This window comes from Spirochaetota bacterium (assembly GCA_035477215.1).
Lineage (GTDB): Bacteria > Spirochaetota > UBA4802 > UBA4802 > UBA5368 > MVZN01.
The window spans coordinates 1-57671 of sequence record DATIKU010000056.1 but is presented as its reverse complement, the minus strand read 5'-3'; the positions used below and the strand labels follow the sequence as shown (position 1 = coordinate 57671).

General features: G+C 59.8%; 58 protein-coding genes (1 of these 58 running past the window's edge). 26 read left to right on the top strand and 32 right to left on the bottom strand.

Features of this window, described 5'->3' with window-relative positions:
* From VLM75_14360 to VLM75_14330, 7 genes are all read left to right on the top strand, one after another.
* Positions 1-792, top strand: partial view of a TolC family protein gene (locus VLM75_14360; protein ID HSV98101.1) — the 3' portion only. Its footprint begins 630 nt before the window's first position; only the last 792 of its 1422 coding nucleotides appear in the window; the start codon falls outside the window, past its left edge; the stop codon is at positions 790-792.
* The gene (locus VLM75_14355) at positions 789-1595 is read left to right on the top strand and encodes an efflux RND transporter periplasmic adaptor subunit (GenBank protein HSV98100.1); all 807 of its coding nucleotides are present in this window, start codon (positions 789-791) and stop codon (positions 1593-1595) included. Before VLM75_14360 ends, VLM75_14355 begins: the two co-directional genes overlap by 4 nt.
* Positions 1592-2512: an ABC transporter ATP-binding protein gene (locus VLM75_14350; protein ID HSV98099.1), complete on the top strand. Its 921-nt coding sequence runs from the start codon at positions 1592-1594 to the stop codon at positions 2510-2512. Before VLM75_14355 ends, VLM75_14350 begins: the two co-directional genes overlap by 4 nt.
* Positions 2509-3666 carry an ABC transporter permease gene (locus VLM75_14345; GenBank protein HSV98098.1) on the top strand — a complete coding sequence of 386 codons (1158 nt, stop codon included), beginning with the start codon at positions 2509-2511 and terminating at the stop codon, positions 3664-3666. The genes VLM75_14350 and VLM75_14345 overlap by 4 nt, the downstream gene beginning before the upstream one ends.
* Positions 3663-4820: an ABC transporter permease gene (locus VLM75_14340; GenBank protein ID HSV98097.1), complete on the top strand. Its 1158-nt coding sequence runs from the start codon at positions 3663-3665 to the stop codon at positions 4818-4820. Before VLM75_14345 ends, VLM75_14340 begins: the two co-directional genes overlap by 4 nt.
* A 10-nt stretch (positions 4821-4830) precedes the next feature.
* Positions 4831-5760, top strand: a complete 930-nt coding sequence (locus tag VLM75_14335; GenBank protein HSV98096.1) for an ABC transporter ATP-binding protein — start codon at positions 4831-4833, stop codon at positions 5758-5760.
* Between the two features lie 193 nt (positions 5761-5953).
* Complete coding sequence (locus tag VLM75_14330) at positions 5954-7210, top strand: hypothetical protein (protein ID HSV98095.1); 1257 nt, start codon at positions 5954-5956, stop codon at positions 7208-7210.
* Between the two features lie 45 nt (positions 7211-7255).
* On the opposite strand, the gene nqrF is transcribed toward VLM75_14330, so the two are convergent.
* From nqrF to VLM75_14275, 11 genes are all read right to left on the bottom strand, one after another.
* Positions 7256-8497, bottom strand: a complete 1242-nt coding sequence (gene nqrF / locus VLM75_14325) for an NADH:ubiquinone reductase (Na(+)-transporting) subunit F (GenBank protein ID HSV98094.1) — start codon at positions 8495-8497, stop codon at positions 7256-7258.
* A 1-nt stretch (position 8498) separates the two neighbouring features.
* Positions 8499-9116, bottom strand: a complete 618-nt coding sequence (gene nqrE, locus VLM75_14320) for an NADH:ubiquinone reductase (Na(+)-transporting) subunit E (GenBank protein ID HSV98093.1) — start codon at positions 9114-9116, stop codon at positions 8499-8501.
* 6 nt (positions 9117-9122) lie between these two features.
* Complete coding sequence (locus VLM75_14315) at positions 9123-9737, bottom strand: NADH:ubiquinone reductase (Na(+)-transporting) subunit D (protein ID HSV98092.1); 615 nt, start codon at positions 9735-9737, stop codon at positions 9123-9125.
* Positions 9724-10518 carry an NADH:ubiquinone reductase (Na(+)-transporting) subunit C gene (nqrC, locus tag VLM75_14310; GenBank protein HSV98091.1) on the bottom strand — a complete coding sequence of 265 codons (795 nt, stop codon included), beginning with the start codon at positions 10516-10518 and terminating at the stop codon, positions 9724-9726. The genes VLM75_14315 and nqrC overlap by 14 nt, the downstream gene beginning before the upstream one ends.
* Positions 10505-11665 carry an NADH:ubiquinone reductase (Na(+)-transporting) subunit B gene (locus VLM75_14305; GenBank protein HSV98090.1) on the bottom strand — a complete coding sequence of 387 codons (1161 nt, stop codon included), beginning with the start codon at positions 11663-11665 and terminating at the stop codon, positions 10505-10507. Before VLM75_14305 ends, nqrC begins: the two co-directional genes overlap by 14 nt.
* On the bottom strand, positions 11662-13032 hold the full coding sequence (locus VLM75_14300) for a Na(+)-translocating NADH-quinone reductase subunit A (GenBank protein ID HSV98089.1): 1371 nt from the start codon (positions 13030-13032) through the stop codon (positions 11662-11664). Before VLM75_14300 ends, VLM75_14305 begins: the two co-directional genes overlap by 4 nt.
* Before the next feature lie 122 nt (positions 13033-13154).
* Complete coding sequence (locus VLM75_14295; protein ID HSV98088.1) at positions 13155-13331, bottom strand: hypothetical protein; 177 nt, start codon at positions 13329-13331, stop codon at positions 13155-13157.
* Between the two features lie 237 nt (positions 13332-13568).
* On the bottom strand, positions 13569-14135 hold the full coding sequence (locus VLM75_14290; protein HSV98087.1) for a 2-oxoacid:acceptor oxidoreductase family protein: 567 nt from the start codon (positions 14133-14135) through the stop codon (positions 13569-13571).
* Positions 14136-14246: 111 nt separating this feature from the next.
* Complete coding sequence (locus tag VLM75_14285) at positions 14247-14999, bottom strand: thiamine pyrophosphate-dependent enzyme (protein HSV98086.1); 753 nt, start codon at positions 14997-14999, stop codon at positions 14247-14249.
* The gene (locus tag VLM75_14280; protein ID HSV98085.1) at positions 14996-16060 is read right to left on the bottom strand and encodes a 3-methyl-2-oxobutanoate dehydrogenase subunit VorB; all 1065 of its coding nucleotides are present in this window, start codon (positions 16058-16060) and stop codon (positions 14996-14998) included. The genes VLM75_14285 and VLM75_14280 overlap by 4 nt, the downstream gene beginning before the upstream one ends.
* Positions 16057-16266 (bottom strand): 4Fe-4S binding protein, encoded by a 210-nt coding sequence (locus VLM75_14275; protein HSV98084.1) that lies wholly within the window; start codon positions 16264-16266, stop codon positions 16057-16059. Before VLM75_14275 ends, VLM75_14280 begins: the two co-directional genes overlap by 4 nt.
* Positions 16267-16621: 355 nt before the next feature.
* Between VLM75_14275 and VLM75_14270 the strand changes: the two genes are divergently transcribed.
* From VLM75_14270 to VLM75_14260, 3 genes are all read left to right on the top strand, one after another.
* Positions 16622-16987, top strand: a complete 366-nt coding sequence (locus tag VLM75_14270) for a hypothetical protein (protein HSV98083.1) — start codon at positions 16622-16624, stop codon at positions 16985-16987.
* 134 nt (positions 16988-17121) lie between these two features.
* On the top strand, positions 17122-18633 hold the full coding sequence (locus VLM75_14265) for a pitrilysin family protein (protein HSV98082.1): 1512 nt from the start codon (positions 17122-17124) through the stop codon (positions 18631-18633).
* Entirely contained in the window at positions 18630-20156 is a 1527-nt protein-coding gene (locus tag VLM75_14260) for a pitrilysin family protein (GenBank protein ID HSV98081.1), read from the top strand. The genes VLM75_14265 and VLM75_14260 overlap by 4 nt, the downstream gene beginning before the upstream one ends.
* 1 nt (position 20157) lies before the next feature.
* On the opposite strand, the gene VLM75_14255 is transcribed toward VLM75_14260, so the two are convergent.
* Positions 20158-21021, bottom strand: coding sequence for a hypothetical protein (locus tag VLM75_14255; GenBank protein HSV98080.1), 864 nt, complete (start codon positions 21019-21021; stop codon positions 20158-20160).
* Positions 21018-21404, bottom strand: a complete 387-nt coding sequence (locus tag VLM75_14250; protein ID HSV98079.1) for a PilZ domain-containing protein — start codon at positions 21402-21404, stop codon at positions 21018-21020. Before VLM75_14250 ends, VLM75_14255 begins: the two co-directional genes overlap by 4 nt.
* A 239-nt stretch (positions 21405-21643) precedes the next feature.
* Between VLM75_14250 and VLM75_14245 the strand changes: the two genes are divergently transcribed.
* From VLM75_14245 to priA, 12 genes are all read left to right on the top strand, one after another.
* Complete coding sequence (locus VLM75_14245; protein ID HSV98078.1) at positions 21644-23281, top strand: CTP synthase; 1638 nt, start codon at positions 21644-21646, stop codon at positions 23279-23281.
* 197 nt (positions 23282-23478) lie between these two features.
* Positions 23479-24933 carry an RNA polymerase factor sigma-54 gene (rpoN, locus tag VLM75_14240; protein HSV98077.1) on the top strand — a complete coding sequence of 485 codons (1455 nt, stop codon included), beginning with the start codon at positions 23479-23481 and terminating at the stop codon, positions 24931-24933.
* Positions 24930-25733 (top strand): ribosome-associated translation inhibitor RaiA, encoded by an 804-nt coding sequence (gene raiA, locus VLM75_14235; protein HSV98076.1) that lies wholly within the window; start codon positions 24930-24932, stop codon positions 25731-25733. The genes rpoN and raiA overlap by 4 nt, the downstream gene beginning before the upstream one ends.
* A 15-nt stretch (positions 25734-25748) precedes the next feature.
* The gene (gene hprK / locus VLM75_14230; GenBank protein ID HSV98075.1) at positions 25749-26708 is read left to right on the top strand and encodes an HPr(Ser) kinase/phosphatase; all 960 of its coding nucleotides are present in this window, start codon (positions 25749-25751) and stop codon (positions 26706-26708) included.
* On the top strand, positions 26701-26964 hold the full coding sequence (locus VLM75_14225) for an HPr family phosphocarrier protein (GenBank protein HSV98074.1): 264 nt from the start codon (positions 26701-26703) through the stop codon (positions 26962-26964). Before hprK ends, VLM75_14225 begins: the two co-directional genes overlap by 8 nt.
* A 34-nt stretch (positions 26965-26998) precedes the next feature.
* Positions 26999-27628 carry a hypothetical protein gene (locus VLM75_14220; protein HSV98073.1) on the top strand — a complete coding sequence of 210 codons (630 nt, stop codon included), beginning with the start codon at positions 26999-27001 and terminating at the stop codon, positions 27626-27628.
* Entirely contained in the window at positions 27606-28181 is a 576-nt protein-coding gene (locus VLM75_14215) for a hypothetical protein (GenBank protein HSV98072.1), read from the top strand. The genes VLM75_14220 and VLM75_14215 overlap by 23 nt, the downstream gene beginning before the upstream one ends.
* Complete coding sequence (locus tag VLM75_14210; protein ID HSV98071.1) at positions 28181-28738, top strand: DUF4390 domain-containing protein; 558 nt, start codon at positions 28181-28183, stop codon at positions 28736-28738. Before VLM75_14215 ends, VLM75_14210 begins: the two co-directional genes overlap by 1 nt.
* A gap of 31 nt (positions 28739-28769) precedes the next feature.
* A complete protein-coding gene (locus VLM75_14205; GenBank protein ID HSV98070.1) occupies positions 28770-30599 on the top strand; it encodes an ATP-binding protein in 1830 nt (609 codons plus the stop codon).
* Entirely contained in the window at positions 30577-31941 is a 1365-nt protein-coding gene (locus tag VLM75_14200) for a sigma-54 dependent transcriptional regulator (GenBank protein HSV98069.1), read from the top strand. The genes VLM75_14205 and VLM75_14200 overlap by 23 nt, the downstream gene beginning before the upstream one ends.
* Before the next feature lie 88 nt (positions 31942-32029).
* A complete protein-coding gene (locus VLM75_14195) occupies positions 32030-32680 on the top strand; it encodes a uracil-DNA glycosylase family protein (protein HSV98068.1) in 651 nt (216 codons plus the stop codon).
* Positions 32673-34664, top strand: coding sequence for a primosomal protein N' (gene priA, locus VLM75_14190; GenBank protein ID HSV98067.1), 1992 nt, complete (start codon positions 32673-32675; stop codon positions 34662-34664). Before VLM75_14195 ends, priA begins: the two co-directional genes overlap by 8 nt.
* 7 nt (positions 34665-34671) lie before the next feature.
* Here priA and VLM75_14185 read toward each other — a convergent pair whose 3' ends face one another.
* The 10 genes from VLM75_14185 to VLM75_14140 all read right to left on the bottom strand — a co-directional run bounded on the left by VLM75_14185 (position 34672) and on the right by VLM75_14140 (position 47108).
* Positions 34672-35904: a DsbA family protein gene (locus VLM75_14185; protein ID HSV98066.1), complete on the bottom strand. Its 1233-nt coding sequence runs from the start codon at positions 35902-35904 to the stop codon at positions 34672-34674.
* Positions 35901-36419 (bottom strand): hypothetical protein, encoded by a 519-nt coding sequence (locus VLM75_14180; protein HSV98065.1) that lies wholly within the window; start codon positions 36417-36419, stop codon positions 35901-35903. The genes VLM75_14185 and VLM75_14180 overlap by 4 nt, the downstream gene beginning before the upstream one ends.
* Positions 36420-36489: 70 nt before the next feature.
* On the bottom strand, positions 36490-37650 hold the full coding sequence (locus VLM75_14175) for a deoxyguanosinetriphosphate triphosphohydrolase (protein ID HSV98064.1): 1161 nt from the start codon (positions 37648-37650) through the stop codon (positions 36490-36492).
* Between the two features lie 5 nt (positions 37651-37655).
* Positions 37656-39698 (bottom strand): tetratricopeptide repeat protein, encoded by a 2043-nt coding sequence (locus tag VLM75_14170; GenBank protein HSV98063.1) that lies wholly within the window; start codon positions 39696-39698, stop codon positions 37656-37658.
* Positions 39676-40122: a transcription antitermination factor NusB gene (gene nusB / locus VLM75_14165; protein ID HSV98062.1), complete on the bottom strand. Its 447-nt coding sequence runs from the start codon at positions 40120-40122 to the stop codon at positions 39676-39678. Before nusB ends, VLM75_14170 begins: the two co-directional genes overlap by 23 nt.
* Entirely contained in the window at positions 40123-40587 is a 465-nt protein-coding gene (ribE, locus tag VLM75_14160) for a 6,7-dimethyl-8-ribityllumazine synthase (GenBank protein HSV98061.1), read from the bottom strand. It lies immediately after the preceding gene.
* A 151-nt stretch (positions 40588-40738) separates the two neighbouring features.
* The gene (locus tag VLM75_14155; protein ID HSV98060.1) at positions 40739-42109 is read right to left on the bottom strand and encodes a hypothetical protein; all 1371 of its coding nucleotides are present in this window, start codon (positions 42107-42109) and stop codon (positions 40739-40741) included.
* A 21-nt stretch (positions 42110-42130) separates the two neighbouring features.
* The gene (locus tag VLM75_14150) at positions 42131-45211 is read right to left on the bottom strand and encodes a cyclic nucleotide-binding domain-containing protein (protein ID HSV98059.1); all 3081 of its coding nucleotides are present in this window, start codon (positions 45209-45211) and stop codon (positions 42131-42133) included.
* A 15-nt stretch (positions 45212-45226) separates the two neighbouring features.
* On the bottom strand, positions 45227-45994 hold the full coding sequence (locus VLM75_14145; GenBank protein ID HSV98058.1) for an enoyl-CoA hydratase/isomerase family protein: 768 nt from the start codon (positions 45992-45994) through the stop codon (positions 45227-45229).
* Between the two features lie 643 nt (positions 45995-46637).
* Positions 46638-47108, bottom strand: coding sequence for a hypothetical protein (locus tag VLM75_14140; GenBank protein ID HSV98057.1), 471 nt, complete (start codon positions 47106-47108; stop codon positions 46638-46640).
* A gap of 518 nt (positions 47109-47626) precedes the next feature.
* Here VLM75_14140 and VLM75_14135 point away from each other — a divergent pair.
* Entirely contained in the window at positions 47627-48382 is a 756-nt protein-coding gene (locus VLM75_14135) for a hypothetical protein (protein HSV98056.1), read from the top strand.
* A gap of 100 nt (positions 48383-48482) precedes the next feature.
* On the top strand, positions 48483-49157 hold the full coding sequence (locus tag VLM75_14130) for a hypothetical protein (GenBank protein HSV98055.1): 675 nt from the start codon (positions 48483-48485) through the stop codon (positions 49155-49157).
* 23 nt (positions 49158-49180) lie between these two features.
* Here VLM75_14130 and VLM75_14125 read toward each other — a convergent pair whose 3' ends face one another.
* The 7 genes from VLM75_14125 to VLM75_14095 form a co-directional block, all read right to left on the bottom strand.
* Positions 49181-49753, bottom strand: a complete 573-nt coding sequence (locus tag VLM75_14125; protein HSV98054.1) for a class I SAM-dependent methyltransferase — start codon at positions 49751-49753, stop codon at positions 49181-49183.
* A gap of 45 nt (positions 49754-49798) precedes the next feature.
* A complete protein-coding gene (locus VLM75_14120) occupies positions 49799-50428 on the bottom strand; it encodes a LysE family translocator (protein HSV98053.1) in 630 nt (209 codons plus the stop codon).
* 18 nt (positions 50429-50446) lie between these two features.
* Entirely contained in the window at positions 50447-51700 is a 1254-nt protein-coding gene (locus tag VLM75_14115) for an anaerobic sulfatase maturase (protein ID HSV98052.1), read from the bottom strand.
* Positions 51697-51927: a hypothetical protein gene (locus tag VLM75_14110; GenBank protein ID HSV98051.1), complete on the bottom strand. Its 231-nt coding sequence runs from the start codon at positions 51925-51927 to the stop codon at positions 51697-51699. Before VLM75_14110 ends, VLM75_14115 begins: the two co-directional genes overlap by 4 nt.
* Positions 51928-51967: 40 nt before the next feature.
* Positions 51968-52384, bottom strand: coding sequence for a response regulator (locus tag VLM75_14105; GenBank protein HSV98050.1), 417 nt, complete (start codon positions 52382-52384; stop codon positions 51968-51970).
* A 222-nt stretch (positions 52385-52606) separates the two neighbouring features.
* Positions 52607-52972: a HAMP domain-containing sensor histidine kinase gene (locus VLM75_14100; GenBank protein ID HSV98049.1), complete on the bottom strand. Its 366-nt coding sequence runs from the start codon at positions 52970-52972 to the stop codon at positions 52607-52609.
* Positions 52973-53084: 112 nt separating this feature from the next.
* A complete protein-coding gene (locus tag VLM75_14095; protein HSV98048.1) occupies positions 53085-53273 on the bottom strand; it encodes a hypothetical protein in 189 nt (62 codons plus the stop codon).
* Between the two features lie 275 nt (positions 53274-53548).
* Here VLM75_14095 and VLM75_14090 point away from each other — a divergent pair, with 275 nt between their 5' ends.
* Positions 53549-54535, top strand: coding sequence for a calcium/sodium antiporter (locus tag VLM75_14090; GenBank protein HSV98047.1), 987 nt, complete (start codon positions 53549-53551; stop codon positions 54533-54535).
* A 19-nt stretch (positions 54536-54554) separates the two neighbouring features.
* Here VLM75_14090 and VLM75_14085 read toward each other — a convergent pair whose 3' ends face one another.
* Together VLM75_14085 and VLM75_14080 are read right to left on the bottom strand one after the other, a co-directional pair.
* Positions 54555-55460, bottom strand: a complete 906-nt coding sequence (locus tag VLM75_14085; protein ID HSV98046.1) for a pirin family protein — start codon at positions 55458-55460, stop codon at positions 54555-54557.
* A gap of 138 nt (positions 55461-55598) precedes the next feature.
* Positions 55599-56372, bottom strand: coding sequence for a CsgG/HfaB family protein (locus VLM75_14080; protein HSV98045.1), 774 nt, complete (start codon positions 56370-56372; stop codon positions 55599-55601).
* 504 nt (positions 56373-56876) lie between these two features.
* On the opposite strand from VLM75_14080, the gene VLM75_14075 reads away from it, so the two are divergent.
* Positions 56877-57671: hypothetical protein (locus tag VLM75_14075; GenBank protein HSV98044.1), on the top strand; the 795-nt coding region annotated here is incomplete at its 3' end.

The window sequence follows — 57671 nt, the reverse complement described above, 5'->3', positions numbered from 1 at the left end:
AATTACGCCCTCATGCTCGACACCTTCAATTTTCATCTCGGCAGCGGCGCCGTTCGTCACGTCCCCGACGAATCGGTACTGGAAAGCGAGTCCTACCGGATGCCCGCCGGCGATCACGCCGCCAAAAAGGAGGCGCTGGTGCGCACGGCGCTTCGGAACCGGCCGGAGATCATCCAGGTCGAGTTGAAACGCGATGCCGAGTCGCACGCGAGAATGGCGCATAGCTCGTTCTACCTGTGGCCCACATTTTCGGTGAGCGGTTCGTATGGGCGCACCATGTATCTCCCCAGCCGGGTCGACCTCGGGATGCCGCCGGCGATGTCACCCGATCTGTCGCAGATCGCGGGAAGCGAGGACTGGCAGACCACCTGGCAGGTTCGCGCGGCGGCGACCTACCGCTGGGGCGCGCTCATCCCGGCCGACCAGACCCGGGCGCTGGAGCGCGAGGCGGCCGGGAGGGAGAAGGAGGCGGCTGAACTGCTCGAGCGGCTCAAACGGCGCGTCGAGATTTCGGTTAACGCCGAATACTCGCGCCTGATCACCGCCTGCCTGACGATCAGGTCGCAGAAGGACAACGTGTCCACCGCGGAGGAGGGCCTCCGGATCGCGCGCGAGAGCTACCGCGCGGGCGTCATCAAGAATTCGGAGCTCCTTTCGGCCGAGCTCGCCCGCACAAACGCGCGCGCCGGCTATATCAACGCGATCAACGCCTACTACGGCTCCCTGGCCGAGCTCGGGAGGGAGATCGGCTCGGATGATGACGGCATCATAATGGAGGATGTGCGAAAATGAACAGGAAAAAAATGATTCCGCTCGCGCTTGCGGCCGCGGCGCTCGTCGTTTCGACGCTCTATTTCGAGGTGTTCCGCCACCTCGGGAAGGACGACGCGCGTATAGAGGGCTCGGGTACCGTGGAGGTCACCGAGATAGAGATGAGCTCGAAGATAGCCGGGCGTGTCGCGAGTCTTCCGAAGGCGGAGGGGGAACCGGTCGACCGGGGCGAGCTTCTGGTGCGCCTGGAGTACGACGAGCTGTCAGCGCAGCGTAACTCCGCGCAGGCCAATCTCACCAACGCGGAGCGCAACCTCGCCCGCATAAAGGCGCTCTTCGCCTCGGGCTCGGTTTCGCGGCGGGACCTGGACAACGCCGAAACGGCCTACCGCGTGGCGCGCGCCGCGCACGATCAGGTATCGGCCGCGATCACCAACGCGGTCCTCTACTCGCCGATCGGCGGCGTGGTGCTCGATACGAACCTCGAGGTCGGCGAGATGGCGTTTCCGGGAACCCCGATCGTGACTGTCGCCGACATCACCAGGCCGTGGATGTACGTCTACGTCAACGAGGTGAAGCTGGGACTGGTAAAGCTGGGCCAGAAGGCCGAGGTGTACGTGGACTCGTTCCCCGGCAGGGCGTTCGCGGGCAGGGTGGTCGCGATCTCGAACAAGGCCGAGTTTACGCCAAAGACCATCCAGACGAAGGAAGAGCGGGTTAAGCTGGTGTTCGCGGTAAAGATCGCGGTCGACAATCCCGACCAGGCGCTGAAGCCGGGCATGCCCGCCGACGCGGTCATCATTACGAATGGAGAAAAGAAGTGATACACGCGCGCGACATCTCGAAAACTTTCGGAAAAACGCGGGCCGTTGCCGACCTGTCCTTTTCCGTGCGCGGGGGTGAGATATTCGGGATAGTCGGCCCGGACGGGGCCGGGAAGAGCACCCTGCTTCGGATGGTCGCGGGCATCCTTCCTCCCGATTCCGGGAGCATCGAGGTGGGGGGCGTCGACGTGGCCGGTGATCCCTTCCTGATAAAGGAGAACCTCGCATACATGCCGCAGCGCTTCGGGTTGTACGAAGACCTCACGGTGGAGGAGAACATACATTTTTTCGGGAGGGTGTTCGGTGTTTCGCGCAGGGAGATCAGGGAGCGCGAGAAGGGGCTGTACGAGTTCAGCAGGCTCGGTCCCTTCAGGGACCGCCTTGCCGGAAAGCTTTCGGGCGGCATGAAGCAGAAGTTGGGGCTCGCCTGCTGCCTTGTGCACCGGCCCGGGCTCATTCTGCTCGACGAGCCGACGAACGGCGTGGACCCGGTATCGCGGCGCGAGTTCTGGAAGATACTCTACGGCCTGCTGGCCGGGGGCGTGACCATCGTGGTGAGTACCGCCTACCTGGACGAGGCCGAGCGCTGCAACAGGGTCGCGCTCATGTACGAAGGGCGTTTCGTGGTTACGGGAAGCCCGACCGAGATAAAGGCGGGCATCGGCAGGGTGCTTGTCGAGATCCGGCCGTCGGACGTGTGGAAGGCCGAGGCCGTTCTGTTGGAGAGCGGGGAGTTCGCTTCCATCATCCGCGAGGGGAACGCGCTGCGCTTCTTCGTGGACGACGCCGGGCGCGCCGGGAAACGCATAAAAGCCGCGCTTTCCCGCAGGGGCATTCGCGCCGGTGCGGCCGAGACGAAAGTGCCGACGCTTGAAAACTGTTTCATGGAAATCATTTCCAAAGGCGCAAAGCGATGAAAGCCGGTCATTCGCTGGTCCGGGTTCTCGCCGTTGCCGGCAAGGAGTGGCTGCAGGTGCGCCGCGATACGCGAAGCCTCATCCTCGCGCTCGTGGCGCCGGCGCTTCTCATCATGCTCTTCGGCTATGCGCTGACGGTCGACGTTAAAAACGTGGGCATGGCCGTATACGACCAGGACCACAGCACCCTCTCGCGCCGCTTCGTGGAGGAGTTTTCCCACACGGAATACTTCTCGATGCGCGGCCATGTCCAAAGCTACGCCGAGATCGACCGGCTCATCGACAGCGAACGGGTCGCCATGGCGCTCGTCATCCCGCCCGGCTTCGAGCGGCGGTTCAAGTCGGGAAAGAGCACCGACGTGCAGCTTGTCACCGACGGATCGGACGCGACCACGGCGACGGTGGCGATCGGCTACGCGAGCGCGATCATCATGAACTTTAATCTCGACCTCAAGGTGCGGGAGCTCGCCCGCGCCGGTATCCGGGAGCCGAAGATGCCCGTCGAAATACGCAGCAGGATATGGTACAATCCCGAGCTCCGGAGCAAGAACTTCATCATCCCCGGGCTCATAGTCCTCATCCTCGCCATCATCTCCGCGCTCATCGCGTCGCTCACCATTTCGCGCGAGTGGGAGCGCGGCACCATGGAGACGCTCATCACCACGCCGGTGCGCGGGTTTGAACTGGTGCTCGGAAAGCTCATCCCCTATCTCATCATCGGGCTTTTCGACGTGGCGGCGACCATCACGCTCGGATACTTCGTCTTCGATGTCCCCCTTAAAGGGAGCTTCGTGGAGCTGGGCATGGTGTCGCTCCTCTTCCTTGCGGGGACATCGAGCCTTGGGATTCTCATCTCGGCGGCGACGCGCGTTCAGGTGCTCTCGGTGCAGGCGGCGATGGTGGTGACCTACCTGCCCTCGTTCATACTGTCGGGCTTTATCTTCCCCATAAAGAGCATGCCGGTCGTCGTCCAGGCCATCACCTATCTCATCCCGGCCAAGTACCTGATCGTGCTCGTAAAGGGGATCGCGCTCAAGGGCGTGAGCGTAAGCCTGTTGTGGATGCAGATCGTGTTCCTGGCGGTCTTCGCGCTCGCGGTGCTCGCCGGAAGCGTGAGAAAACTTTCGATGCGGCTTCCGGAGGCGCGCTCATGAAGTGGATACGAAAGAGCATCCTTAAAAGCGTGGTGGTCAAGGAGTTCAAGCAGGTGCTGCGCGACCGGCGGATGATCGGCGTGCTATTCGGTTCCCCCATTCTCATGCTCCTCATCTTCGGATACGCGGCGAATACCGACGTCACCGATATAGCGATGGTGCTCGTCGACGAGGACCGTTCATCCGCCAGCCGCGATTTCGTCCGCCGCTTCACCGCGAGCGGATATTTTCATCTCGCGGCGTTTCCGGAATCCCCGGACGGCGCCTCGGATCTGATGGACCGGGGCGAGGCCGACATCATGCTGCACGTCGGCAGGGGCTTCTCGAAGCGGATCAAATCGGGCCGGGGCGCCGAAGTGCAGCTCGTCCTGGACGGCACCGACTCGGGCAGGGCCTCGGTGATCATGTCGTACGTCAACCGGATAACCGGCTCGTTTTCCTTCGACTACCTGGAGGACAGGATACGGGTGCTCGTGGTGTCGCGCGGAACCGGCGGCCTGCGAATGAAAGAGAGCGTCGGACTGGTCGAGCGCGCTCTCTTCAACCCGGACCTCGCCTCGCGTAACTTTATGCTCCCCGGGGTGCTGGGGCTCCTCATCGCGCTGATCACGATCATGCTCACCTCGATGTCCGTGGTGAAGGAGCGCGAGACCGGCACCATGGAGCAGCTCGTCGTCTCGCCGCTTCGGCCAATCGAGTTCGTGGCCGGGAAGACCCTGCCGTTCGCCATCATAGGATTCGCCGATATCTGCGTGGTGACGATCATCACCATCGCGTGGTTCCGTGTGCCGTTTAACGGGAGTTTCGCTTTGCTCCTTTTTTCGGGAATACTGTTCATTCTCTCGACGCTCGCCGTTGGTCTGTACATCTCGACGGTTTCGCGGACCCAGCAGCAGGCCATGCTTTCGACCTTCCTTTTCTTTGTGCCCGCGATCCTCTTCTCAGGGTTCGTCTTTCCCATTTACGCGATGCCGGTGCCGGTACAGGCGATTACCTTTCTCAACCCGCTTCGCTACTTCATCACGATCATCCGCGGGATTTTCCTGAAGGGAGTGGGAGCCGGCGTGCTCTGGCCGGAGATGCTGGCGCTTTTCACACTTGGCGCCGTGCTGCTCTTCTTCAGCGTCCGGCGTTTCAGCAGAAAAATGGAATAGGGTGACGGCGATGAGCGGGTTTTCGGTGGAGGTACGCGGACTCTCGAAACGTTTCGAAGATTTCTACGCGGTGAACGATATCAGCTTCAACGTCCGTGCGGGCGAGATCTTCGGTTTCCTCGGCCCCAACGGCGCCGGGAAGAGCACCACAATCCGCATGCTCTGCGGCATCCTTGCGCCCACCGCGGGAGAGGGGAGCGTGGCGGGTTTCGACATCATGACCGCTCAGGAGAGCATCAAGACCGTCATTGGCTACATGTCGCAGAAGTTTTCACTGTACGACGACCTTACGGTGCGCGAGAACCTCGAGTTCTTCGGGAGCCTTTACGGTCTCGAGGGGGCGCGGCTTCGCGAGCGCATCGCGTACGTTGTGAAAATGGCGGACATCGGGAGGCGGAAGGACACTGTTGTGAAAAGTCTCCCCGGCGGCGTGAAGCAGCGCCTGGCCCTGGGGGGAGCGATTCTGCACGATCCGCCGGTGCTCTTTCTCGACGAACCGACCTCGGGGGTGGACCCCATCATGCGGCGCACTTTCTGGGAGATCATCTACGATTTCTCGAAAAACGGCAAGACCATCTTCGTCACGACGCACTACATGGACGAGGCCGAGCACTGCGACCGCATGGCGCTCATCATCGCGGGGAAGATCATCGCGCTGGACTCGCCTTCCGCGCTCAAGGCGGCATTGCCGTACAGCGTCTGGTCGCTTCGGGTGGAGCGCTTCATCGAGGTGTTCGAGGAGGTCGCCGCGCTTCCGTTTATCGACGAGGCGGCGATTTTCGGGAGCGAGATCCACATCATGTGCGAAAAGGGTTTTCCATTGAAGCGCGAACTGGCGAAGGCGCTCCGGGGAAAAGGAATCGCCGGTTTTATCATCGAGGAAGTCGGCGCCACGCTGGAGGATGTTTTCGTTTCCCACGCCCGCAGGCTCGGGGTCTGAACCCCGGGCTTGTCGTTTCCGGCGCGGACCACCTTGCCGGAACAGGTTCGGGTTAAATGAGCAGTATGAATATTCGATATTAAGAATATTTCAGGAATGGGTAAATTATTATTGAAATACGGCCTTTCGGCTCCATGCTTACCCCCGACAGGGGCCGGCGCCCCGATTCCGGCAACGATGAATCCAGAGGACGATGATGATCGACAGGCTCTCCATCAGGACTAAATCAATTCTGATCAACAGCGGCGTGTGCGTGGCCGCCTTCGCCGCGATCATGGTGCTCTATTACCACTTTCCGGTGTGGTACGTGTATTTCATATCCGAGGACACGCCGGGCGAGTACGCCACCACCACGGCGTACCTCGCGGGCTGTGTCATGATGGCGTGGGCGATGATAAGAAACAGGGACGCGCGTACGATGATCAATGCGCTGCTCTTCCTGTTCATGTTCTTCGTCGGCATGGAGGAGATAAGCTGGGGGCAGCGCATCATCGGCATCGAAACCACCGATTTCTTCATGGAGCACAATCACCAGCGAGAGTTCAACCTGCACAACCTGAGTTTTGTCAAATACACCAAAATGCTTTTCCACAACGGAGTGTTCGTGTGGCTCCTGCTGTCGTGGATTCCCCGGCGGAAGCTCGGAATAATCGGACGCCTGCTCGAATGGCTGAAGGTGCCGAGGATACCGCCCTTTACGGCCCCGTATTTCATACTGGCGCTCGTTTTCGCGTATTTCGGTATCATCCCGAAATCGGAGGAATTCAACGAGCTCATCTTCGCGTACGGCTTCGCGTTCCTCTCGCTCGACATTTATTTTGATACTGGACCCGCGGCCGATCGTGACCGGCTGCATATCCTCCCCGCATGGCTGCTTACGGGCGCCGTTGTGGCGAGCGCGCTTTTACTCTCCGTCCGATGGCCGTGGCCCGATGTCCTGAGCTCGAGGATGAATCTCTTCGCCATAAAGGAGTACCCGCGGCGCGGGCTCGACGTCCAGGCCGAAAAGGTCTTCGAGTACCTGGTCGCCGCGCCGGAGCTTTGCAACCCCGACACGCTGTACAATTACGCGTCCTTTCTCCGGAAAAAGGGCGAGGAAGAGCGCGCACGGACGCTTATCAAGATGGCCCTGGAGGAGAAAAAACGGCGGATAGCGGGCGGCGGGGAGAACGGCACCGCCTATTATCGCATGGCCAACTTCTACGCCTCGCTGTCCAGACGCGCCGAGGAACAGCGCTCCCTTGAGAGGGCCATCGAGCTGTATACCGCCGAGATCCGGGGGATCGAGGAAGGCCTGAGTTCCGGGAAGCTGAAAAAGAAGATCGCCGAAACGCATCTCCGCTACGCGTACGACGAAATAGCCGACGCGTACGAGAGGACCGGGAGCAAGGAGTCGGCGGCGAAATACCGCGCGCTCCTCGAGGGGCTCGGCGGCGCGCCGGGGAAGTAGCACACGGGGGCCGTCCGGGACGGAAACTCCAAGGGAGCGGCCGACTCAGCCGAACTTGTCGAAGCGGATCATCTCCGGGTCGACGCCGAGGTCGTCGAGCATCTTCTGTACCGCGTCGAGCATCATGGGCGGGCCGCAGAGGTAGTATTCGATCTCATCTGGGGCGTGGTGCTTCTTCAAATAGTTTTCGTATACCGCCTGGTGTATGAATCCCCTGTTGCCCTTCCAGTTGTCCTCCGGGAGCGGCTCCGAGAGGGCGATGTTGAACAAAAAGTTTTTAAATTTCTTCTCGATCGCCCTGAACTCGTCCTCATAAAAGATCTCGCGTTTCGACCGCGCGCCGTACCAGTAATTGACCCGCCGCTTCGTCTTCTCGGTATGGAATAAATGGAAGATGTGCGAGCGCAGCGGCGCCATGCCCGCCCCGCCGCCGATGTACATCATCTCGCGACCGGTCTCCTGTATGAAGAACTCGCCGAAGGGACCGGAGATCGAAACCATGTCGCCGGGTTTGCGGCTGAAAATGTACGACGATCCGATACCCGGGGGCAGATTGCTGAAATGCCTGCGCTTGAAGTCCCAGGGCGGCGTGGCGATGCGGACGTTGAGCTTGACGAGGTTTCCCTCGGCCGGGTGGTTGGCCATGGAATAGGCGCGCGTGTCGGTGGACGCGTTCCCTGATTTAAGATCGAAGATGTCCAGGCGCTTCCAGTCGTCGATGTATGCGGGCTCCACCTCGATGTCCTTCGCGAAGCCGATCGCGTACGGCGGGATGTCGATCTGTACGTAGCCGCCGGGCCTGAAGTCGAGCGACTCACCCTCCGGGAGGCGCACCACGAACTCCTTGATGAACGTGGCCACGTTGTTGTTCGATACCACCTCGCAGTCCCATTTTTTGATCGAGAATATCTCCTCGGGAACGCGCACAGCCATGTCGGTCCGCACCTTGACCTGGCACGAAAGGCGCCAGTGCTGTTTCTCCATGGCGCGCGTGATATGCGCCGTCTCGGTGGGGAGGATGTCGCCGCCGCCTTCCGTCACCCGGCACTTGCAGGTGCCGCAGGTCCCCTTGCCGCCGCATGCCGATGGCAGGAGTATGCCCTGCCGCGAGAGGACGGTGAGCAGGGACTTGCCCGGCTGAGCATCGAAGGCTTTTTCCGCGTCACCATTAATGACGATGCGGGCGGCCCCCTTGGGCGCCAGGCGTGATTCGGCCGCGATGATGACAAGGCCGAGCGCGAGGATGATGAAAGAAAACGCCGCGACTCCCGTTACGATGACGATCATATCAGTGCCCCAGGCTGATTCCGGAGAATATCATGAACGCCATGGCCATGAGGCCGGTGACAAGCATGGTGATGCCCAGCCCCCTCATGCCGGAGGGAATGTTCGAATAGCGCAGTTTCCACCGTATTGCCGCCATGCTGACAATGGCCATGAACCAGCCGAGTCCGGAGCTGAAGCCGAAGACCGCGGTTTCGGCGAGCGTTAGCCGGCGCTCCACCATGAAGAGCGAAACGCCGAGGATCGCGCAGTTGACCGTGATGAGCGGAAGATAGATGCCGAGAGCGCTGTAGAGCTTCGACGAGAACTTTTCGATCGCCATTTCCACAACCTGTACCAGCGCCGCTATGACGGCTATGAACGAGATGAATACGAGAAAGCCTAAGTCCACCTCCTTGAATTGCGGGCCGAGCCACGCGAGCGCGCCCTCGCGGAGCACGTACTCGTGGATGATCCAGTTGGCCGGGGCGGTGATGGAGAGAACGAAGACCACCGCCACGCCCAGGCCGAGCGATGTTGGCATTTTTTTCGACAGGGCCAGGAACGAGCACATGCCCAGGAAATACGCCAGTATGATGTTTTCGGTGAATATCGCGCGAATGCCGATGTTTACAAGTTCCATGACGCCTCAGTCCTCGCGGTATCCGGATATGGTTCGCTGCAGCCAGATGATGAGCGAGAGGATGATGAACGCGCCCGGTGCGAGCACCATCAGGCCGTTGTTCTCGTAGCCCGCCGCGTACAGCGACTCCGGGAGCACCTGGTAGCCGAGGATTTTTCCGAACCCCAGGAGTTCCCGGAAAAAACCGACGACAAAGAGGATGAGCGCGTATCCCAGGCCGTTCCCCAGTCCGTCGACAAATGATGGAACGGGGCGGTTTCCCATCGAGAAGGCCTCGATGCGCCCCAGCACGATGCAGTTGGTGATGATGAGGCCCACAAAGACCGAAAGCTGCTTGGACATCTGGAAGGCGTAGGCCTTGAGCAGCTGGTCCACAAGGATGACGAGCGAGGCCACCACGGTCATCTCGACGATGATGCGCACCTTCTGCGGAATATATTCCCGCATGAACGAGGTGATAAGGTTCGAGAAGGCGACCACGGCGATGACGGCCAGCCCCATCACGATCGACGGCTTGAGCTGCGAGGTGACGGCGAGCGCCGAGCATATGCCCAGCACCTGGGTGGTGATGGGATTGTTTTCGTTTATCGGGGAAAGGAAGATTTTTTTATCGACTGCCATGTTCGACACCTCCGCGACGGATCATTGTGAAATAGGGCTCGTACATCGAGAGGCTTCTCATCAAGAGTTCCGTGACGCCCTTCGTGGTCAGGGTCGCGCCGCTGATGCCGTCCACCAGATGAGCGGCCTGCGGTGAGGACGGGTCCAGCTTCCCCTTGAGCACGGTAATGGAGACGAGGTTCCCCCCGCCGTCCAGTATCTTCTTTCCCTTGAATCCATCCTGGAACCAGCGGGACTGTATTTCGGCGCCGAGCCCCGGCGTCTCGCCCTGTTTATGGAAGGTGAGGCCCTTTACGGTGTTGAGGTCGGGCTCGAGCGCGAGATATCCATAGAGCGAGGACCAGAGTCCCTTTCCGTAAATGGGGATGCAGTAGGCGGAGACCACTTCTTTTCCTTTGATCGAATCGACGCGCAGAAAAACCGGATAGCGCCGTTTCCCGGGGGGCTTTTCGGCCTCGCGCGCGGGATCCACGAGTTCCGGGCGCGTTCCCGGTTCATCGACGACCTTCCCCCGGTGGTCGAGAAGCAGCGCGCGCATGTGCGCCTGGTAATAGAGATGCACGTCGGCGCAGATGCCGGGATCCATCTCGCGTTTCGCCTCGTGGGCGTCCGCGTAGCACTCCATGAAGCCCGCGGCGATGAGGATGTTCCGTTTCATGTCGGCCCGCTGCAGCAGGACCTGACGCTCCTTGAGGAGATGAGAGGCGAGGGAGAGGACGAGCGAGGCGGCGAGCGCCACCGCTGCCAGAAAGATGAGCGTGTACGCGTTACCCTGCCGCACGGCGCACCCTCCGTTTCATATTGAGCTGCACCACCGTGTAATCGATGAGCGGCGCGAAAAGATTCATGAAGAGTATGGCGAGCATCATCCCTTCCGGGTAGGCCGGGTTGAGCGTGCGGACCATGACGGTGAGCGCGCCGATCAAAAAGCCATAGACGTACTTGCCGGAGTTCGTCCCCGCGGCCGAGACCGGGTCGGTGGCCATGAAGACCGCGCCGAAGGCGAAGCCGCCCATCACGAAATGGTAGTGCGCGGGGAGCGCCAGTATGCTCGCGGGCGACGGGGCGAAGGCGTTGCAGACGAGCGCCACCACAGCGCCGCCGGCGAAGACCGAAACGATGATTCGCCAGCTCCCGACGCCTGTTATGATGAGGATGAGCGCCCCGATCAGTATCGCGATAACGCTGGTCTCCCCTATGCTGCCCGGTTCGAGGCCGGTGAACATCCTCCAGAAATCGAACCCGTTGGCTGAAAGATGGGTTATGATGTCTCCCTTCGGCTCGATGCCAAGGTGCAGCGGCGTGGCCATGGTGTAGGCGTCGACCACCCTGTCGCCGGTGAGCGTCCACACGCCGGCGCCCGAGATGGACTTTGGATAGGCGAAGAAAAGAAAAGCGCGGCTGACGAGCGCCGGGTTGAAGATGTTCATACCCGTGCCGCCGAAGAGCTCCTTGCCGAGCACCACGCCGAAGCTCACCGCCAGCGCAAGCTGCCACAGCGGGATGGCCGGCGGCATGACGAGCGGGATGAGCGCGCCGGTGACGAAAAATCCCTCGTTGATCTCCTCGCCGCGGATGAGGGCGAAGAACACCTCCCAGGCCCCGCCGACGGCGAAGGTGACGACGTAGAGCGGAATGATCACCGTAAGGCCCTTGAGCATGCAGGCGATGTGATCGGCCGAAATGCCGGCCGAGGCGTAAAACTGGTAGCCGACGTTATAGGTGCCGAAGATCATGCTGGGAAAGAGCGCAACCACAACGATCATCATCATGCGCTTGAGGTCGTACGCGTCGCGGATATGGGCCCCGCCGGCCGTGCGCACCGGCAGGCGGAAGAAAAAGGTCTCGGCCGCGTCGACGAGCGGCCAGAACCGTTCGAGGCGTCCCCCTTTTTCGAACGCCGATCGCATCTTTCCGGGTGGTTTCATTCTCTTTCCCGCGCCTCCTTGAGCACGAGATCGATCCCGTCTCGCAGTATGCGCTGTATGTCGGTCTTGGAGGGGCAGGCATATTCGCACAGCGCGAAGTCTTCCGGCGTTACATCGAGTATGCCGAGCTTTTCCATCTCCTCGATATCGCCGGCGAGTATGGACTTCAGGAGAAACAAAGGCAGTATATCCATCGGCAGCAGGCGCTCGTAGATGCCGGTGGCGACGAAGGCGCGGACGCTGCCGTTGCGGTTGGTGTCGATCGCGAAGCGCCGCCGCGGCATAAGCCGCGAGACAAACGAGCCCGAGAAGCTCTCGAGCGAGAACCCCGGGGAGAGCCAGCCCAGGAACACGCTTTTTTTCGTTTCAGGAATGATTGTGACCAGGTTGTCGCCGAAGCCGAGAAAGCCGTCCGCGCCGGCATTGCGGCCCGTGAGGACGTTCCCGGAAATGAATCGCGCCGACGGAAACGCGTCCGACGCCCCGGCGAAGGATGAAATCTCCGCGCCCGCAAGGACCTCTACGTAACGTCTCCGCGCCGCCGCCGGTCCCGCTACGGCTGCCGTAACCTCGAACGAGGGCGCACCCGCAATGAAAAATCGTCCGATCAGAATGACCCCCTGGACCGTGCAGTGCCACACGATGTCGCCGGCGCCGCGTATCGGGGAGACGTGATGGATATGCACGCCGACGTTTCCGGCAGGGTGCGGGCCTGCGAAGCGGTGGTGCTCAACGTTTTTCACGCCGTCGAAAAGGGAGTCGCCGCCCGGGCCTCCATCCGCGCAGAGATGCACTTTGCCCGGGGTGAGGACCGCGAGCACGTCGATGCCACGCTGGAATTCCCGCTGGTGGTTTTTTATAATGAGCCCCTGGTCCGGAGCGAGCGGCGCGGTGTCCATGGCCGTAACGAAGATGTCGCGCGGCGTGGCCTGTGGGTCGGCGATCGTGCCGAAGGGGCGCTGGCGGACGAGGGGGAAGAGTCCGGCCGCACAGAGTGCGCCGATGATGTCTCCTCGCGCCGAGGAAGATACGCGTTTTGGAGGGGGGGCGGCTGTCGTGGCGACGTGCTGTTTTCCGTCGGTCCGTATGACCACGGCCCCCAGCACCCGCCGCTCTCCGCGGCGGACTTCTGCCACCGTGCCGCTAACCGGAGACGTGACGACGAGCGACTCCCTGCGCTTGTCGCGCCAGAGCGGCGTGCCGACCTTGACCCGTTCGCCGCCCTCCACAAGCGGTTTCGGCGTCATGCCGTAAAAGTCGGCCGGATACAGCCCCACGCTCTCAGGCAACGGCGCGCGCTCGATGAACTTTTCGGCCTCGCCCGCGATGCGGATGTCGTATCCCTTTTTCAGCCTGTAGTTCGCCATATACACTCAGCACGTATGCGGACTATAATGGTAGTTCAGCCTCAACGCATAGTAAAAAGTTGCCGCCGGCACGGTCCATGCGGCTGCAGGCCTCCGGCCCGTTGTGGCGCGGGCATGGGAGGTCATTTTTCCGGGGTGCGGTCCGACCGGTGCACGCTCCCGCAGCGGGCGCAGCGGTTCATTCCGCCGGCACCTGCCGCGCAGCCGCCGCGCCGGCCGTTCTTCCGCGAGAATAACGGCACCATCGCCCCCATGAAGAGCGCGACGATCGCGAACGCTATTGCTATGGTGGGAACCATGGCCGACCGTATTTTTCCCTGCGCCTGATGTTATACGCGAACTAATATATTCGCTTATTGGCGGGAGCGTCTTCCGGCTTTTCCCCGTCGAGGGCGGCGGGCAAAAGCATTCTCCCGAATCGCGCGATGCCTCGAACATATGCGGGAATGTACACGAGGAATACTATTGATGCAAGAATTTTTTGGCGGACGGGGTGGATGTGGAAGAGTGAAGGCGCCGAATCCGGTGCGGCGTCTTCACTCCCGCGCAGAGCGGGCGCTGCCGTTGGCGGCGATTTCGATGCCGCGCCGTATCGCCTCGAGGTTGGCGGGGATCGTCTTTATAAGGCGTTCGGGTGTGACATCTTCCATTACGCTCTCCACGTCGCTGAAGCCGAGTATTCCCGATCTCTGGAGGAACGCGCCGAGGGCGATCATGCCGGAGAGCATTGCGCTTCCCAGCGCCTGGGCCTCGTCGTTGCATCTGAGGGCGAGCGGTTCGATGTCGTCCCTGTGGAGCATGCTGTCGGGGGCAAGGCTTGAGTTCATGATGAGCAGACCCCGCGGCGCCACCAGCTTCTGGTACTTGTCGACGGCGACGGTGTCCATGGCGATGACGCACTTCGGGTGGTTGGTCACCATGGAGCCTATCGCCTCGTCAGCGATGACCAGCGTCACGTTTGTGCGCCCTCCGCGCTTCTCCACACCGTAGGAGGGAAGGTAGGTCACGTTGAATCCTTTTTTAATCGCCGCAACCGCCGCGATCTGGCTCATCACCTGTATGCCCTGGCCGCCGAAGCCCGCCATAATTACATCGTAGTACAAATCATTCCTCCTTTGGCACGTCCGGCCATTTTCTCGGTTTGCCGCACGCAAGCCGGATGACTTTTTCGTATCCCGCGCCTGCCGGCTGAACCCGGCCCGGCGGGCGTATTGTTACAGAAAATCCTTCCCGGTGCGCTCCCTGAATACCCCGAGCGGGAAATAGGGGATCATCTCGCTCTCAATAGTCTTCAGGGCCTCGAGCGGCGATACGCGCCAGTTCGTGTTGCAGGTGGAAAGCATTTCCACCACCGAGAACCCCATTTCTTTTATCTGCATCTCGAAGGCCTTTACAATGGCCTTTTTCGCCTGCGTGACGTGTTTGGGAGAGTGGAGCGCCACCCTCGTCGAGTATGCCACCCCCTCGAGCGTCGCGAGCAGCTCGGCCATCCGTATCGGGTATCCCTCCGATTTGAAGTCGCGCCCGAAGGGGCTGGTTGTCGTGTGCTGTCCCAGCAGGGTGGTCGGCGCCATCTGCCCGCCCGTCATACCGTAGACCGCGTTGTTGACGAAGAACACGGTGATGTTCTCGCCGCGGTTGGCCGCGTGGATGATCTCCGAAGTGCCGATCGCCGCCATATCGCCGTCGCCCTGGTAGGCGAAGATGACCTTGTCCGGCTGGGCGCGTTTAACGCCCGTGGCGCACGCCGGGGCGCGGCCGTGCGGCGCCTCGAGCGCGTCGATGGGAAAATAGCGATAGAGGAATACGCAACACCCCACTCCGGGTATTCCGATCGTGCGGTCGGTAATGCCAAGCTCGTCCATCGCCTCGGCGATGAGCCGGTGGGCGATGCCGTGCGTGCAGCCCGGGCAGAAATGGGTGGGGGCGTTTGTGAGGCTGTCGGGCCGTTTGAATATAGCGTTCATCGCGGACCTCCCCCAAGCGCCGTTTTAATCTCGTTAAGCACGTCGTCGGGGAAGGGGAACCCTCCACCGGGCCTGCCGTAGAAGTGGATGGCGGCGTCCTTGTGCGCGGCGATCCGCACGTCGCGCACCATCTGGCCCGTGTTCATCTCGACCACAAGGACGTTTTTCACGCGGGCCGAGTGTTCATAAATTTCATTGACGGGGAAGGGGAAGAGCGTGATGGGTCGGATGAGGCCGACCTTCAGCCCCTCCTCGCGGGCGAGTCCGATGGCGGTCTTCGCCACACGCGACGGCGTGCCGAAAGCGACTATGATCAGCTCGGCGTCGTCGAGGTTCTTCATCTCGACCATCACCTCGTTATCCTGGATCTCGTCGTATTTTTTCTTTAAAAGGAGGTTGTGCTCTTCCTGCTCGTAGTCGCCAAGGTAAAGCGATTTGACCAGCCGCGGGTCCCTGCCTTTGCGGCCGGTGAGGGCCCACGGTTTTTCGGCAAGCTCGACCGGTTTTTCGGGAGTGAGGCGGCAGGGCTCCTGGAACTGTCCGATCATGGCGTCGGCGATGATCATCGTCGGGTTGCGGTATTTATCGGCAAGCTCGAAGGCCTTTATGGTCAGGTCGAACATCTCCTGTACCGAACCGGGGGCAAGCACGATGTTGCGGTAATCGCCGTGGCCGCCGCCGTGCACGGCCTGGTTGTAGTCTCCCTGGGTCGGGGCGATACCGCCCAGTCCCGGCCCGCACCGCATGATGTTGACGATGACCGCCGGCAGCTCGGACCCCGCAAGATAGGAGAGGCCCTCCTGCATGAGAGAAATACCGGGCCCGGAGGACGAGGTCATGGTCCGCCTGCCCGATGCGGAGGCGCCCATCACCATGTTGATTGAGGCGATCTCGCTTTCGGCCTGAACGAACGTCCCGCCTATTTTGGGGAGGTTCTGCGCGAGGTATTCGGGAATGTCGCTTTGCGGTGTGATGGGGTAGCCGAAATATAAAAGGCATCCCGCCTGTATGGAGCCTTCTGCAAGGGCGATGTTGCCCTTGGTAAGTTTCTTTTCAGTCATTTGAACACCTCTATCGCCGTATCGGGGCACATGACGGCGCAGGTTTTGCAGCCGGTGCAGCGCTCGCGCTCTTCTTCCATGAATTCGGCGGGAAAGTAGCCGGTCCGGTTGTGCTCCTGGGAGATCTTTATTACGGTGCGCGGACAGAATTCGATGCAGAAATAACATCCCTTGCACCGGTCATGATCGATCACTATGTGTGCCATTACGGACCCCGTCCTCCCGGGCAGTTCGCCTGAAGTGCTGAAGCATGATTTGTTTTTTAGAGTACAATTAAGCGCGGGCGCGGGGAGGTGTCAATAAAAAACGCCCCGCGGAGGGCTTTTTTCAATTTTTATAGTAAAGTCCAGGCCTCGCGGCGCACGCGCCGCGGGGCATCTTTATGAATTGACGGCAGGGTCCTTTCGGGGTTAAGGTTATGCTGTGGTTGCGGCGCACCCCTTGCCGATGATTAATTCGGGAGCGGGGTTACGGCGGGTTGCGATGTAACCGTCGGACGTTTCGAGGCCCTTATATACGTGACGGCCGCGCGGCCGTCGCATAGCGTGAAGAGGTGGATGGATGGACGCCAGTGAACGGGTATCGCTCATTCGAAAAGGAAACGAATGCTTCAACAGCGGCGATATAAAACAGGCGGTGGAGCTTTTCGTCAGGACGAAATACCGCGACGGCCTTACCCGCGTCGGCGATTACTATTTCTACGAAAAGAGGCAGCCTCTCCTGGCGGTGAAGTTTTACCGCCTGGCCGGGGTTACGTCGAAGGTCGAGGAGATCCAGGCGCGTATGGTCATGGCCCTGTCGCAATGGCTCGGCGGCGGCGAGTCGAAACGCCCGGCGCCGCGCGTGGAGCTTCCGCCGCTGAAGGTGTCGCCGAAGCTCCGGATACTCGCGGAGGAGATACTGCGGAGGGAAGAGGGCGGTGCCTGATCCGCCGGTAAACGCATCGGGCTTTTATGCAACCGGCGGCCGTAAAGGTTTTGTCCCCGCAGGCGGGGAATATTCGGGCATCGCCGGGCTTCACTGCGATCCAGTTGGACATATTCAAAGATAAGGAGCGACAGATGGCGGGTGGGATCAGGCGTGTGCTGTGCCTTTGCGCGATACTGTTTCTTTTGCCGCAGGCGTCTTCGTATGGAGAGCCGGCCTCCGGCTTCGACTTTCTGAAAAAAAACGTCCAAACGAGGACCCTTGGGAACGGCATCAACGTGATTGCGCTCAACCGCGGTTATTCTCCCACGCTCGCGCTCATCATATCGTTTCGCGTGGGATCGGTTGATGAAAGCTACCGGACCGCCGGCGCCGCGCACATGCTCGAGCACATGCTCTTCAAAGGCACCGATGTCATCGGCACGAAGGATTATAAAAAAGAGAAAAAGCTCCTGGTCGAGATCGAGGCCATAGGCGAGGCCCTTGACGGCCTGCGAATATCGAACCCCGGCGACCGGCGCATTCCGATTCTGGAAAAAAAGCTCGGGAAGCTTGAGGGTGACCACGCGAAATTCGTGGTGAGTTCCCCCTATGACCGCATATACAGCGAGATCGGCGGCGTGGGTTTCAACGCGTCAACCTCGCGCGACATGACATCCTATTTCATAGAAGTGCCTTCAGAGAAGCTTGAACTGTGGGCGCAGACGGAATCCGAGCGCCTTAGAAATCCGGTGCTGAGAGAGTATTATAAGGAGCGCAACACCGTCGTCGAGGAGCGCCTAATGCGGTATGACTCGAAGGGGCTGGAGGGCCTGGTCGAGCGTTTCATCGCGGCCGCGTTCATTGCGCATCCATACCGCCATCCGATAATCGGCTGGGAGTCCGGAATACGGAGCATGTCGATCAAGGACGTACGTGATTTTTTCAGGACGCACTATATCCCCTCCCGCATGACGATAACCGTGGTTGGGCGCCAGGAGCCCGATAAAACATTCGCCGTAATCGAAAAGTATTTCGGACGGATCAGGGCGGTCGGGGAGCCCTCGCCGATCAAAACGCGCGAGCCGGCGACGGCCGGCGAACGGCGCCTGGAGTATTATTTCGACGCCAATCCATACGTCCTGATAGGCTGGCAGAAGCCGACGTTTCCCTCGGAGGTCGATTTCACATGCGATGTTATCGCGGGGATCCTCGCCGACGGCAAGACCTCGCGTTTGTACCGGTCGCTCGTGCTCGAGAAGCGGATAGCCGTTTCGGTCGACGCGTGGAACGCCTTCCCCGGCATACGCTATGACAATCTCTTCGTCATCGCCGCGGCGCCGCGCGCCCCGCACACCCCGCAGGAGGTCGAGGCCGCCATCTACGAGGAGATCGGGAAGCTGGCCGCGGAAGTGGGCCGCGAGGAAATCGAAAAAGTCATAAACCGGAATGAATCGTCGACGGTGCTGGACTTCCAGTCGAACAAGGGAATCGCCCGCACGCTGAATCACTACCAGACGATACTGGGAGACTGGACGTACCTCCTGCGCCATCTTGACGAGATCAGACTCGTTACGCCCGAACGCGTCAGGCGGACGATCGATGAGTACTTCACCAGGGAGAACAGGACGGTGGGCGTGTTATTAAACAAAAAGGACAGGAAATGACCTCCGAATATACCGCAAAAAGACCGGGCCGCCACGCGCGTGCGCGCTTCGTTGTGCCGGCCGCACTCATGCTGTTGGGAATGCCGTTCGCGTCGCTCGGCGACGCGGCGCAGAAATCCGCCCTGCCGGGGAAACCGCGGAAACCCGTTAAACAGGCCGAGACGCGAAAGACGGAGATCCCCGCTCCTTCCATCGCGGAACGGGAGATGAAACCCGCCGAATTGTCGCTGCCCCCGGTGGAGGAGTATGAGCTTCTGAACGGTATGAGGGTATTCTATATACGGGACGAATTGCCGCAGTTTTCCATTGTCGCAATCGCGGGATTCGGCAAGCTCTACGAGGGCAGGCTGAATGCGGGCATTTCCGACCTGCTCGCGAGAGCTTTGACCCTGGGTGGATCGAAGCGCTATCCCGGCGACCGACTGCATGAAGCTGTGGAAAGAGTGGGCGGACGCATTGCGATAAGCGCCTCATGGGAGACCGTGAACATTACCATCCGCGTGCTCGAGCGCCACGCGGACCTGGCGCTCGATATAATGGCCGACCTTCTGGCCGATCCTGAGCTCGATGAGCGTTCGATAGCCGACGCCAGGGCGATGATGGTGGAGGAGATCAGGCGAAAAAAGGACAGCCCGTCGACCCTCGCCATAGAGAAGGTGCGGGAAATCATTTTCGACGGGGTGGGGTACGGTTCGGTCCCGAGCGAGCAGTCGGTTAATTCGATCAGCCAGGCCGAACTGAGGACCGCGTTCAACAATCACTTCCGCGCCGGGAACATGGCCGTCGGGGCCGTCGGCGCGATCGAGGCGGTCGCCGCTCGCGGGCGTATCGAGAAAGCGCTGTCGGGGGTCGCGCGTGGCGCGCGCGTGGCGTACCGGTTCGACGCGGAAAAGGCGGCCGCGGCCGTGCGCGCGGGCGCGAAGAAGATATACTTTATCGAGCGGCCCGTGCCTCAGGCGACCATCGTCATCGGCACGCTGGCGCCCCCCGTGGCCGACCCGGACTCGCATTCGCTCGGTGTAATGAACTTCATCCTCGGCGAGGGCTCGTTCAATTCGCGGCTGGTGCGGGAGATCAGGGTGGACCGCGGGCTTTCTTATGCGGTGCAGTCGGTGCTGCGGCAGCGGAAGGAGACGGGGGTCTTTCTGGCGTTTGCCCAGACCAATACCGCGCAGTCGCCGCTTACGCTGCGGCTGATACTCGAGAACATGGAAAAGATGGCCACCTCGCCGGTCACCCCCGACGAGCTCGTATGGGCCCGGCAATCGCTGATAAACAGCTATATCTTCGAATTCGAGACGCCGCTTGACGTGCTCGAAAAATACATGACGGTGTATCACATGGGCCTTCCTATTTCTTATATCACCGACTACCAGCGGAATGTCGCGGGTGTCGGCGCTGACGCGGTTCTGAAAAGCGGTAAAAAGCTCTTCGAACAGGGCTCCGTGCGGCTGGTTCTGGGAGAGGGGTCGCTGAAAAAGGAACTGGCCAAATTCGGCGAGGTGGTCGTCGTCCGGCCCTGAGTCAGAAGTTCTCGGGATTGCCGATGAATTCCTCGAGCCTGCTTGTGTCCCGGAGTATGGCGGTTATCTCGCGGAGGGTGTTCTGTATCGAGGTCATGGCGTCCTGGAACTGCTGCTTTTCGGCAAAGGTGAGGTGTTTCACGCTCTCGACGTCCTTCTCGCTGAGAAAAAACTCGAGGTCCCGCACCGCCTTAAGGAGCGATCGGTAGAGGTGCCTGATCGATCCGTGCATTTCCGTGAAGAAGATGAAGCGCGTCCTCCTGCCGTCGTCTCCCAGCGCCTCGAAGATATCCCTTCCTGCCGTGTCGAGCTTGGACTGGTAGTACGACAGCGAGCGGGGATAGTTCGTGAGCTCGCGATGGTTGTCGATGACCTTCTCGATCCTTCGGATGCCGTCGATGTCCATGTTTCTGAAAATTCCGGCCAGGGTCGAGGCGTCCATGCGCTCGGTCTCGGGAATCACCTTGGAATTCTTGATGTTCATCATTATCCCGCTCAGGCGGTCCCTGTGCGTCCTCATCATTTCGAGGCAGTGGTTGATAAAGGTCGTCGGGTCGAACACCGCCTCGCCCGATTCGTCGAACCCCTCGTCGTTATCCAGTGACTGGGGGACTCCCGAGGCGGTCGTCCGCCCCTCGTTTCTGGTCATATACTTCTGCTGGGCCATGCGCTGCTGATAATACGGCGCCGTCTTCGCCGGGGTACGGATGATCTTGATGATTTCGATCTTCCTGGTCTCCCGGTTGTAGCGCAGTCCGAACATGTTGCCCTGGCTGTCGATATACCGCTTGTTGAGGTCATAGACGGTGGCCCGGGAGGGGTCCACCTCGGCGATATCGTTGACTCGAATGAATTGCGTCTTCATGACTTTTTAAGGACGGATTCGTCGATCTCCTCGATGAGTTCCGCAAACTGTATCGCGATATACGCGTCTTCCTTAACCTTCACGGCGGCGTATTTCTGCGTGATCTCGGAGGGATTGTTCTTTAAAAGGCCGGTCCGGATAATCGTCCCGGGCACCTCGTATTTCGATTTTTTCGTCCGGAAGCGGAGCCTGACAGGCATGTTGACGGCGACCCGCGTGTCGGTGACGATGAAGGCGCCGCCGCGGCCGAGGTCGAGCATGTGGCCTTTGCACTTGACGGGGACGGTAGTGCTGATATCGATCTCGTCGGGATTCCCTTCAAAATAATCGAAGTCTATCTTTTCGAAACACTGGTGACGTTTGTATTCCCTCTTTTCACTCATTGAGCGCACCTTCCCGAAGCGGCGGTAGTTTGTCGTGATCGGCTTATGTATAGTGTCCGCCGGACTGAATGTCAAGCCTTGTTTTTGGATACCGTCCTTTTCCCCGGCAGGGGCCGGCCCGCCGTGTCATGTAACATCCATGTAAAATAATCGCCGAATGGGACGTGTGTGCGAATAGGAATTGCCCGTGATTCATAGATGGCATGATATGTATAATCCCAACTGACAGGTTCCTTCCAATGACAGGTAAAAAAACTCGTTTCGTATTTGTAACCGGGGGTGTGTGTTCCTCCCTGGGAAAGGGCATATCAACCGCCTCGCTCGGCCTTCTGCTGGAAGGGCACGGCTTCAGGGTTTCGGCGGTCAAGATGGATCCCTACATCAACATCGATCCCGGAACCATGAGCCCGTTTCAGCACGGAGAGGTATATGTGACCGAAGATGGCGCCGAAACCGACCTCGACCTGGGCTATTATGAGCGCTTCACCAGCGCCCATCTCTCGCGTAGAAATTCGGTCTCGACCGGTCAGATTTATTTTACGGTGATCGAGCGCGAACGCCGCGGCGATTACCTCGGGCGTACAGTGCAGGTCATCCCCCACATCACCGACGAAATCAAGAGGCGGATCTACGACGTGGCCTTCGAGGAGGATCTCGATTTCCTGCTTGTCGAGATCGGCGGCACGGTGGGAGACATCGAATCGATCCCGTTTCTCGAGGCGATCAGGCAGATTCGCCAGGAGCTTACCCCCAGGAGGGTGCTGAACGCGCACCTCACGCTCATCCCGACCATAACCGTTGCGGGCGAGGCGAAGACAAAACCGACACAGCATTCGGTGAAAGAGCTCATGGAGCTCGGAATCATCCCCGACATCCTCCTCTGCCGCACGAACAGGATTCTCACCGACGAGATGAGAAGCAAGATCGCGCTCTTCTGCAACGTCTCCGAGCGCAACGTCATCTCGGCTGTCGACATTAAAAGCTCGATCTACGAGATCCCGTACATGCTCCACGCCAACGGTTACGATGAAATCGTGCTCGAGCACTTCGGCCTGGAAAACAGCCGGATAGATATCGGCGCGTGGGACAGGTTCTACCGTTCGCTCACCAATCCGCGGTGCACGGTAAGGATCGCGGTTGTTGGAAAGTACATCTCCCTTCAGGATGCCTACCGGTCGGTCTACGAGGCGCTCCTGCACGGTGCGGTGGCGAACGAGGCGGAGCTCGAAATAACCCGAATCGATTCCGAAGACATCGAAAAGGACCACAGGGACGGCCTCTCTTCACTTTTCGAGGGGATCGACGGCATCCTGGTGCCGGGAGGGTTCGGAAACCGCGGCATTGAAGGGAAGGTCATGGCGATCGGACATGCGCGTACGAACGGGATCCCGCTTTTCGGCATATGCCTGGGGCTCCAGTGCGCGGTGATCGAGTACGGCCGCAACGTCTGCGGCCTCGGGAAGGCCAACTCGACGGAATTCGACCAGGGTACGCCGCATCCGGTGATATCGTTGCAGGAAGAGCAGGAGATCATCGACAAGATGGGCGGTACCATGCGCCTCGGCGCATACCTCTGCGACTTCAGGGAAGGGAGCGTCATCCGGCGGATTTACGGTACGGTGTCGGCGATGGAACGGCACCGCCACAGGTTCGAATTCACGCTGAAGTACCGCGAGCTGTTCGAGAAGAACGGCATGATCGCAAGCGGCATCCATCCGAAAAACAATCTTGTCGAGACCGTGGAGATCCCCGCGCATCCCTGGTTCATCTGCACCCAGTACCATCCAGAGTTCAAATCCAAACCAACCGCGCCGCATCCCCTGTTCAGGGACTTTATACGCGCGGCGATCGAACGGGGCAAACGCCGCTGCCGGTAATGGTGCGGCGTGGCCGACCTCCAGGCCCCTCCTCTCGCTTTCCGCCGGTTTCCCCGCCGACCGGACCCGCAGTCCCGGCCTCCGCTCCGCGGCGGGTTTAGGGAAATAATTATTGCCTTGCCGCGTCTACCGGAATAGTATTGATTATACCGGGGTTTGGTCCCGGCTGATCCAGAGAGATACCGTTCACGGAGCATATGGCTGTTTCGATTAAAATCGGCTTGCAGCAGACGCAGCGCCTGGCGCTCACCCAGTCGCAGCTTCAGTCCATCGAGCTTCTGCAGCTTTCCTCCATCGAGCTGGTGGAAGCGGTATCGAAAGAGCTCCTCGAGAACCCGGTGCTCGAGGAGGAATACTCCACGGCCGTGCCGCCGTCGGCAAACGGGGATGGGGCGGCCGCGGACGGTGTGAGCAGGGAGCTCTCGGGTGATGAGTCCATTTTCGCCCGCCGCGAGGAAAAAAGCCTCAGTTACCATGACGAGGGCGACAGCGGATACGTGCCCGGACACGGCGACGAGGACCGTGCGCGTTCATACATCGAAAACGCCGTCGCCCAGGAAGAGACGCTGAAGGAGCACCTGCTGGCACAGGCGCTCATGGTGTCCCGCGATGAACGTGAGTTCGCCCTCTTCGAGGCGATCATCACCTCCATCGACGAACGGGGCCTTCTGGTCGCGGATATCGACGAGATTGCGGAGAGCCAGGGTGTGGGCCCCGGGCCGGTTCGCGAGGCCATCCGCACGATCGGCGCGTTCGATCCGCCGGGCTGCGCGGCCTCATCGATGAAGGAGAGCCTTCTCTTTCAGGCGGAATCCCGGTATCCGGACGACCGGGTGCTTCACGCCATCCTGCGCGATCATTTCGCCGAACTCGAACGGCTTGACTACGGTAAAATCGCGCGCGCCCTTTCGATTACCAGCGACGAAATCGTGGAGAAGACCCGGCTAATCCATACGCTGACGCCGTTTCCGGGCAGACAGTTCGCGGCAAAGGACGTCCGTTACATCGTCCCCGACGCGGAGGTCCGGTACGTGGACGGTGAAATTCTCATCACAGTCAACGATGATTACATCCCGCCCGTCCGCATCAACCGGTATTATGTGGACATGATGAAGAAAAAAAACATTGATAAAAACCTGAGGGAGTTTATCAAGGACAGGGTACAGTCCGCCCGCTCCCTGTTGCGGAGCATTTCGAGCCGCCGCGACACCATCGCACGGGTGGTGGCGGTCGTCATGCAGCGGCAGGTCGAATTTCTCCTCAAGGGGCCGGGAAACCTGAGGCCGCTCACTCACACGGAGGTGGCCGACGAGCTCGGGCTCCACGAATCGACGGTAAGCAGGACCACCAGCAACAAGTTCGTCCAGACACCATGGGGTGTGTTCGAGCTGAAATACTTTTTCGCGTCCAGGCTGCGGTCGGGCGATCCGGATGATTATTCATCCAATATGATCATAAATATGGTGAAAGAGATCATCGCAGGGGAAGACGCCTCCAGACCGCTTAACGACGACGAAATACTCGCACTGCTCGGAAAGCGGGGCATACGGCTGGCGCGACGGACTATCGCGAAATACAGGGGTATTCTGCATATACCCCCTTCGAATAAACGCAAAAAACTCAATATGCTCAGGAGCGAGGGAAAAGCATGAACATAACGATTACCGGGAGAAATTTCGAAGTGACTTCGGATGTGCGCGAATACTCCGAGAAGCGGATTAAAAAAATCGAGAAGTACTTCAACCAGCTTATCGAGGTGCTCGTCGTCATGAATGTGCAGAAGCTGGACTATGTCGTCGATATCCTGGTGAACGGTGACGGCGTTCAGTTCTACGCCATCCAGAAGGCGGGGGACATGTATTCGTCGATAGACCTGATCATCGACAAGATGGAGAAGCAGATATCGAGGTACAAGGACCGGCAGAGCGACCACAAGGCCGTGTCCTTCGAAATGGTCGAAAAAATCGACCTTGAAAACCGGGGAATCGATCTGCACCTGTACCAGGTGAGCAACAAACCGAAGACCGAGGTGGAGGCCTTCCTCGAAATGAAGCTCGAGAACAGGGAGTTCATTCTTTTCAAAAAGGGGGTCGTCGACGTGAAAAGCGATCTCGATTATGTTAGCAAGAATTACGCGGTTATTTACAAGATCGGTGATGGGTATATAATGGTGGAGGTCCCCTTCGCGCAGATACAGGAGGCGCGTTTCGACCCGAAAAGCTTCATCGAGTGTGATCTCGATATCCAGAGCGAATCACCCGCCAGGCCGAAGGTCAAGTTCAAACCGAAAGACCGCTGCACGAACATCGAGGCGATTTCGCTCGCAGACGCGCTGCAGAAACTTTCGGTCGACGGCCGCGAGTTCCTGCCGTTTTTTAATGTCGAAACCAAATCGCTCAACGTAGTGTATAGAAAGGGCCGGAGATTCGAGGTGATGGTCCCCGCGTTCTGAGGATACGACCGATACATGCACGCTAAAAAGATATACGTCAGGGACCTGCGCGACGCCGACAGCAAGATCGATTTGCAGATGGAGCTGGTCGCGGGAAGGGATGGGCTGGGGAAAGAGATTACAGTCGGCGATATAAACCGTCCGGGGCTGGGCCTCGCGGGTTTTTTCGATTTTTTCGCCTACGACCGGATACAGATATTCGGGCTGGGCGAGACCGCCTTCATGCGCAGGCTCTCGATCGAACAAAAGACGGAGGTTTTCGAAAAGTTCTTTTCTTTCGACGTTTTATGCTGTGTCTTTACCCATAACGAACTTCCCGAGGAGATGTTCGTCGGGTTCGCCAACCGTTTCAAGGTTCCGACCTTCGTGACCAGGCACCGCACGACGCGGTTCATCAGCCTTCTTACGCACGTTGTGGAGGAATTTTTCTCGCCGCTGGTTATAATGCACGGCACGCTGGTCGACGTGTTCGGGGTCGGCGTTCTCCTGATGGGCAAGAGCGGGGTGGGGAAGAGCGAAACGGCCCTGGAGCTCATCGAGCGCGGCCACCGGCTGGTCGCCGACGACATGGTCGAGGTCAGGAAGATAGACGAGTCGTTGATTATGGGGAGCGGCTCGGAGATCATACGGCACCATATGGAGATACGCGGGCTGGGCATCATCAACGTGCGGGACATTTTCGGGATACGGTCGATCCGTCACCGCAAACGCATCGAGATGGTCGTCCTCCTGGAGGAGTGGACCGAGGGTCGGGAATACGACCGCCTCGGCATAGACGAAAAGCACTACACGATACTCGATCTGGACGTTCCGTTCATAACCGTGCCGGTGCGGCCCGGGAGGAACATACCGATCATTATCGAGACCGCCGCGTTGAACCAGCGCCTTAAAAAGATGGGCGTGTTCTCGGCGCGCGAGCTCGACGGCAGAATTCAAAACTGGATGAGGATGGAGGGCGAACGTTCCGATGATTGAGCGCGAGGTTCTGGTGAGAAGCGATGCGGGCGTTCATGCCCGCCCCGCCATGATGTTTGTGCGCGAGGCGATGAAATATCCATGCGAGGTTTTTCTCATTAAAGACAACATGGAGGCGAACGGTAAATCCATAATGTCGGTGCTGGGGCTTGCCATCACCTCGGGATCGCGGCTTATCATCCGCGCCCGGGGGGAGAACGAGGAGAGCGCCGTCGCGAAGCTCGCGTCCCTTGTCGAAAACGATTTTAAAAATTAAGGCGATGGAAAAGGAAACGCTTTTGAAATATCGCATGACGATGCCATTACTTGCCCGCCGCCCGCTGTCGAGAAGGACGGCGGTGGTCGTTATGGTGGCTCTGCTCCTTGTCGGAGGGACCGCGGGCGCTGCGGCCGCCCAGGCGAAGGCCCCGGCGAAGGTTCCGGCAAAGGCCGCACAGCAAAGGAGCGGACTTTACGAGGAGATCGATTACAATAATGTCTTTTTCTTAAAGAAACGGGACCCGATCTTCGCCGGCATGCTCTCATGGTACGTTCCGGGCCTGGGGCAGTTTTACTCGGCCGAGTACGTCAAGGGCACGGTTTTTCTCGTCACCGAGTATTCAATCGTTATCGGCGCGCTGTTCTATTTTCTAAATTTCGATTTCTCGGCCGGAGGCGGGTCGGGACTGAGCCTGAAGGTTGACGCCAGGAGGACCGATCTGGGCGTGGTGGAGACCTCCAGGCGAAACGTGTTCATCGGCCTGATGGCGGCCGCGGGATTGCTTCACCTGTACAACGTATCTGACGCGGTATTGTCGGCGCGCGATTTTAATCAGAGCCTTGACAGGCGAAGGCAGCAGATGAGGGAAAAATATCCTGAAATTAATTTCGATTATGAACGGGGGCAAGGGGTTTCCATTGGAATACGGAAAAGGCTGTAAATGTGTATGTACGGCGGCATGCTCGGCCGTTCTCGTATTTCTCCTCGCATCCGCGGGCGTGTCGCATGCGGCGGAACGCCCGGGGCCGGCGGATAAGAACGCCGCCGTGCTCGGGGACGGCGGTTTTTTCATCGACGAGCCCGACAGAAAGGACCCCTTTATAGCGGGCGTGCTTTCGTGGGTGTGGCCCGGCCTCGGGCAGTTCTACACACAGGATTACGGCGCGGGATCGCTCTTTCTGCTCGCTGACCTTGTGCAGAAGGGACTCCTGATCTACGGGGCGCTCTATTACTCGGACAAATATTCGTCCTCGGACAATGAAGTGGCGCGATGGCAGGACATGCAGCGGCGGGACCAGACAATTATCATCGGTTACGTCTTCTCCGTGCTGTTCCTCAAGGTGTACTGTGTCGTGGACGCGGTATACTCGGCGGAGCGCTACAACCGGGATGTGTATTTTCCCTACTGGAAGGCCCAGAACAGGGCGCGATTTTCCCTTGATATAAGACAGGACGGCGTGAACGTCGCGGTCATAAAATCCCTGCAGTTTTGATGAAAACAATGGTGAACATACTGCGCCTCGCCGCGTTCCTCGCCGCGTTCTTTCCGGCGGTGCTTTTCGCCGCCAAGCTGAATTTCGGGCCCGTGTACATGGTCGGCGACGGGGCGCAGGTGAACCTGTCGGTGTATTCCTATCAGCGGCATGACCTCATAGAGGCCATGAAACGCGGGATGGAAATAAAGATAATCTACGAGATACAGGTACGCCGTGTTACCGGCGGAATACTCGCCTGGGACAAGACCGTGTATTCCAGGACCATAACCCGAAAGGTGAAGTTCGATTTCTGGGGGAAGGCGTTCCAGGTGATGGAAGGCAAAAAGAGCACCGTGTTCCAGAGTGAAAACGCGATGCTCGATTATTTCTTCTCGCTGAGGGACTATGATCTCCGGGGCCTCGGGCTGATGGGAAAGGAGGCCTACGCCATGCGCGCGAAGGCCGAGCTCAAATCGGTCGAGCTCTATTTTCCGATGAATCTGATATTCAAATACCTTGTGGGCTTCTGGGATTTCGATACGGGATGGGTAAACGGGCCGCCGGTGGGTTACTGACGCGGCCGGAAAGCGGGGAGCGATGGAGCGAATGCAATCTTCCGCCGCACTGAATCTGAGGAAGATCCGGGAAATCATCTACGAGAGACTGCGCGCGCACGATGTCGTCTTTCTGATCGGCATTTTCGTGTTCTCCGCCGTCCTGGTCCTCGGCCTTTTTCCGTCGGTCGACACCCAGGGAGAGGCGGCACGGAGCTTTTTTTTCTACTCGATGATGATGGTCCCGGTTGTGGCCGCGGTGTATTTCATCATCATTTCCTTCCGGCGGAAGCTTTCGTCGGGACCCTCCGAGGCCTTTTTCAGCATACGTTTCAAGATCGCGCTCGCCTTCGTGTTCGTCGCCATTCTGCCGTCGCTTCCGATCATACTCGTTTCGAACAACATAATCGGCCACACCATAAGCGAGCTCATAGCCGAGAAGACGGCTCTTGCCCTCGAGGAGTCGGTCGAAATGGCGAAGGCCTCCATCGCCGAAGAATACGCGGGGGTAGAGAGGGAGCTCGATTCGCTCGATTTCGCCCTTGGGAGGGGGATCATGTCGCCGGCGACCCCGTTCGGCAGGGACACGATGGTTTCACTCCTCGCCTCGCGGGGCTACGGCGCGGCCTTTTTCCGCCCGGGAGCGACGGTTCCGGTCGCGATCGACCCTCTCCCGGGGGCGGCGTACGCCGACGGAATCGCGAAATTTCTGGATGTGGTGAAACCTCGGCGCGGTACGGCGGTCTATGCCATATCGATCGGAGAGGACTCGATTGCGCTCGGCACCTTCTTCCCCGGAGATTACCTGGTGGCGGTTTTCAGGGTGATGCCCAAGCAGCTTTTCATTCAAAGCGCGCTCTTCGAGGAGTCGCTCGGAACATACCGGCAGAAGGAGTACCTGAAGCCCTATTTCCAGACCGGGGTGGGGATATTCATGCTGCTGATCGCTTTTCTCATCGTCGTCGTCTCGGTGGTGGTGAGCCTGCTCCTCTCGGCCAACATTACCAGGCCGGTGCTGGAGCTCGAAGAAGCGGCGGGAAAAGTGGCCGCGGGAGATTTCGCCGTGCGCCTCGAGCGCGATTCGCCGGACGAGCTGGCGCTTTTATTCGATTCGTTCAACAAGATGATACGGCAGCTCGAGGCCAGCAGAAAGGCCCAGTTTCATGCGCAGAAGCTCGAAGCGTGGAGGGACGTGGCGCGCAAGCTGGTGCACGAGATCAAGAACCCGCTGACGCCGATACGGCTCTCGGCCGAGCGAATCCAGCGGCGCTACCGCGAATCGCATCCCGATATCGGGAGCATCATCCTGACCGGAACGGACACGATCATAGAGGAGGTGAACGTACTCATGGAGCTGCTCGGGGAATTCTCGCGCTTCGCCAGGTTGCCCGAGATGAAACCGGAGACGGTTGACCTCAACCCGATCATCGAGAGCTGTGTCAATTTATTTCACGGGCACGAAAGGGTGTCGTTTCACCTCGAACTGGATCAGAGCCTGCCGAGGATCACCCTGGACAGGTCGCTGCTGCGGCAGGCGCTCACCAATATCATCCAGAACTCGATCGACGCGGTTGGCGATCAGGGGAATATATTCATTAAAACAGAGCTGCTGATTCAGGCGGACTCCCGGGCGGTCCTGATACGGATGCGCGACGACGGCTTAGGCATTAATGAGGAGGACCTCGACAGAATATTCGAGCCCACCTTTTCGAAAAAGCCGCACGGAACGGGCCTGGGGCTCACCATCGTCGAGAAGATCATTCTGGAGCATCGCGGCAGTATCACCTGCCGTTCGAAGCCGGGCGAGGGAACGGAGTTCACCATTGAACTTCCAATTAAGGTGGCGGGTGCGGAACCGGATGGCGACAATACTGGTAGTTGACGACGAGAGCAACATCATAAAGACGATGACGGGCATCCTCCAGGACGAGGGGCATGTAGTCCATTCGAGTAAGGACGGGAAGGGGGCGCTCGAATTCCTGAACAAAAACGATGCCGACCTTGTCTTCCTCGACGTGTGGCTGCCCGACATAGACGGGATCGAAGTGCTGGGGCGGATCAAGCGGATGAATACCGATGCCGCGGTCATCATGATCTCGGGGCACGGCTCGATCGATATCGCGGTGAAATCCACCAAGATGGGGGCCTTCGATTTCCTCGAAAAACCCCCCTCCATGGAGCGTGTTCTGACGACCCTGGCCAACGCGCTCGAACAGCTCCGCCTGCGGAGGGAGAACATCAAGCTTCGCCGTGAGGTAATGCTGGAAGACGAAATGATCGGCGAATCCCCGCAAATGGGGGAGATACGCCGCGTCATCGAGACCGCCGCGGCCACAAACGCGCGCGTCTTGATAACCGGGGACAACGGAACCGGCAAGGAACTGGTAGCCCGGGCGATCTTCCGCGGATCGAAACGTTCGGACAAACCCTTCATAAAGGTGAACTGCGCCGCGATCCCCGACGAGCTCATCGAGAGCGAGCTCTTCGGCCATGAAAAGGGATCGTTTACCGGGGCGATGGGCCGCAGGCTGGGGAAGTTCGAGTTGGCGAACTCCGGCACCATCTTCCTCGACGAGATCTGCGACATGAGCGCGAGCGCGCAGGCGAAGGTGCTGCGTGTCTTGCAGGAGCAGCAGTTCGAGCGGGTGGGCGGAAGCGAGACCCTGACGGTGGACGTGCGCGTCATCTCGGCCACGAATATCGACGTGCAGAAGGCAATCGAGGAGGGGCGCTTCAGGGAGGACCTCTTTTACCGCCTGAACGTCATCCCCGTACGGGTGCCGCCGCTTTCCGAAAGGCGGGAGGATATTCCCCTTCTGGTCCGGTATTTTTTCGACCGTTTCCTTAAAGAGCACGGCCTGGGCACCAAGGAAATCTCCGAAGGCGGGATGCGCTTTCTCGCCGAGCATTCCTGGCCCGGGAATATACGGGAGCTGAAGAACGTTGTCGAGCGCGTTTCGATCATGGTCCAGAAGGAGATCATTGACGAGGATGACATCAGGAAGAACCTGGAACTCCGCCCGGGCAGGGAACAGGTCGTCGCCGGGGACATCTCACCCCTGAAATCGGCGCGCGAGGACTTCGAGCGCACGCATATTATACGCGCTCTCGTCGCAAACGATAAAAACGTGACGCTGACCGCGAAAGATCTTGGCATAGAGCGGACGAATCTGCACCGAAAGATCAAGCAACTCGGCATCGACCTGGACAATCTGGGGTCCTGACGGGCCGCCCGTCATTTTGCTCTTGACAGGCGGCGCGCGGGGGCGCGCATATGGACCCGGCGCCGGTCGTCCCCGCGCGTGGAAAGACATGTATACCGATTACTCCGATATAGCAAAGGCCCTTCGTGACGGGCGAAGGACCGGGCGGATCACCATCTGCCGCGGAGAAGAAGAGCGCGCTTTTTTAAAGGAGTTCGTCTCGTCTCCCGGCATGGCCGGGGAGCGGCCGGAGCAGGGCGCAACCGCCGGGCGGCCGGGACGGGCGGATGGGGCGTCGTGCGGCAAATGCGGCAACGTGCGCGACCGTAAAAAGCCGGCGGGAAACGGGGAGAACGGGGTCATGATCATTCTCAATCCGCCGTCGATGGTGAGTGGAATGGAGCGCAGAAAGTACCGCGAGGAAGCCACCGATCTCATGAAGAAAATGATGGCGGCGATTGATATCGATATACGGAAATGCTACATCACCAGCCTCATCAAGTGCGATCCGGCCGAGCCAACGATGAGTCCGGGCGGAATGTTCAGAAACTGCGAGCCGATCCTCGAGCAGGAGATCGCGTGCCTGGCTCCGCGCGTAGTCATTGTAATGGGCGACATGCGGCCGCTCAAGCGCGTCAGGGACCGGCACACCGCCGTGTCGTGGTTCGCGGTCGACCATCCGATAGCCCTTATAAACAATCCCGACCTCAAGCGCGGAGCCTGGAATACGCTCAAGCTGGCAAGGGAAAGCATTGACTGAGCGCTCTCCCGGAATCGCTGGGCCCGGTTCTTTCGCGGATGTCTGCGTCGGTTATCCGGTCGAGGGAATGTTTACCTACGCGGTCCCGGAGGGCGTTCCCGTCAGGGTTTTTTCGCGGGTGAAGGTCGACTTCAGGGGCAGGATAGTGACGGCGTTCGTGCTGGAACTGCATGGAAAAGCTCCGTCCGGGTTCGAGGTCAAGGAAATCCGCTCGGTAATCGACCAGTCCCCCATCTTCGACGAACGCCTGCTCGACTGCGCTCACCATGTGGCGGACAACTATTTCGGATCGCTCGGCGAGGCGCTCGCGACGGCGCTTCCCTCGGGCGAGCGGCCGTCGAAGCGCTACCGCCATCCCTTCGGCGTATCCGCTTCCCGCTCGATCGTCCTCACCGACGAGCAGCAGGCGGTGCATGACGCGATCATGGCTTCGTTCGGATCGGCCTCGGCCTTCCACCTGCTGCACGGCATTACCGGCAGCGGAAAGACCGAGGTTTACATGGAGATCGCCCGTCGCTTAATGAGCGAGGGCGCGTCGGTCGTCTACCTGGTCCCCGAGATATCGCTATCGTCGCAGATATTCGAACGGCTCCACGACGTTTTCGGCGAGGCGCTTATCGTCTATCACAGCCGCCTCACGGCCCAGCAGCGTCTCCACAACTGGATGCGTTTTTACTCCGGGGACGCGAAGATCGCCGTAGGCACCCGCTCGGCCGTGTTTTTACAGTGCCCGCGACTGGGGGCCATCATCATAGACGAGGAGCATGACGGCTCGTACAAGGAACACAGTACGCCCCGGTACAACGCGCGCAGGGTGGCGTTTTACCGGTGCAGGAAGGAGGGGGCGCTCCTAATTATGGGTTCCGCCACCCCCTCGGTCGAGTCGCTGTACGCCGCGGAACGCGGCCTCATGAAGCTCCATGCGCTCAAGGGGCGATACGGGAAGGCGGTGCTTCCCGAAATCGAGATTGTCCGCCTTCCGTCAGCGAGGCCCGAGGCGATGCTCTCGACCGCGCTCAAGCTCCACACCAAACGCGCGATCGACGGCGGGCTGCAGGCCATATACCTGCTGAACCGGCGCGGCTTCGCGCCGTATGTCGTGTGCGGCGAGTGCTCCGCGGTGCTTGAATGCCCGCAGTGCAGCATCAGCCTCAATTTCCACAGCGACGGAAACATGCTCTGCCATTACTGCGGATACCAGCGCCGCCTGCCCGAAGCCTGTCCCGCCTGCGGGGCGGAAAGGCTCGAGAAGGTGGGCTCGGGCACCCAGCGCCTGGAGGAGATCATCGCCAATACTTTCCGGGGAAGCCGCATCTTCAGGCTCGACCAGGATAGCTCGCGAAAGAAGGACGCCATCTTCGACCTGATCGAGAAAATGCGCGCGGGAGAAATCGACATACTGCTCGGCACGCAGATGGTCGCCAAGGGTTTCGATTTTCATAATGTCGCGGTGGTCGGGGTGATCCTGGCCGACATAGGGCTCAACTTTCCCGATTTCCGGGCCTCTGAGCGCGTTTTTTCGCTCCTCCTCCAGGTGGCGGGGCGCGGTGGGCGGGGGGATGTCCCGGGGAAGGTGATAATCCAGACCCTTGACGAGAACCACTATGTGTTCGGCTTTTTAAAGAACCACGATTATTACGGTTTTTACCGGCACGAACTCTCCGTACGCCGGGCCCTTGGATATCCTCCTTTTTCGCGCATAACGCGGCTTCTGGCCAGGGGCCCCGACGAGGACGCCGTCGAGGGCGCCATGGCCCGGGTAACGGAGGTGCTCCGCGCGGGGCTGAAGGGGGTCGAGAACACGACGGTCCTCGGCCCGGCGAAAGCGCCGCTTGCCAGAATCGGCGGGAACCATCGCCATCACGCAATCATCAAGGCGCGCGACATGGAGTCAATACGGCCGGCCCTGCGAAAGGCGAGTTCGGAGCGGCTTCCGCGCGGAGTCTATCTGGAAATTGACGTGGACCCCTTCGACATGCTTTAGCCGTATTTTACCGGGGCTTCGCCCCCGTCCCTTTGCCCGAACGAAACTCCCGGTCGATTATGCCAAACAGTATCTCCGCAGGCGGCACCCCTTCAAGCCTTCTTCCCCCGATGATGATGGTCGGTGTCGCGTGTATTCCGAGTCTCCGTGCAAGTTCGAGGTCCCGGGCGAGCAGCTCGTCCGTTTTTCGCGAGTTCATCGTCCCGGTGAATTCGTCGCTATCGGCAAGCCCCGCGGCCGTGGCGGTCGCGGCATCCGGCGAGAAACCGCGTTTAACGCGCTCGAAGTTTCCGAAGTGCGCGAGAAAGTACTCCCGGAATATTCCCATCTGTGACGCGGCGATCATGGCGCGCGATGCGGCACAGGAGCCCGGGTAACGGCTCGATCTGACGTTTGGGTTGCAGGAACGGTCGAGCGGGTAGTGGTAATAGGCCACGCGGATACGGCCGCGATAGCGGGCGAAGAGGTCTTTTTCCACCTCGTAGAACTGGTAACAGGCCCCGCACAGAAAATCGGTAAATACCGAGATTGTAAGACCGCCTTCGCCAAGCGTTAGAGCGCTTTCGGGAAGTTCTGCCGTTTCGGGAACCGTCGAGTAAAAGGCATTGACGTGCTCGGCAATCTCGCTTCTCGGTATCCGTGTGCCGGGCGCTTTCGATTTAATCAGTCCGCCGGCGGAGAATACGGCGATGAAAAGAAAAAAGGTGAACAGCAGGTAAATGGAAAACACGGCCCTGCCGTCGTTCGTTGACGGCATTCTGAACAGTTTCCGATACGACTCCCGCATTCCCTGTTTTTCCCCGCGGTCCGTTTCGCGCCACAACAGGTACAGCGCGACGGCGGATAGCAGGTTGACCGCGTAGGTGGAGACGCAGAGCGTGCAGAAAAGGTCGAGTCGCACAAGGAGCGCCGCGAGGACCATGTTCGCGGCGAGTGAGAGGAGCGCAAGCGGCAGAAGCACACAGATAGCGTCACCGTAATAACGCCCTCCGGCGTAATCGGCCGCGAGGAGCGTGAACAGCATGAAAAGGTAGTAGAAGAGACCGAAGAGCGCGATTGGCGCGCCCAGAATCTCGGCGTAGCCAGAAAGCCCGAGCGCCCGGCAGGGATTGTCCAGCGCGTCGCCGCAGGCGATGAGGCGTTCCTGGATGCCGGGATTATAATGGCCGGCGACCATTACCCCCGAAATAACGGCGCCCGCAAGCGAAAGCGCGATCAAAAGAAGCGTGTACTTTTTCATTCCTGGTCGAGGGCCTCCACTTTTTCAGTGAGCACGATCCGCTGCCCGCACAGCGTGATGTAAAAGGTGTCATCGCTTTCCTCGAGCCGGTCGAGGATCTGAAAGGACGGCGATCTCCTGAATTTGGCCTGAAGCCTGCCTTCTTTTACCCGGCAATACAGGCCGCCCGAGCGGCGGAATCCGAGTGTGCGGATGTCGAGCTCCTCCTCGACGCCGGTGGTCGGCATTACGAATATGCGTTCGAAGTCGCCGAAGCCCTCTATTCTCACGCCGGTGATGAACACGGGGGCATCTTCGACGACGATCGGGTGCACGAAGGGCCCGTAATGAATTACATATACGCCGTCCGCCGTCACGTCGACGGACCGGTTGAAAAAATCAACGATACGCTGGTTCTGAAAGGGTTCGCCGGCGTGCAGCCAGTTGCCCTCGGCGTCTATGCGTATCTCCGCGAGTTCGCCGGTGTCGAAGAGCTCGCGTATGTAGTCCGGTATCTCGGCGTACTCATCGGGCATGGCGCCTCTCGGGTCTGACCTCTGCAGTATTGGTATAACGGGCGAGGAGGCGCGTGGTCCGGCGACGTCCCTACACGCGGATCATCGGGTCCGTAAGTTTCTGGTGTTCCTCGAGCGCGTAACGGTCGGTCATGCCCGCAATGTAATCGGAAATGGTCTGTCGAATCCCGTCGCTCTCGATGCGGTTGAAATAGCTCTCCGGAAGCGCATTCGGGTGCTCGTAATACAGGGTGAACAGATCGTTGATCACCTTCTGCGCCTTTATGCTCATCCTGACCACCCTGTAGTGCCGGTACAGGTATTTCCTGAGAAATTCCTTGAGCTCCCGGTTGGCCTCGTCGATCTCAGCGCTGAACGCGACGGTCTTGCATGATGCCGTCCGTACATCCTCATAGCTCTGTATCCCCATGCGCGCGACGGCGGAGCGCGTGGTGTCGATGAGGTCGGACACCAGGAGGTCTATTATCGTCCGTATAACGGCGCTCACCAGGAGCTTCCGTCCACCGGGCAGCGCCGCGTCGCCGCCGCGCCTCGTCACGGCGATTTTCCATACTGAAAGCCGCCGCACCTCGTCGAGGTCAAGCAGCCGGGACGTGAGACCGTCGTCAATGTCGTGGTTGTTGTAGGCGATTTCGTCGGCATGATCGATGATCTGCGCCTCGAGGGACGGCTGTTCGGCGGGCGCGTAGTCCGATGCCTCGGGGTGGTCGTAAGAGGATGAGTGCTTGATGATGCCCTCCCGCGTCTCCCAGGTCAGGTTGAGCCCCGGGAAGTCGCCGTAGCGCTCCTCGAGCTTCTCGACCACGCGAAGGCTCTGCCGGTTGTGCTCGAACCCGCCCGAATCGGCCATGAGATCGTTGAGGGCGCGTTCGCCCGAATGGCCGAAGGGCGTGTGCCCGAGATCGTGGGCGAGCGCGACCGCCTCGGCCAGGTCCTCGTTGAGCCTGAGCGCCCGCGCGATGGACCGCGCGATTTGCGCCACCTCGATGGTGTGCGTGAGACGGGTGCGGTAATGGTCGCCCTCGTGGTTGACGAACACCTGCGTCTTGTATTCAAGCCTTCTGAACGCGCGGGAGTGGATGATGCGTTCGCGGTCGCGCTGAAACTCCGTGCGATAGGAGTGCGAAGGCTCCGGGTACTGCCGGCCGCGGGAGCGGCCGGAGCGCGCGGCCCACGGCGCGAGCAACGATTCCTCCATCTCCTCAAGATATGCCCGGTGCGGCCCCTTCATCGCCCTCACCTTCGCGCCAGCTCTTCCTCGTAGGCCTGCATCGCCACCTTGCGGTTCATGCGGAGCTCCTCGTTGACGGGATCCTCCTCGATGCCCCTGGTGAAGGACTGCAGGGCCTTTTTATACATACCCTTTTTGAAGTAGCACTTGCCTATGTTGTTGTACGATTCGGCGATCACCTTCGGATCGTTCGTCGCGCGGACGGCCTGGTAGAAGATATCGATGGCCTTGTCGTGCATCTCCTTCTTCGCGTACAGAAGCCCAAGTGAAAAAAGCGCCTCCGCGTCGCCGGGCTTCAGGAGCAGCGCCTTCTGCACGTAGCCGACGGCATTTCGCATGGAGTCGTCGCTCGGCTTCTCGATCTTCGAGGCGAGGATTCCCAGGTTAACGTAAGCGCGACGCGCGAGGTCGGACTTTTCGTTGATTTCGATGACGCGCTTGTATTCCTCGCGGGCGTAATCGAGCAGGTTTTTTTTGTAATAGATCGTGGCCAGGCTGAAGTGGCCCTCCTGGATGTTCGGCCAGCGCCGCAGTATGCGCTGGTATTCGTCCATGGCCATGTCGTAGTGGTTGTTCTCGTAGTAAAAGTCCGCGAGCGCAAGCAATGGCTGGGGATTGTCCGGATTGAGCTCGGCGGCCTTCTTCCACGATTCAATCGCGAGCTGGGGTTTGCCGGCGTGCTTGTAGGCGATCCCCAGGTTGTAGAGCGCGGAATCGTCCTTGGGGCTTATGGCCAGCGCCTTCTCGTATGCCTGGATCGATTCCTCGAAGCGCTGGGCGTCGTCGAGGATGTTGCCCATGTTGAGATAGGCCACGCGCGCGTTTTCCGAGGCCGGTTCGTAGGTGGTAATCCTGTGATAGAACTCGTAGGCCCGGTCCAGGTCGCCCTTGTCGTAATATATTTCGGCGATGCGTGAAAGAACTCGCGCGTTTCGCTTCGAGGTGCCGAGCAGGCGGTTGTAGGTCTCGAGGCTGCGGTCGTAGTCTTTCAGCGAGTAATAGGCCTCGCCCAGGCTCTCGAGCATCGCCACGTCGCCGTGGCCGAGCTCGCCGGCCTTGACGAAGGCCTCCAGTGCCTTTTCGTTTTTGTTCTGCCGGGAATAGACTATTCCCAGGTTGTAATGATTGACGGCGTCGCGAGGGGCGATGGAGACGGCGAGCACCAGGAATTTTTCGGCCTGTGGATAGTCGCGCCTCTCGGTGAAGAGAACGCCGAGCCGTCCGTACGCGCGCGAGGCGACCTGTCCGATTTTATCGGCGGCGCCGGCGCGCTTGAGATATTCGATTGCGGAGACCTCGTCGCCTTTTTTGAGGAGGGCGATGGCCAGGTTATAGAGCGCGGGCGGGTCCTCGGGTGAGGTTTCGAGCGCGGCCTCGTATTCGCGCGCGGCGTCGGCATAGCGGCCCTGTTCGAAGTAGATGTTGCCGCGCAGCACCCTGTTGTGAATATTGCCCGAGTCGGTGTCGACCGCCTTTTCGGCGAACTCCGCCGCCTTGTCGTAGTCTTTCTTGCGCCGGTAGGCCAGGGCGATGTTCCGGTAGATCACCGGATTTTTACGGTCGTAGGTCAGGGCCCGGTTGTAGCTTTCTATCGCTTTGTTGAAATCGCCCTTGTCATCGTGGATGATGCCCGCATAGGTGAGCGCCATGGCCTTTTCCTCGTTGGAGGCACCGGACTCGACCACCTCGGCGAACTCGGCCAGCGCGTCGTTGAAATATCCCTTGTGATAGCTTTCGATGCCCCTTTTGAGATGGATGTTCTCGACCGCGCCTGCGGGGAGCTCCTTTTTGTCGGTGTCCGAGTAGATGGACTCGCCCGCCGTTTTATCGGATGGAGTGAACAGCGACGGTTTCTTGTAGTAGGCGGTGAGCAGAAGGATGGCGGAGACGGCCAGCACGGCGATTCCCGATATGACCGCCACCGGGAGGTATTTCCGGCTTTTGAGGGACTCGGCCAGGCTGAGCCTGTTTCGTTTTATTTCGCCCGGGGCGTCGTCCGTCTCGTCGCCGGAGGAAATGGAAAACCTATTTTTTGTTATCGGGCTCACTCTCCGCTGTTTCCTCCCTATTCAGTTCATATTTATGTATGGCGTCGAGTATGCCGTTTATAAACTGTCCGGAGCTCTCGCCGCCGTAGATCTTCCCGAGCTCGATGCCCTCATTGATCGTGACCGCCGACGGAATGTCCGGGAGGTGAAGCAGCGCGAAAATGGAAAGCCTCAGAATGGACTTGTCGACTGCGCTCAGGCGTTCGAACTTCCAGTTTTTGGAATAGGTCTTTATGAGGTCATCGATCTCGTCCATGTTCCGTAAAGATCCGTCGATCAGCGAGAGGGCGAACTGGCGGATGTCCTCGGATATGTCCTTATCCACCCATCCGAGCGTGGCGAGCTCGTCGGGAGTTGTATGCACCGTTTCGAACATATAAAGTCCCTGGAGCGCATATTCCCGGGATTTCCGCCGGTGTCCCATTTATCGGATCTGTTTGAAGATATTGGCCATCTCGATCGCCGAAAGCGCGGCGTCGAAACCCTTGTTGCCGGATTTCGACCCGGCGCGCTCGATGGCCTGCTCGATACTGTCCGTGGTGAGTACGCCGAAGACGACGGGTATGGAGGCCGCGAGGGATATCTGGGCCACGCCCTTGGATACCTCCGAGGCGACGAAATCGAAATGCGGCGTGGCGCCGCGTATAACCGCGCCAAGGCAGATCACCGCGTCAAAGGAACCCGTATCGACCAGGCGTTTGGCCGCCGCCGGAATCTCGAACGATCCGGGTACCCACAGCACGGTTATGTTGTTTTCGTCGGCGTTGTTTCTTTTAAGGCAGTCAATTGCGCCACCCAAAAGCTTCTGGGTGATGAATTCGTTGAACCGCGATACGACGATGCCGAACCCGAGTCCCGACGCGTCGAGTTTACCTTCTATTACCTTCATGAGCGCGACCGCCTCTGTTTTCATGATACTATGGAGCCGATGCAAAACCTGGAAAATCATCGCAATCCGCGGTTCGCAATTAGTCCATTGATGATCAACCGATATATGACATTATGCTCTGCGGCGAAAGCGCGCTCAGTCAAGCTTTTTTTTACCAGCCGGCGGCGGTCATGACCATGACGACGTGTTCCCATCGAGCGTTTCCGGGGAATTCCCGCCGCCCGATGCCGTGGGTGATCCATACCGGAAGGCCGCCGACGGCGAGAATTCTAACGCCGTAGCCCGAGCCGGCCACGTGTTCGGGGTCCGGGTCGAAGATGCGCGCATAATCGAGGAAGACGTTGATCCGCAGGCGGGAGGCCGCGTCGAAAGCATATTTCAGATTTACCAGGCCGAAGCTCTCCACCCGGAAATTGTCCACGGTGAAACCGTGGACTACGTCGAGGTTGGCGTTGTCAATGGTGCCGCCGAAGCGGGGGCGCGTGAGGAAATCGTTGTCGATGCCTCCTTTATAATGCGCCCTGAATACCAGGTTGTGAGTTCTCAGAAAGAGCGCCCCCGCGGTGAACTCGCAGGAGTAGATTGCGAAGGTGCGCGCGCAGGTCGTATCTTCAAGGATGGGTTCCTCTCCCCATCTCTCCCATTTGTTCCGGATGCCGTACCCGGCCCATGACTCGAGGCTGAAGCCCTGTTTGATCTGGTCGATCCCCTTTTCGGTGAGGCGCTCGATTCCCAGGTCGATGCGGGGAAATAGGTTAATGTGGTCGTTCGGCATGATGAAATCTTCAGGTGCATTGCGCCGCACGAAGAAATACTGCCGCGAATCGAGCGTGAAGCCCGCGTAGGCCCTGAACGGAAGGCCGACCTTCAACGTGACGATCTGCGAGGTGTAGTTCGTGTAGAAGCGCCGTTCCTCAACGACGGCATTTCCCTGAAAGCCGATGTTGGTGCCCGACGCGTACAGGAAGGAGCCCACCAGCGTTTCGCTGAGCGTCGTGTTGTCCCACGGAAACCGCTTCTGAGTGAAGCGCGTCGAGAGCTTGTAGCCGACCCATCTAAGCGAGAAATCCGTACCCGTGCCGAAAATGCCCTTGCTCTCCGAGAGGAAGACCGGGGCGTACAGCGCCTTTCTGCCGCCGGTGGCCGGAATCTCGCCCAGGAAGACGATGATGGATTCGATCTCCTCGCTCGCGCTCTTGTGCATGGAGGAAAGGTCCTCGTGGTCGCGCCCGGGACCGGATTCGACCCGGCGCTTCTCCTGCTTTTCCCGCTGTTTGTACAGCTCGCCCGTCGATATGGTGTCGACGATTTTTCTAACGGCCCTTTTCTTTGCGGCAGGGGGCTTGTCCGGGGAAGTGTCTGCGGCGGGTTTCTCTTTAAGGGGCTCCTCGCCGAAGAGTCGGGCGTTTTCTCCGCGGAGCGCAAGGGCGACGACGGTGAGGGCGCACGCAAGGGAAAGTGCGCACATCGCAGATCTTAGCGCGCCGTGGGTCCGGACGCCCTTCCCTCCGAGCACTGCCATGAAGCCGCCTTCGAGGTCGGATTATGACGCTATCATCTTCCGCAGTCGCCGCGTGATAACCTGCATCACGCTTATCGATATGGATGGATTTTCCTTCAGTGTCAACAGAAAATCCTCGCGGCGAATGGCGAGCAAACGCGAGGGCTTCGTGGTTACGGCACTCGCGCTGCGAGGCTCGCGATCGATGATCGAGAGCTCGCCAAGGCAATCGCCGGCGCCCAGCCGGTCGAGCGTCCTGCCGCCCGTGTGGACCAGCACCTCGCCCTCGTACACCATAAACAGTTCGTCGCCCATATCGCCCTCGGCAATAACGGTGCGGTCCGCGGCGAGATCGATCTCCCTGGTGATGGCCGCGATACGGATGAGCTCGTTGACCTTGAGATCGCGGAATAAAACGTTCTTTTTCAGAAACACTATTTTTTCTATGAGAGAGTCCATTTCAGCCTCCCGTGTCGATTCTGCATTCTGCGCTTCGCCGCGCGAAAGCACGGTCGCGCAATGTCGCATGGCGTCGCGTATTTCAGGAAGAAACTGCCTGTTCTTTTCGGAGACGGCCCAGAGCATCTCGGCCGTCGTGTGGCCGGTCTTCGCGCCGCTCGTGTCCGCGGACCGTCCGGCGTCCTCGAGGACGGCGAGCGCGCGCTTTCCGGCCTTTCCCGATGCGTCGATATATTCCAGAAGATACTCGTCGAGCTCTCTGTCGCGAAGCAGCAGGCTCGATTCGTACAACCTGTCAAGATCGGCCCCCGTGATGGCGCCGAGCGCCTTGAGCATGAGGTGCTTGTGGAGCTCGACGGTGTCCGTGAGCGTCATGTTTATGAATTCGAGCAGGGTCCCCGCGGTATCGTTTTCGGGTGCCCCTTCTATCGAGGAGCGCAGCCGCTTCAGGCGTACAATGGTGTCGATCTCGTAGTCGAGAAAGGACTCCATCTCCTTCACGGCAGGCACCCCTATGCTGACCAGGTAATTGAGATAGTTGTATTTCTGGCTGAAGCTTTTGCGGCTTGCCAGGCGGCGAAAGACCGTCGAGCGGACCTTTTCATCGGGCTGGAAGAGGAGAGTTATGTGGGCAGCCGAAAGGGCGGGTCTCAGGTCGAGGAGCGAGGCGCGGTCCATTTCGGAGAGGGCGTCGGCCATAGAGAAGAAGTCGGCAAGCCTTCCGGGGGTGGCGTCGCGGAAGGCGTACATCACCCTGCGCGCCTTCGATCTGGTCAGGCTGTCGGCGTGCGGGATGATCGCGTCGAAGAGCGCGATCTGGCGCGTCTCGACCGCAAGGTCGACCAGGCGGTCGAGATAATATCCCGGGTGAAGCACCCGGCACAGGGCCAGGAACTCGACCGGGTCGCACTCCCGCGCGCGCACCATGGCGCCGATTTCGTGCAGGCTCTGGAGGGCGAAGCTGTCGGGGTCAAGGCCGGTGGCCGCTACGGGCCCTTCACCGGCAAGGATCAGCATGGCGGCGCGCCACTCTCCTTCGAGCGAAGGTCTTAAATGGGTGTCGATGAGCCTCCTCCGCTCCGCCAGGGGCCTCCCGGCGATGAGCCCGAGCGCCCGTATCCGCACCGATGGCTCGCCGTCGCCGAGCGCACGGTGTATGACCGCCTCGAACGGCTCGGTGCGTGTCGACGAGAAAAGATCGAGCATGCCCTCTTTCGTTTCCCGTGAAAGCCCGTCGTACAACGGGGCGAGATCGGCGGCGCGCTCGACCGACGGGTTCTCGTTAAAGAAGGCCTCGGCGATGAAGACCCTTCCGGCGTCGTCGCCGTGCGGCGGCAGTCCGTCCTGGGGCATCAGCGCAGACGCGTTTGCGTACGCCGAGCCTATCGAGAGACGTTTTCTGAGCGAGGAAAGATACGCCCGGTTCTGAAACAGCGTAACGCCGAGGTAGACCGCCCCGACGCCCGCACCCAGCGCGTAGCCCGCGCCGGGGGCAAGATAATCGTGGATGAGGAGGATACAGCCGCCGCCGGCGATCATTCCCAGCGGGCTTATGATGCCGGTGATGAAGGATTTGACCTCGGCCATTCGTTCGGACGGGGAGGCCGCCATGATGATGTTAAACGCGGGCATGCGGAAGAGGATGCTCAGGTTCTTGCGGAAGAAACGCAGCATGATGCCCGCGGCCAGTCCGGGCCAGGCGGCGGCAAGAAGGACCAGTCCGAGGAAGGACGCGGGATATACGGAGTTAACCCTTCCCACCCCGGCGCCCCGGATGACGCGCGATACGACGAACAGCTGGAGGCCAAGGGTCAGCAGGTCCGAGCCGACGGTATAGGCGCTCAGGAAGGCCGCGAGCTCCCTTCCGGTGGTGAAAACCCTGTTGAATATACCGGCGAAATAAAACTCGGCGATCTGGTTGGCGATGGACATCGCGAAGACCGCCAGTATGGACCAGGCGAAAAGCGGAAAGCGGAGCGCGACGCGCACCTTGCGTACGAGCTTTTCAACGATGCGCATGTCGGGCAGGAGTTCGCTCTCCCGTCGGCCCTCCGGGCCGCCGCCTCCGGCGGGCGGCCGGAGGGCCAGGAGCGGCACAAGCATCAGCGCGCCGCACGAGGCCCACAGGATGATGCCGAGTTGCGCTACATCGTCGGAAAGCAGGCCGAAGATGAGACCCCCGGCGAGGATCCCGCCGAGCTTCCCCCCCCCCATGAGGAACGGGATGATGCGGCGCGAGTTTCGAAGCGAAAGGTAGCGGAAGATGAAGTTGAAGAAATGCATGTCCAGGAAAAAGGTGAACAGGTAGTTCCCCATGTACAGCGCGAACGGCAGCCATTTCTCTCCGCGGAAGCGCTCGAGCAGGGCCGCCGTGATGAGCCCGGTAAAGAGCACGATGAGAACGAGGTAGCCGCGGCGCAGCGAGACTTTCAGAAGAAAGAGGTTGTACATCAGCCCGCCCGCGATGAGCGCGATGCCGTTATAAACGAAGAAGCGCGAGAGTCCCGGCGCACCGTAGGTTTTGAGAAAGATCGTTTCGGTGAATATCTGGCCGGTCGCGTAGAAACAACCGGAGAGCAGGTAGAGCGCGAAAAGCGGGACGGCGTAGCCGAATTCGTCCTGCCGGATCGAAAACAGACGCCATCCCGCCTTCCTGATGTCCATTGATCGGGTATTTACCTACTTCGCCATGCTCGCCTGCACAAACTCCAGGGTGGCCCGCACGTCCTCCTTGAAGAAGCAGCCGAGGCTCTCTTCCCAGTCGAGTTCGGCGATGCCCTTTTGCATCCGCTCCGCGAGCGGCCTGCGGTAGAGGTTTTTGATGGGCGTGAACGCGCGGCCGGGATTGTCGATAAACAGCGAAACCAGCTGCTTGGCGCGGTTGATGAGCTCGGCCTCCTCGACGACCTCGTCGACGATGTTCTTCTCGCGCGCCTGGTTGATGTCCATCATGCTGCCGAAGTATACCAGGTCGCGGTAGTTTTTGTCGTTGGACATGCCGAAGCGGACGATCTCGCCCTGGGCCACGGAGAGCGGCAGGCCGATCTTGATTTCGCTCATTCCGTATTTCGCTTTCGGGTTCGGCGTGGCGATGCGGTAGTCGCATGCCATGGCGATGATGAGCCCGCCGGCGACGGTGTGGCCGTTGAGCGCGGCGATGACGGGCTTTTTGCACATGAACAGGTCGACCAGCACCGGCTCCTCGAGCGAGGTGAAAAAATTCGCGACTTCCTTCGAATTTTTAAACGAAAGAAACATGGGCAGATCGAATCCCGATGAAAAGAAACGCCCCTCGCCGGTGAAAATGATCCCCTTGGGCGACGGGTTGTTGTTGACCTCGTTCAGTATCTCCCGAAGCTCGGTGTAGAACTCGGCGGTAAGTGAATTGGTCTTGCCGTTGCCGATGGTCAGAATATAGATATCGTCCTCGATCCTCTTTTTAAGCATGATGCTCCTCCCTCTGGTGTGTGATCATGTATGCCGCGGGACGGCGCCGGTTTCGTCCGTCTGTGGCCGGTGATATGAATTGCGTCAATCCCCGAAGTGCCGGGTTCCCCTCCAGCGGCGGGGGAATCGAACGATTACCAACTACGCAAAGCCGCTTTTTCGATCATGTAAATTTTATATAAGCGGTAAAATGCGACAACCATAAAACAGCCGTCCGGTGTTTTTTTGGGTGTCGCCGCCCGGGTTGCCCGCCGCCCTTGAAATTCCTTCCATGCAAGTCTATGCACGTGGGGCCGCAAAGTGCAACCACCTTTTGTCGGGCAGCGGCCGTTCGGGCCGCGCGCGTATCGGAGTCCCGAGCGGGGAATACGGGGTGAAGACGCGGACAATCCTGAGCAACCTTTTCAGTTATCTCGCGAGGGAAATTCGCTGCGAAGCTACGGTACCACGCCCATGCTCGCTCTCGATGAGGAACGCGGCAAGTCCGTTATGGGTGCCTTCGAAGAGCTCGGCGCGGAATACCTCAAGCCGGTCTTCGAGCGCCTGAACGGAGAGATTCCGTACGGGATTCTGGCGGTATACCGACTTTATCTACTGGCCGGAAAAACCGAGAGCGACGGCCCCGCCGTCGTTGCGACGGGGCTTACTTCGCGTACTTCCTCAGTCCCGGGTGCCGCACGATATAATAAATCATTGCGTAGCCCTTGCCGTCGATGTAACGCTCCGGCGAGCCGGCGGTTATGACGTTTATCCCGGATTTGAAAACCTCACCCGCAAGCACCTGTGCGTTGATGAGAGCGGCCTCGCGCGCGGTGCCCCGGGCCTCGCCGCTTTCAACGCCGGGTTTCGGATACCCCTTGCAGATGATGACAAAGGTATTGTCGTCCTTGAAATATTTCATGATAAGGGTACCGCTTGTGGATGGCGCCGCGTTGCGCGCGGCGCGGTCGGTTTTCGCGTCCACCACCGGAATGTTCTCGATCGTCGGCGTATCCTCGATTATGGGCATATTCCCCTCGTCGATATACCCCTCCGGTCCCTTCATGATCTCGGCGTCCAATGGCAATGCCGCCGCTACCGCGAGCACGAGTAAGAGCGCTGGATATTTTTTCATTGCTGTTCCCCTGGTAACGGATTCGGATTCGCCGCCGGGGGCGGGGAGCGTTCCAACTCCCGGTCGCGAATCGACTAAATATATAGATAATTGCGCTGATTGTCAAGCATGCCGGCCGATTCACGAACCGGGTTAAAAAACGGTCCCGATATGTGCATGGACGCTTGTTCATCAGGCCCCAAATCAGGCGATTGGTCCGGACGGAGGGGGGGGTGTGTCAGGCGTGGAAACTGCGTAAAATGCGAATTTTTTCACCGGATACAAAAAAATTTTAACAAAACAGCTCTCCCATTCGTTTTTATTATGCGGGCCTTCGCATCCGGATCCGTCGTCTTCGTATGGCGCGGCTGGGAGCGCAGGCATGGCAGGTTGCGAGTATCGATGGCGGGATTCCCGCTTCGATAAAATAAGAGTATCGCATAACCTGAACGGTAAATGCCAGTTATCGCCGGAGATGGGTGAAATTGCCGCTTCCGGACTGTGCGACGGCTCGAACAATTTTTAACAGGAGAATAATAATGAAAATGCGGTACGCTTTTCTGTCGTTCGTGCTTTCGGTCGTGCTCGTTTCGTCGGTTTCCTTCGCCGAAGAAAACACCGAGGGGACCAGTTTCCAGATACTCGGTCAGTTCGGAATAGGCTACGCGCATAATCCGGACATGTCGGACTGGACCAAATGGCTGGGTGGTGAACTGGCGGATGATCTTAATGGCGTCGTGGGATCGAATTCGTTCAAATCCGATGATTCTTCGGCGAACGTGGCCCTCGGTGCGGAACTCGAGCCCAGGTTGTTCCTTGGGTCCGTCGGTCTGGGCGCGTCCGGGGGATTTTATACGACACGCGCCGAATCGAAAGTGGAATCGAAGTCGTGGGCGGACTCCGCCACGTGCACGTTGACGCTCAACGTGATCCCGGTCACCGGTACCCTCTATTACCGGAAAGCGGTGAGCGACTCGGGTTACCTGGTGTTCGGCGCGGGGGCCGGGTACTACATGGCAACACTGAAAATGGAGATAGAGGACAAGGTTTCGATTCCTCCCGATTTCGGCGATTCAATGACGTTAAAGAATACCGCGATCGGGTATCATGCGAAGATTGAATACAACCATGTGCTGTCCGGTTCGGCCATTATTTACGGTGGCCTGATGGGCAGATACGTCGAGTTCGATAAATTCGAAAAGAACGGCGTCTGGCTTGTCAACGAGGACGGTTCGGCGCTTACGGCCGGATTGAGCGGCGTCAGCCTGTATGTCGGCCTGGGTCTCGCTTTCTGACGGGATATCCGGCGGACCCCGGCCGCAGGCCGGGGCCCGCGCCTTCATGTATGCTCACCCCTGTCCATCGGGGTATGTTCATTTTCCGGAGGATGTGACTATGAAGAAAACGTCGGGTTTTCCAGTTTTCCTGTTCACGGTTATTTTTTTCACCGGTATGTTTGCGCGAAGCGCCTCTGCGCTCAGCTTCGGGATATACGGGCAATATAAAACGGCGTCAGCCGAGCTCAACAGTGATTATCTCGATCCTGATCCTATGCTGCTGGGCTGGGAGGAGGATGCGGATGCCGAGCGGAGCCTCTTCGGATTCGGCCTGTTGATCGACACGGCCGTGGCAAAGGACAAATTGTTCAATTACCGGCTTCAGCTTGGAATCGCAACCGGCAGCCTTTCGATCGATGGTACGCAGTACAGTAAATCCATCGGCCTGACCGAATACCACATGTATCATTCCTTCGGTTTCGGCCTGGTCCGCACCGATTCGATGCGCCTGTGGCTCGGCCCGCAGCTCGGACTGGGTAACGCCAGGGGATCGTACTCCTATGCGGGAAAATTGGGCATGAAATACATCGAGACCTTCGCGAGCATAGGCGCGATACTCGGCCTCAACGCACACCTTTCCGAAAGGATCTCGCTCGGGCTCTCCACGGGAGCGAGGAACAACTTCGTGGAAGTCAACTATTCAACCGATAACGATCTCCATTTTAACTACAAGGGATCAAACGGTGGCCTGGAGATGTTCGGCGACGTGGCGCTTATCCTGCGTTATGAATAGTGCCTGTTACCGCCGTCCGCCCCTCAGCGCTTTTCGCAGAGCACGAGGTAGTGATGCGCGTTCAGCTCTTCGCGCCTCACGAGCGTGAGGCCGGTCCCGGCGCAAAGATCGACAGTTTCCTCCGGCGCGATGCGCTCGGCCCGCGGCGGGCCGGGGGGAGGCTCCTTCATCTTCCATTCGATGACGGCGAGCCTTCCCCCTTTCTTCAAAACGCGCCCGACCTCCGCGAGCTGGCCGGCACGTTCTTCGACCTCGTGCAGCAGCAGCGCCATGAGCGCCGTGTCGACCGACCCATCGGGGAGGAGAAGTGCGGCCGAATCACAGAGAAGGTACTCGATGTTGTGCGCGGCGGCGCCCGCGCGCCGCTTCATTTCGTCGAGCATCTCGGCCGAAACGTCCACGGCGATGACACGTCCGCTCTCGCCGACGATTTCGAGCGCCGGGAAGGAGAAGTAGCCCGCACCCGCGCCGATGTCGAGGAAGCTCTGGCCCGGTCCGAGACCCATATTGTCGAGAATGCGAGAGGGCGGGAGCAGTTCCCTGCGCTCGGGGCTGTCGAGACGCTGTATGTTTTTAGGGTCGAACCGGTGTGTCATCCTTAATACGCTCCGTCAATCGTGTGCGCCTTGACACCGCACGCGCTATTTCTGACCGGTAAGCACGAGCTTCACCGCCAGGAGCGCGAACACCGTGCCGGCGATTTTATTCAGCGCCCCTTCCCAGCGGCCCGACCGGGCCAGTCTGCGGCCGATTGCGCCGGCGATCTGGCTTATAAAACCGAATACCAGGAGCGTTACCAGTATAAACACGAATCCGAGAAGAATCAACTGGACGGTGATCGACCCGTTTGCCGGATCGGCGAACGGGGGCAGGAAGGCCATGAAGAAGAGCGACACCTTGGGATTGGTTACATTCATGATGATTCCCCTGCGATAGAGCGACGCGCGCGACAGGCGTGGCTCCCCGTCGGGCCGGATGCCGCTTACCCGCGCCGTGAAGGCCTTCCATGCCAGGTACAGCAGGTAGGCGGCGCCGATGTACTTGAGAGCCGTAAACGCCGCGATCGAGGTCTGAAAGATCGCCGCCACGCCCAGCGCCACGGTCGTTGTGTGGACGACGAGCCCCGTGCAGAGACCCAGCGTGATGATGAAGCCGGCCGTTCTTCCCATTGTTATGGACTGGGCGAGCACGAAGATGTTGTCCGGGCCCGGCGCGAAGGCGAGCGCGGTCGAGGCGGCTACGAACATGATGAGTGCGTTCTGATCGATCATGACGGCGTTCTCCATATATCAGGCGAGGGGCGACGGCGCGCGCCCGCAGCATTTCTTGTATTTCCGTCCGCTGCCGCACGGGCAGGGATCGTTTCGGCCTATAGCTCCCGCCGCGGCCGCGCGTCGCGTGAGCTCGAGCGCCTCCTGTTTCAGACTCCATTCGGCGACGAGCCGCGCTAATTCCGCGTCCGCGTGGTCGAAAAAAGCCGAAAGGGCCTCGCAGAAATGATTGAGGCCGCCGTCGCGCGCGTCGCGCAGACGGTCCTTGGGACAGCCGCCGCGGCAACGCTCGAGCCAGCGACACTGTGCGCACCGGTCCGGAAGTGCGGCCTTTTGCCGGGCGAACTCGTCCTGGGCGGGCGAGTTCAACATATCCGCCAGGCGGCCTTTCATCACGTTTCCCAGGCGCCATTTGGGCTCCACAAAGAAGTCGCAGGAGTACACGTCGCCGTTGTGCTCCACGACGAGGTAGGGGCCGCATTCGCCCATAAGCGTGCACTCCGACGGCGGCATTCCCGCGTAGCCGAAGAGCAGGGACTCGAAAAAGCGCACCGAGGTGGTCGGCGCGCCGTCGATGAAGTCCGCGCGCCAGAGGTCGAAGATCGTTATGAGAAATTGTCCTAACTCTTTGCCCGAAACGGAGAAGGGCGCGGCCCTCGAACCATCGGCCGGATCGGGCTCGACGCACGGGATGAACTGCATGTACGAGAGCCCGAGCTCCTTTAAGAAGCCATAGGTCTCCTCCGGGAAGCGCACGGAATAGTCGTTCACCACGGACAGGGCGTTTACTGCGACGCCCTCGTCGAGCATGAGCCGCGCGGCGTCGCGCACCTTCGCCCAGGTGGGGCCGCCGGCGCGCGTGCGGCGGTAGCGGTCGTGCACGTGCCCGGACCCGTCTATGGAAAGGCCGACAAGAAATTTATATTCCTTGAAAAAACGGGCCCAGTCCCGGTCAATCAGGATACCGCCCGTCTGGATGCCGTTCCCCACCGTCTTGCCGTGCCCGTAGCGCTCCTGCAGTTGGGCGGCCTTTTTATAGAAGTCCGGCCCCATGAGCGTCGGCTCCCCGCCCTGCCAGCTTACGGACACCTCGCCATGCGGCTGGGCCATGAGCTGGCGGATGCTCTCTTCGAGAATGGCCCCGCTCATGCGGTGTACGGCCGTATCGGGGAAGATCGTTCCCTTGCCGCTGTAAAAGCAGTAGCCGCAGGCCATGCCGCAGTCGGGCCCGGCGGGCTTGATGAGGATGTTCGTGAGGGGCTTTCGGATCACCAATGCGGCGCGAGCCCCCCGCGCGGATCGCGCCTGATGGAGGATTCCCAGTTCGTCATGAGCTTTTCCATGGGGAGGGCTTTGGGCCCGGCCGAGGCGAAGGCTGCATCCGCGCCGCCGGCAAGCTTTCCGATCGCTTGGAATCCGGCATAACCGAGCGCCGCGCTTCCGGCCGCGGCGGCGCCGAGCCTCAGCATGGTTCGTCGGGTAATCGGATTTTCCTTCACGGCAAACCTCCATGTGATCGGCCGAAGGATGTGGGGGAAGTCATCCCGCGTGGCCGTTCGTGCAGCCGGCGCACAAGGCGCGGACCTCCCTGATGAGGTCTTCGGTGTCCCAGGGCTTTTTGAGCACCGCGCCGGCGGCGCCCTCGTTCAGAACCTGTTCGATCGCCGACTCGTCCGACTGCCCCGTGATCGGGATCGACTTGATCTCGGGGTGTTGCTTATTGATCTGGAACAGGAACTCATCGCCCTTGACCCCCGGCATAAGCCAGTCCGAGATGGCCGGTACCACGCATACCTTCTCGTTACAGAGCTCGTCGATGATCCGCCGGACTTCGTCGGCGCTCATGGCGCACTCGTATACATACCCGTCGCCCAGCCCGCTCTGGAGTTCCTGTTTGAGCGACAGTACGATGATCGCTTCGTCGCCGACGCGGATTATGGCTTTCTTTGCATCCATTGTGTTCCCCTGTCGTGTGCATTCGGCATGGGACTTCATTTTCTGAAATACGGTTGCGGCATACAGCCGCTCCGGCGAGGATATCCGATAATCCCCGGCAAGTAAAGCAAAAAGAACCACATAAACACCCGTCCATAGTGGATGTGGATTTAATTTCTGGTAACAGCCTAACATTGCGAGCCCCGGCCGTATCGGGGCGTGGCGATCTCTTTCCCGCCGTGGTTATTGATTCCGGTCTTCGGCGGATCGAAGATAGACTTTGAAAACCGTGTTTCCCGGAAAGCTTTCGAGCTCTATCCTGCCGCAGCCCTCCACGATCGACCTGGCGATGTCGAGGCCCAGTCCGATGCCCTCCCCGTGCCTTTTCGTGGTGAAAAACGGTTCGAAAATACGGTCCCTTATCGACTCGGGGATCCCCGGTCCCGTGTCGGCAAAGGAAACGATGATCCATTCCCCGGACCGTTCGGCGGATATGGTGAGCATTCCGCGGTAGTCGATGGACTGGAGGGCGTTATTGATGAGGTTCATCCATGCCTGGTTGAGCCGGTTGCGGTTCCCGACGACCGGCGTACCGCCGGGCGAAAACATCTTTTTTACCTCGATGCCGTATCTCAGCTTGCTGTTATAAAGGGTGAGGATCGCCTCGATTTTCTCGCGGAGGTCGATTTGTGAGTCGTCGATATCGTCCCCGGCGGCGTATTCAGCTCATGAGTGTGCCGGCAGGTACTTGCGAGGACAGGAAGCCAGCGGCGGCAGGCGCGGAGAAGCCCATGGAGACAGCGGCCATCACGGCGAGCACCCTGACGGTCATATCCCGGTAACGGGCCTGGTCAATATAGCCCTCCCGCCGGTCGCCGGCCGTTGTCTTCGACGACAGAAGTGGTTTCATGCGCAGCTCCGTTGGCCGACCGGTCGCGGAGTGCCCGGTGGCATCCGCCCCCGGTGAAAACTGTATTTATGCGGCAAGGCCGATTATTGCACGCGATGCGCGCGAAAGAAAGATTTTTTTATGGAAGTTCAGGCACAATCGCGGAGGTCGAAAAAACGGCGGGGGCGATATATACCGGCTTGACGAATCGGACCCGGCTCGCATAGTGTTGTGCTCCGGCGGCATTGAGCCGCGATCGGCTGGTGATGCGAGAACAGAGGCAGCGGGAGGAATCAATGGAACCGATTATCGAGATAGCGTTGTTGCTTGGGGGCATCGCCGCCCTGTACTTCGGCGCGGACTGGCTGGTGCGCGGGAGCGTGGCCCTGGCGCTCAGGCTCGGGATTCCCCCGGTCATCGTGGGGCTCACCATCGTCGCCTTCGGGACATCGAGCCCGGAGCTGCTGGTCAGCTTCAACGCGGGGAGGATGGGCAACGCCGACATCGCCATCGGTAACGTCATCGGATCGAACATCGCCAACATCGCGCTCATCCTTGGCGCGGCGGCGCTTATTCGTCCCATCGTCATGAACATCCGCGCCGTGCGCCTCGATATTATCTTCATGCTGGCAGTCAGCGGACTGCTCTGCTTCATGGTGCTGGACGGCGACCTGAAGAGAACGGATGGGGTGCTGCTGCTCGCGGGAATAACCTTTTACGTCGTCTACAAGGTGCGGCAGGCCATTCATAGAAGGCGGGAGGGGAAGGTCGACGAGCTCGACCTTGAGGTCGAGAAGGAGCCGGTGGAGGGCGCGCGCGAGCTCTCCCGGGGCAGGTCGATCGTCTATATCGTCGCGGGACTCCTTGTGCTCGTGGTCGGTTCCGAGCTCTTCATTCGCGGCGCGGTGACGCTGGCGCGCATGCTGGGTGTGAGCAACGTCGTGATCGGCCTCACGGTCGTCGCCGTTGGCACAAGCCTCCCCGAGCTCGCCACCTCGGTGCTCGCCGCGGCGAAGGGCGAGGGCGACGTTTCGCTTGGGAACGTGGTGGGCTCGAACATCTTCAACATCCTGTTTATCCTGGGGGCCACGTCTCTCTTCTTTCCCATCGGCACTGGCGACGTGAACATGATCGACCTGCTCGTCATGATGGGGACCTCGGTGCTCATCATCCCCATCTCGCTCATAGGCGGAAGGGTCACGCGCCCCGAGGCGGGTCTGCTGCTGGCGATATACATCAGCTACGTCTACTACCTGTACACGCACCACGCAGCCGGGTTGTAACGGCCGTACCGGGTCGCGCTCAGTCGCCTTCGTATCTGAGGAAGGTGTCGTTGTTTAGGTCCTCGAAAGCGCGGCGCAGCTCCTCGTGGGTGTTCATCACGATGGGCCCGTGCCAGGCCACGCTCTCGCGGATGGGTTTTCCCGAAACAAGCAGAAAGCGCACACCCTCGTCCCCGGTCGTAACGCCGACCGCGTCGCCGTCGCCGTAGACGATGAGGGTGTGGTTGCCGATCAGCCGGTCATTCGCGAAATCGAAATAGTTCGCCCCGGTGGCGTTGTACGAAAACGCGTCGCCATCACCGCAGAAGACGCCGGCGCCGCCGATGACGTAGGAGAGCACCGTATGCCCCGGCCTGACGGGATGCGTAAACGAACTATTCGACGGCACGGACACGTCGAGGTATTCAGGGTCGATAACGACATCGGTAACCGGCCCGCGCGTTTTTCCCACGGTCCCGCAGATGACCTTTATCCTCGCGCCGCCTTCCGCCCTGACCTCGGGTATCTCGGCGGCCGTTATGCCGCGGTAGCTCGGTTTCATCATCTTACGCGAAGCGGGAAGGTTGGCCCACAGCTGGAAGCCGTGCATGGAGCCCGCGGTGTCGCCCCTCGGCATCTCCTGGTGTATGATGCCGCCTCCGGCCGTCATCCACTGCACGTCGCCGGGGGCGATTATGCCGCTGTTCCCCAGGCTGTCGCCGTGCTCCACGCTGCCTTTAAGCATATAGGTGATGGTCTCGATGCCGCGATGCGGGTGCCAGGGGAAGCCCTTGCGGTAGAGGTCGGGCTCGTCGGATCTGAAGTCGTCCATTAGCAGAAAGGGATCGAAAAGCTCCGTTTCGCCGAAACCGAAGGCTCGCCGCAGATGCACGCCGGCGCCCTCGATGACTGACCTGCTCTTTATGGTTTTGACGATTTTTCTCATGCGGTGCCTCCCGGTGGTGTTCGCGGAACGTGATGTCAAGGGTTCGATTATGGAACTCCCCTTCTCTTCGCCGAAGAGAAGGGGGCCGGGGGGATGAGTTGCTTAGGTCCGCTCAGCATTTGAGCCCGTGTCCTTACCCTATAAGGTCACCGGCACCGCGAGCGAGATGCGCGAGAGGTTTTTGCGCGCCTTCTCGTATTCCGGGTCGAGCGCGATGGCCTTCTGGAAGCTCGTTTTGGCTACGGCAATCGCCTTTTGGGCCTCGTCCACGTTCCCCTTCGCCTTGAGATCCTCGGCCTTCATGACGGCGATCTCGCCGCGGTAGTTGCTGAGCGAGGCGTCGACCGAGCGGGTCTCCACGTTCTTCGCGATGAGCCTGGCCTCCTCGGCGCTCAGCATCGTATCGAGATAGGCCGAAACCTTCACCACAAGCTCCTTCTGCAGATCAAAGAAGCCGTCGGTCTTCCCGGCCACGGCGGCCGCGCCGAGCTGCGCGCCCGTTTCGACCGAGTAGACGCGCGACTCCATGCGAAGGCTGCCGTTCATTTCCATAAAGGAGCCCGCCAGCATGTAGCGCGCGGCCAGTATGCGGCCAAGCTTCACCGCCTTGTCGGGGTCCACCATCCCGCTCATCTGAAATTCCTGTTCCTTGATGACCTCCTTCATCTGGTCGCGGCTGATGATGGTGAAAAGGCCTATGGCCTCCAGGTCGGTCATCAGCATCGATGGAATGCCGAACTCCCAGGGGCCGAACTCCTCGGCCCTGCTTTTGAGCGTGGCGTTCTTGAAATCGAGCACCATCAGGCCCGAACGTTTTTCCCTGGGCACCTGGCGCAGGGTCTTCTGCGGCGTGCCGCAACCGGCAAGCAGCGCGAACATGACGACGAAACTGAGTGAACGGGGTATGCGCATGGCTGTCTCCTGGATCGTGTATGTATTGAGTTCGAAACGCGCCGGCCGCGCCGGCGCGTTTCGCACAGCATAGGCACGGAGTCGCGCGGCGCGCAAGACATATTTTGCCCCGTGTGCACTTTTTCCGATTAAGTGTTGACAGACGTATGAAACCGTGTTGGTGTAGCGCCGATAGGACGGGCCGTCGGGGGAGCGGCGATATATACAGGCCGCGCCCCGCGCGTACAATGCATTCGTCTCCGGCACGCACTCGCCGTCCATCCCGAATATGCACACAGACAAAGAGGCCGCGTGCGCGTTTACCGCCAGCGATTACATGCCCACACGCACGGACCCGGAACGCCGGACGGTTCCTCGCCGCGCATACCGGCGCGAATACGCGCCTTCGGGACGCGTCGTCGTACGTGAACGCGCGAATACCTATTCGCGCCTTCTGGCGCATGCTCATATACGAAAGCGCGAATACTATTCGCGCCTTCATACTACATACGAGGAGATCACTCTATGAAACGTCGGATACATCTGTTCGTCGTGTCGCTGCTGGTCGCGGGGTGCGCGCTGCCGTCTTTCGCCGCGCAGTTCATGCTGGGGGCCAAGGCCGGGTATTTCGCCTGGGATCCGTATATTAATGAAATCGGGGGGAGCGGTCTTGAGGACCTCGAGTACGGCAGCGGCATGCTGTACGGCCCGGTGATGAGCGTAAGCTTTACGCCCGATGTTACGCTCTCGGTATCGGGCCTGTTCGGCACACAGTCGGCGCACTGGTATTCGCCGGACCAGCTCACGACGGTCGGCGGCGGGGGCCAGTACTACATTTCCGGGACCTATTATGTCGAGATACAACGGATCGATGTCGACTCCGCGCTCAGCTTCCGCCTGACCGAAAAGATGAAGGTCTTTGCCGGCTACAAGTACCAACGTGGACTTTTAGAAATGTACTGTACGGAACGACGATATGATCCGGCGGGATCGGATCATGCGGTGTATGACTCGTATATGAAGATCGATATCCCCGCCCACGGGCCGGCGCTCGGCCTGGGGGTTACCCAGCCGCTGGGCTCGCAGTTCTTCGCGGCGGCGAACCTGTCGGGGCTGTACATGTTCAACCTTGGGAAATTTAAGGAACAGGCATACATGGAGTATCTGGCGTCGGGTAATTTGTTGCTCAACCAGATAGAAACAGGAACCCCCGTTTCCATGAAGGCCGAACAGGTCGGTTTCAACTTCGAGCCCGCCGTGGGGGGGCTGTTCGACAGCGCGGGGATCGTCGTAACCCTGGGGGCGCGCCTGCAGTACACC

Bases quoted from the DNA above. Each gene is read 5' to 3' on its own strand.
- VLM75_14275 (HSV98084.1), bottom strand. From the start codon at position 16,266: ATGGCACACATAGTGATCGATCATGACCGGTGCAAGGGATGTTATTTC.
- VLM75_14265 (HSV98082.1), top strand. From the start codon at position 17,122: ATGGCGGGTGGGATCAGGCGTGTGCTGTGCCTTTGCGCGATACTGTTT.
- VLM75_14150 (HSV98059.1), bottom strand. From the start codon at position 45,211: ATGGACATCAGGAAGGCGGGATGGCGTCTGTTTTCGATCCGGCAGGAC.
- VLM75_14105 (HSV98050.1), bottom strand. From the start codon at position 52,384: ATGGATGCAAAGAAAGCCATAATCCGCGTCGGCGACGAAGCGATCATC.
- VLM75_14355 (HSV98100.1), top strand. From the start codon at position 789: ATGAACAGGAAAAAAATGATTCCGCTCGCGCTTGCGGCCGCGGCGCTC.
- VLM75_14340 (HSV98097.1), top strand. From the start codon at position 3,663: ATGAAGTGGATACGAAAGAGCATCCTTAAAAGCGTGGTGGTCAAGGAG.
- VLM75_14180 (HSV98065.1), bottom strand. From the start codon at position 36,419: ATGCCCGATGAGTACGCCGAGATACCGGACTACATACGCGAGCTCTTC.
- VLM75_14185 (HSV98066.1), bottom strand. From the start codon at position 35,904: ATGAAAAAGTACACGCTTCTTTTGATCGCGCTTTCGCTTGCGGGCGCC.
- VLM75_14270 (HSV98083.1), top strand. From the start codon at position 16,622: ATGGACGCCAGTGAACGGGTATCGCTCATTCGAAAAGGAAACGAATGC.
- VLM75_14140 (HSV98057.1), bottom strand. From the start codon at position 47,108: ATGAAAAAATATCCAGCGCTCTTACTCGTGCTCGCGGTAGCGGCGGCA.
- VLM75_14300 (HSV98089.1), bottom strand. From the start codon at position 13,032: ATGGCGAACTACAGGCTGAAAAAGGGATACGACATCCGCATCGCGGGC.
- nusB (HSV98062.1), bottom strand. From the start codon at position 40,122: ATGGGACACCGGCGGAAATCCCGGGAATATGCGCTCCAGGGACTTTAT.
- VLM75_14130 (HSV98055.1), top strand. From the start codon at position 48,483: ATGAAGAAAACGTCGGGTTTTCCAGTTTTCCTGTTCACGGTTATTTTT.
- VLM75_14205 (HSV98070.1), top strand. From the start codon at position 28,770: ATGCAATCTTCCGCCGCACTGAATCTGAGGAAGATCCGGGAAATCATC.
- VLM75_14100 (HSV98049.1), bottom strand. From the start codon at position 52,972: ATGTTTTCGCCCGGCGGTACGCCGGTCGTCGGGAACCGCAACCGGCTC.
- VLM75_14155 (HSV98060.1), bottom strand. From the start codon at position 42,109: ATGGCAGTGCTCGGAGGGAAGGGCGTCCGGACCCACGGCGCGCTAAGA.
- VLM75_14280 (HSV98085.1), bottom strand. From the start codon at position 16,060: ATGACTGAAAAGAAACTTACCAAGGGCAACATCGCCCTTGCAGAAGGC.
- VLM75_14285 (HSV98086.1), bottom strand. From the start codon at position 14,999: ATGAACGCTATATTCAAACGGCCCGACAGCCTCACAAACGCCCCCACC.
- ribE (HSV98061.1), bottom strand. From the start codon at position 40,587: ATGAAGGTAATAGAAGGTAAACTCGACGCGTCGGGACTCGGGTTCGGC.
- VLM75_14175 (HSV98064.1), bottom strand. From the start codon at position 37,650: ATGAAGGGGCCGCACCGGGCATATCTTGAGGAGATGGAGGAATCGTTG.
- VLM75_14260 (HSV98081.1), top strand. From the start codon at position 18,630: ATGACCTCCGAATATACCGCAAAAAGACCGGGCCGCCACGCGCGTGCG.
- VLM75_14210 (HSV98071.1), top strand. From the start codon at position 28,181: ATGAAAACAATGGTGAACATACTGCGCCTCGCCGCGTTCCTCGCCGCG.
- VLM75_14245 (HSV98078.1), top strand. From the start codon at position 21,644: ATGACAGGTAAAAAAACTCGTTTCGTATTTGTAACCGGGGGTGTGTGT.
- VLM75_14255 (HSV98080.1), bottom strand. From the start codon at position 21,021: ATGAAGACGCAATTCATTCGAGTCAACGATATCGCCGAGGTGGACCCC.
- VLM75_14135 (HSV98056.1), top strand. From the start codon at position 47,627: ATGAAAATGCGGTACGCTTTTCTGTCGTTCGTGCTTTCGGTCGTGCTC.
- VLM75_14220 (HSV98073.1), top strand. From the start codon at position 26,999: ATGACGATGCCATTACTTGCCCGCCGCCCGCTGTCGAGAAGGACGGCG.
- VLM75_14335 (HSV98096.1), top strand. From the start codon at position 4,831: ATGAGCGGGTTTTCGGTGGAGGTACGCGGACTCTCGAAACGTTTCGAA.
- nqrE (HSV98093.1), bottom strand. From the start codon at position 9,116: ATGGAACTTGTAAACATCGGCATTCGCGCGATATTCACCGAAAACATC.
- VLM75_14345 (HSV98098.1), top strand. From the start codon at position 2,509: ATGAAAGCCGGTCATTCGCTGGTCCGGGTTCTCGCCGTTGCCGGCAAG.
- VLM75_14095 (HSV98048.1), bottom strand. From the start codon at position 53,273: ATGAAACCACTTCTGTCGTCGAAGACAACGGCCGGCGACCGGCGGGAG.
- VLM75_14090 (HSV98047.1), top strand. From the start codon at position 53,549: ATGGAACCGATTATCGAGATAGCGTTGTTGCTTGGGGGCATCGCCGCC.
- VLM75_14145 (HSV98058.1), bottom strand. From the start codon at position 45,994: ATGCTTAAAAAGAGGATCGAGGACGATATCTATATTCTGACCATCGGC.
- VLM75_14120 (HSV98053.1), bottom strand. From the start codon at position 50,428: ATGATCGATCAGAACGCACTCATCATGTTCGTAGCCGCCTCGACCGCG.
- hprK (HSV98075.1), top strand. From the start codon at position 25,749: ATGCACGCTAAAAAGATATACGTCAGGGACCTGCGCGACGCCGACAGC.
- VLM75_14195 (HSV98068.1), top strand. From the start codon at position 32,030: ATGTATACCGATTACTCCGATATAGCAAAGGCCCTTCGTGACGGGCGA.
- VLM75_14200 (HSV98069.1), top strand. From the start codon at position 30,577: ATGGCGACAATACTGGTAGTTGACGACGAGAGCAACATCATAAAGACG.
- VLM75_14080 (HSV98045.1), bottom strand. From the start codon at position 56,372: ATGCGCATACCCCGTTCACTCAGTTTCGTCGTCATGTTCGCGCTGCTT.
- VLM75_14225 (HSV98074.1), top strand. From the start codon at position 26,701: ATGATTGAGCGCGAGGTTCTGGTGAGAAGCGATGCGGGCGTTCATGCC.
- VLM75_14085 (HSV98046.1), bottom strand. From the start codon at position 55,460: ATGAGAAAAATCGTCAAAACCATAAAGAGCAGGTCAGTCATCGAGGGC.
- VLM75_14125 (HSV98054.1), bottom strand. From the start codon at position 49,753: ATGACACACCGGTTCGACCCTAAAAACATACAGCGTCTCGACAGCCCC.
- nqrF (HSV98094.1), bottom strand. From the start codon at position 8,497: ATGATCGTCATCGTAACGGGAGTCGCGGCGTTTTCTTTCATCATCCTC.
- raiA (HSV98076.1), top strand. From the start codon at position 24,930: ATGAACATAACGATTACCGGGAGAAATTTCGAAGTGACTTCGGATGTG.
- VLM75_14250 (HSV98079.1), bottom strand. From the start codon at position 21,404: ATGAGTGAAAAGAGGGAATACAAACGTCACCAGTGTTTCGAAAAGATA.
- VLM75_14315 (HSV98092.1), bottom strand. From the start codon at position 9,737: ATGGCAGTCGATAAAAAAATCTTCCTTTCCCCGATAAACGAAAACAAT.
- rpoN (HSV98077.1), top strand. From the start codon at position 23,479: ATGGCTGTTTCGATTAAAATCGGCTTGCAGCAGACGCAGCGCCTGGCG.
- VLM75_14295 (HSV98088.1), bottom strand. From the start codon at position 13,331: ATGGTTCCCACCATAGCAATAGCGTTCGCGATCGTCGCGCTCTTCATG.
- VLM75_14330 (HSV98095.1), top strand. From the start codon at position 5,954: ATGATGATCGACAGGCTCTCCATCAGGACTAAATCAATTCTGATCAAC.
- VLM75_14305 (HSV98090.1), bottom strand. From the start codon at position 11,665: ATGAAACCACCCGGAAAGATGCGATCGGCGTTCGAAAAAGGGGGACGC.